Origin of the sequence: Virgibacillus oceani, assembly GCF_014638995.1 — a bacterium.
Taxonomy (GTDB): domain Bacteria; phylum Bacillota; class Bacilli; order Bacillales; family Amphibacillaceae; genus Virgibacillus_E; species Virgibacillus_E oceani.
Window position 1 is genome coordinate 56,930 of the sequence record NZ_BMFR01000010.1, and the last position, 57,671, is coordinate 114,600.

Genomic DNA, 57,671 nt, shown 5'->3' on the forward strand with positions numbered 1-57,671 from the left:
AATAGCAGTTATCAAAAAAAAGTGCTTGCTTCATCCATGTTAGGCTTGGGATTAGAAGGCATGGATATAATGTTTCTGTCTTTTGTGCTAACTTCAATAATATCTGAGTTTGGAATTTCATCCGCAGCAGCCGGTTCAATATCATCTATTACTAACATTGGAATGCTTATTGGTGGAGTTGGCTTTGGGATTTTAGCAGATAAACACGGGCGTATCCGCATTTTTACGTATACTATAATTTTATTTGCTGTTGCTACGGTATTAATGGCATTTGCTACTAATATTTATGAAATATATGTATTGCGCTTCCTAGCTGGTGTTGGTGGCGGCGGTGAATTTGGAATTGGAATGGCTTTAGTTGCGGAAGCCTTTTCTAAAGAAAAACGTGGAAGGATGACTTCTTGGGTGACAGTTGGTGGACAATTGGGAGCAGTATTAGCAGCTGTCTCTGCCGCAATTGTCATCCCGACATTGGGATGGAGAGCATTATTCATTGTCGGCGTACTTCCAGTGATTTTAGCCTTTTATGTTAGAAGAAATTTAGATGAAACAAAAGCATGGAAAAATGCCCAACTAGAATTAGAGAAGGAAAAGAAGGCAAAAAAAAGTACACTTGGTTTCTTATTTAACTCTCCAAGAACCGCATATGTTACCATTGCACTTACAATAATGTCTACAGTTCAAGTGGCTGGATATTTTGGTTTAATGAATTGGCTGCCATCTATTTTACAAGAGCAGTTAGGGCTGTCAGTTTCGGGTTCATCATTGTGGATGATTAGTACGATCTTAGGTATGATTGCAGGTATGCTACTCTTTGGGCAAATATTAGACCGTTTAGGTGCAAAAGTGTCCTATGGAATCTTTCTTATCGCATCTGCAGCTTCTGTTTTTTTGTATGTATTCGCCCAAAGTGCTGTAACCATACTTATAGGTGGAGCTATTGTTGGCTTTTTTGCTAACGGAATGAATGCCGGGTATGGTGCACTCATTTCTAGTTTCTATCCAACCGTTGCAAGAAGTACAGCTAATAATCTAATTTTTAATACTGGACGAGCTCTTGGGGGTCTTTCGCCAATTGTTATTGGGTTTTTACTGGATAACTATAGTATCACAGCTGCAATGGCATTTTTATCGATATTGTACTTAATTTCTTTCATCATTATTATGACATTGCGTGATAATCCAATGAAAGGAATGAAACACGCCGAAAGAAAAAATATATAGGTAGTGTGTGTTCTGCAAGGAAGCGGAAATGATCTCTGTAGTTATTTACCGACAAGATATTTTAAATTGTGCAATAAAAGGAACAATTTTACGATTGACATCCCCTTAAAATACAAGCCGCCCGTGAATGGGCGGTTTGTATTTTAGAGTTGTTCTCTGAGACATTAGTTACTGCTCTAGAACAGTCCGATACGTTGCGATGATGACACCTGTATCCGTGGTTACTGAATCAACTAGTTTAAGGTGTGCAAGCGAGCCATCACCAAGAAACAAGCGGCGTCCTTTACCAAGAACCAGCGGATGAATCATCAGCACGTACTCGTCGATTAAATCATGCTGCATTAATGACTGTACGAGCTCTCCGCTTCCGAAAATAACTATCGTCTTATTATGTTCCTTTTTGAGCTGGGCGACTGTTTCAGGAATGTTCCCTTTTAGGAGTATGGAATTTTCCCAGGGCAACGGTTCAACCATAGTAGTAGAGGCAACGAATTTCTCTACATTGCTGAGTGCTTTGGCAATAGATTGATCCCTGGACTGGTCTTTCCAGGCGTTTGCTAAACCTTCATAGGTGGTACGCCCAACCAGCAAAGACCATGAACTGCTCATATATTTGCTCTGTACCTTCATCATGACAGGATCATTCCCAGCCTCTGCCCAACCACCGTACTCGAAACCATCTCGTGTGTCCTCATCCGGCAGTCCGGGGCTTTGCATCACGCCATCGAGTGTCAAATGTTCGATTACTACGATTTTGCTCATTTCTTTCACTCTCCCTTTCTTAGTTCCCTTTCATAAGTCCCTTTATTATAGCACTTTTAAAAACCTTGGCTTCTTCTGGATTGCTATCTTGGATATATTATTCCAGAATAAGGCGCAACTTTAGAACAAGGGAATTGCATTATAACCATCTAAATGAAGTAATAATTTAGATTCGATTTTTGACAAAGATCTTTTCATGCAATGTATTACTTAACGTACGACTTTTTCGTTTTGCGAGGTGACCCTATGGTCGTCAAGTTTGTATAGAGAAATACTTAATGATTCGAGTGCGTTTATAGAGAGCCAAGCAGCTCACTTTTTGTTCTTTATTCAATGAAGGATTTTCGACTGCTGACATTGAATGTATATAGAGAGCAATAAACCCCAAATGAAATCAAAGTTTTTATTGCCAGCTATGAATTCCTCCGGTTTAATTGTCGGTAACGCATAGCTGCGCCAATGATAATCATAATGGCTAAAAAAATGTGAACCGAAACAGGGCATTCCATCCTAAATATTGACCAACCACTCCACCAAAAATATTATGGGTAATTTGGAAAGTGCCCTTGTTCTTCCTAAAATATATGAAGTATTGCACTTGAATTAGGTATTAAAGTTGGTTGTTATGTAATTGATCAATCAATAAATAACTGTGAGTAGGTGTTTACGTATGGTTAGACCAAAAAAGGAAAATCGTAAGGAAGATATACTTGAGGCTGGAATAGAAGTTTTTGCAAAAAGAGGTTATTATAATACAACAACTGCACTCATTGCAGAAAAAGCGGGTATATCTCAACCTTATGTCTTTAAATTTTTTAAAACAAAGGAAGACTTGTTTATCGCGGCATTAGATAGGGCATTTGAACGAATCATTCAAACCTTTGAAAGTGTAGAGGCAAGCCAAGACCATCTGGTCACCAAAATGATTGGCGCATATAAAGGGTTGTCTGAATCAAATCCCAATGAAATTTCGTTGCAGGTGATATGTTTTTCAGTGACGGAAGAGGCAATACAACAATCTATAAGGAAAGGCTTGTCACGTATTAGAAATTATACGCTGGAAAGGTTTCAGTCGGCAGGAATTCCAAATGCGGATAGAGAAGTCACGACATTTTTGGCAAGGGGGATACTCTGTAATATTTCCTTTTTCATAGATTTACCTGAACTTATTGACGGTGAACAAAGCTGATGAGGTATTGTCATCGGTTTTTTTACTCAAATTTAGTTATTGATTGATCACTAAATAAAAGGGGATGGGATTATGAAAACTGCAATTGTATTAGGAGCAACTGGTGGAACTGGTCAGGTTATCGTCTCAGAATTACTAGAGAGACAGATAGAAGTCATTGCTTTCGGGCGTTCCGAAAGTAAATTGAAAACATTAATGGAGGAGCACGATTTTGACCAACGACTGTCATACAAACTGGGAAATATATTTGATCATCAAACTATTGTTGACGCGGCAAAAGACGCAGATGTTATATTCCAATGCGCCAACGTTAAATATCAAGAGATGGAGTGAAAACTTCATTTGCTTGGGGAAAGTGTAATGAAATCAGCAGATATTTTGAAGATGAGGATTGTTATTGTAGATGGTATCTATGTACGGACATCAAGTTGCAAAAGGAGATGAAAATCATCCACAACAGCCACACACGAAAAAAGGTAAGTTACGAGTAGAATTTGAGAAATTAATATTTAGTAACAAATGGGAGAATGCAAAGGCATTAATTGTAAGGCTGCCAGATTATTATGGTGCTACCTCAAATAATTCCTATTTACAGCCCACATTGGAAGGGTTGGCAGCTCATAAGATTTCTATATTTATTGGGAATATGAATACACCACGGGAATATGTATATTTACCAGATGCAGCAAAGATGATTGTAAATATAGCAGAAAAAGACGATGCTTATGGAGAAAACTGGAATATACCTGGATCAGGATTGATATCAGGTAAGGAAATTGTCCAAATAGCTCGTAAGGTAACTGAAAATCGAAAGTTGGTCATCCCTTTAAATAAAACTGCTATTCGTTTAATTGGCGTGTTTGATCCATTTATGAGGGAGATGGTTGAGATCATGTACCTCACCAAAGAGGGGTTTGTTCTGAGTGGGGAAAAATATGAAAAACGGATCGGCCCCATACCAGCAACAACCTTCAAAAAAGGTCTTGAAGAAACATTAGGACTGTTAATGCATAATAAAAAACATTAAACGGTTAAGCGGTAGGGGTTGATGGAGAGCTGAAGAGAGTGAGGTCCCAATTTAGGGAGTGGCAACGGTTCGCGAAAAAACAGGAATCGTTGCCGTTTCCCACCGGCTTAATGGTTTTTCTTTACAAGGCGGAAGATATTAAAAAATTAATATTTTGGCGGGTTTGGTATTGGATGTTGTCAATGTGTTGAATGGGTGATTCTTGTAACCCAAACAAAAAAACACATTGATAATATGGGATTAGAAATAAAATGGTGTAGCGGGTAAATATGTTCCACTATTACGAAGCAAATATTATTTTATCAAGAATGACTTCACTATTTGAATAGTGTATCCTACTGCAAGGATTCAATTAATGCAATAACACATTAGAATTAACAAAGATTTAAGATCATTGTTAAGATGCTAAAGGGTCAGTTTTTAAAAGTTTATACATTTTTTAGAAATGTTTCAGATGAAGTTTAGAATTACTTGTTAAAGTAGTAGTGCGGAAAGGTAGATAGCATGCTGTATCAAGTAATTGTAGTTTTTCTAAACTGCGTTTGTTTCAGATAAGTATGTTTTTAAGAAAATGAAGTAGGGTGATTTTATGATACAAATGATTGTAGGCAGGTATTAGTATATTTTGAGTTAAAAAGGATGAGATAAGTGAAAAATAGACATGAAAGCGCGAACGTTCCTGTTTGGGCAATAGAGGCGGTAGAAATACAAAAGAACAATCCTAAGTGGTTAGATAAAGGTGCTAAGGAGAGAGAAACCCTTTACAAATTACTGTCCCCTTTTGGTATCAAAGAAGTTGAGCATATAGGTAGTACATCTATTCCCCATTTACCAGCTAAACCGATCATTGATTTAATGGCATCTATTTCGTCCATGAATCAACTGAAGAAAATTAGGGACGTATTGACAACTGACGGTTGGCATTATGTATCACCTGAGTTAGATATGCAACCATGGAGAAGATTTTTTGTAAAAGTAAAGAATGATAAAAGGTTCGCGCATTTACATCTTGTGAAAATAGGAGAAAAGCGCTGGGAAGAGCGACTGAGATTTCGTAATATATTAAGAGCAAACCCATATTTAGTTGATGAATATACAGTAGTAAAAAATGAACTAGCAAAAAAATTTAGAAATGATAGAGAAGCATATACAGAAGCTAAAACGGATTTTATCAACCGTGTATTAAGTATTTATCATGAATAGATATACAATGGATAAATATACAAAAAAAGGAGCAACTATAAAGAATATAGAAAAGAAAACCCATATGAACTAGAGAGGATTTGTTTAAGCATAAGTGAATTAAATCTATTTACGTTATCGTATTTTAACTCTTTTGCGATAGGGAGCGAGAATTGAAAACGGTTTGTGCCGAATTTTTCTTTAAAAGGTCCGGTTTTTTAAAAGGGGATAAGTTTGGAAAGGTTGTTATATATGGATGGAAAATATGCTTTGGTAACATTAGAAGCACGACCAGATTTGAAAGATGAAATAAATAAATTGCATAATATCGGATGGATAAACTTTATGAGGGAGGATCCAATAGCGGTAAAATATTGGAGTGAATTACTTTCTTATTTTCCTGAGTTCCAATATATTTTATTGAATGAAGAATTTAAGCCTATGGCTTGTGGTAATTCAATTCCTTTTTATTGGGATGGTAATGAAGATAGTTTACCTGCAGGATGGGATAATGTTTTTGAAAAAGGAATATTAGATTTTCGAAATAATATACAATCTAATTCCCTGTCGGCGTTATCCATTGTCATTCATCCGGAATTTAGAGGTAAAGGTTTAAGTGAGATTATGGTAAAGGAAATGAAAGGCTTGGCTATTAAAAATAATTTAAAGAATATGGTAGCTCCAGTTCGACCTTCGCTAAAAGAAATGTATCCACTTATACCTATGGAAGAATATATAAATTGGGAGCGAGAAGATAATATGCCTTTTGATTCTTGGATTCGAACACATGTAAAGACGGGTGCTTCAATCATAAAAGTGGCAGAAGAATCTATGGTTATTCCGGCTTCAGTTAAAGAATGGGAAGGGTGGACAGGTATGAAGTTTCCTTCTTCCGGAAGCTATATTATAAATGGGGGATTAGTACCATTGGAAATCGATAAACCGGCTAATGTAGGGAGTTACATCGAACCTAATGTATGGTTGAGGCATCATTTAGATTAAAGAATCATAATGACATCAAAGTGACCCTGGAAGTTGACGACGCTAACACCACTAATGCAGCTCGGGTTTTTGAAAAATTAGGTATGAAAATGGAATTTAGCTCAGTGCAGTGGAAGTTGCCTGTGTAACTTTGCTTAACTAGGGTGTCTTTGTATCTCCCTTTTTCTGCTAATGGGCCCCGTGTCCATAAGTAAAAGTTATAGAGGCATGGGAATTGGGAAAGCACTTTTAAAGGCATTATTAGTCTGGGCAGAAAAGAACCCTTTAATAGAAAAAGTATGTTTAGGAGTTTTTTCAACAAATCAGAGAGCAATTTCCCTATACAAGAAGATGGGTTTTTAGAAGAAGGTCGTAAAATTAAAGAATTCAAGTTAAATGATGGTGAATATATTGATGATATTATTATGTACAAATTTGTGTAATGACTTAATATGCTAATAGGTGGGTTAGTTAAGCAAACCAAAGAAGGGGGCGGATGTGTGGAAAGGTGGTTTGTTTTGCCTTTCTTTATTTTTGTCTATTTACCTTACCTTTTGTTTATACTTCAAAGGTGTGCTTATACGTTGAAGGATTCAACAAAGAGAAAAAAAACGAACGATCGACTCAATCCGAAAATTCATTAGGTTTAGGGAATATCAAAATATTGAATGGCAAATCGCTACTTCGTATATAAGCGTACCTTACAAATAGAAGTCGACAACTCGTACAGATGGGGTTTTTTTTGAAAAAAGGATAAATACTACTATCCCCACTTTTGAAAACTTCGCGAAGCCGTACGCACAAAAAAGCCTGATTACTATATCATCGGAAAACGTGAAGGCGATTACAAATTATATGAAAAACAAACCCCCACATGTTATCGCGTCTGATAGTGAAACCATCATTACAAGTGCATACAAAAGAGAAAAGCTCGAGGTAAATGTTATTTTAGGTCTTTCAATCTTTCCCTGAGTTATAGGGGAATGCGTCCGGGTCACCTTTAAACATGGGATATGTCGATCTGAATGGTGGTATATTCGTAACCTCTATACCGATCTAAGTTAGACACCATTGTTTTTATCATCACCAGCAATATGGTTTTGACTTTTAATGGCATGTCGTTTATAATTCAAGTTGAATATAAAAAACGTTATGAGGAGAATTATTAAAAAATGACACATGCAATGAGACTACGATTCCCAACTTTGAACCAGTAATTGAATACTGTCAAAGGCTCTGTTTGTGGAAACAGAGTAAACGGGATTGGTCTGTTCTTTTTTAATAACCTTCATTTATTTGTCCTATAATTATCCGTTTGCCCGCTATATGAATTTTTAGTTAATGCTTACTGATATGGGGGATTATAAAATAATGTATTGAAAGGCAGCTGTTTCTGCCTTTCTTTATTTTTGTCTAATTTACCTAACCTTTCGGGTTTATTCATTGATGGCTACAAATGCTCCCTAATGAAATAAAGATTGGTCCTTTCCTTTTACTCTCAGATCACAGGCAGATGCTTGTGATTTTTTATTATTATTGAAAGGAAGTGGGAAACAATGACCAATCAAGAAAAAAGTGCTGAAATAGTAAGAAAAAATATTCATGTATTTAGGTGTCCACTTTGTCATAGTCCAATGAAAGTTAATGCTTTAAAAAGCATTATTTGTCTTAACAATCATACCTTTGATTTTGCCAAATGGGGCTATATAAATATGATGATTCGTCATTCAAATGGTCATTACGAAAAAAAGTTATTTGAAGCAAGACAAAAAATAATTACGGGGGGTGAATTATACCCATTGCTGCATCACAAGATTTCAGGGATTATCAAGATGCATTCGGATGTATCCAATAATCAACCTGTCATGCTTGATCTCGGTTGTGGTGAGGGTTCTCATTTACAAAAGATTTTGGATAAATGCAATGATGCGATAACAGGCATTGGGTTAGATATTTCAAAGGAAGGCATTATATTGGCAGCCAAAAAATATAAAAATTCCATCTGGATTGTCGGAGATTTAGTAAATACACCATTTGCTGATCAATCTGGCCACATTATTTTGAATATCCTGTCTCCGGCAAATTATATGGAGTTTAAAAGAATCTTGGCCCCTGCAGGTATCGTGGTTAAAGTTGTTCCTAATGCTAATTATCTAAAGGAACTACAGGATGTACTTTTCATGAATAATAATAAGAAGAATTATGACAACGATGATACAGTATCTCTTTTCAAACAACACTTTGAACTAGTGGAATATTCCAAACTAAGCTATTCCAAGGAATTAAACCAAACAGAGTTATTAAATCTGGTTCAAATGTCTCCACTTGCCTGGAACGCTAGTAAAGAAAAAATAGATACATTTATGAATCAAAGTTCTTCTAACATAACAGTTGATATCGATATTTTAGTTGGAGTCAATAGGCATCCGAAAGGAGGTTTAAAGTAATGGAAAACGTATGCATTGAGTTAGAGAATATTGAACTTTCTTTTTTAGATAAATTAGTATTAAATATCCCTCGACTTGCGATACACCAATTTGATCGCATCGGTATTGTTGGGAAAAATGGAGCAGGAAAAAGTACGCTCCTAAAACTGATTTCGGGTCAAATAACTCCTGATAAAGGGAACATGAAACGATTTATTGAATTTGCCTATTTTGATCAATTAGCAGAAGCGGATGATAAAGATGTTAATTATGGGGTAATGGGTAAACTATCCATTCCAAAAACAGCCATCCAAAACTTTAGTGGTGGTGAGTTGACAAGGCTGAAGCTTGCGGATCTTTTTTCAAATTATCATGAAGGTATGCTGATTGATGAACCAACTACTCATCTTGATGAAAAAGGGATAAAATTCTTATTGGATGAACTAACTTATTACTATGGGGCACTTGTTCTTGTTAGTCACGACCGGTATGTATTGGATCACCTGGTAACGAAAATTTGGGAAATAGAAGGCGGAAGTGTGACGGAATATACAGGTAACTATTCCGATTATGTAGCGCAAAAGGAACTTTCTAAAAAGCAGCAGCATGAACAGTATGAAAAGTATGTAAAAGAGAAGTCACGACTAATGCAGGCAGCGGAGGCAAAAATGAAAAAGGCTGAAAAGGTTACACAAGTAAGTAAACGTGTTTCGAAAAAAGAGGTTAAAGCAAAGGCAAATAAAATGTTTATGACAAAGTCAAAAGATACGAGCCAAAAAGGAATCCAAAGAGCTGCGAAAGCACTTGAGCAGAGGGTGGAACAAATGGATGTGGTGGAAGCCCCAATAACAGAAAGCATGATTCGTTTTCACCAGCCACAGTCACTTCAGATGCATAATAAATTTCCAATTATGGCGGATCGATTGACGCTCACTTGTGGTGATAAGTTGCTTCTCAAAGAAGTCAGCTTTCAGTTTCCGTTGGGGCGTACCATTGCCATAACAGGAGATAATGGTTCGGGAAAAACAACGTTACTTCATCATATAATACAGGACGGCAAGGGACTTACGATTTCCCCGAAAGTAGTATTTGGAGTGTATGAACAGATGGATTATCAATTCTACAAAGATGAGACGGTTCTCGCCTATATGAAAGCTAGAAGTGACTATGATGAAGGCAGGATTCGATCTTCCCTGCATGCTATGGGTATTACAGGCAATGAGTTAAAAAAGAATGTCCGCCATTTAAGTGGAGGGGAAGCAATTCGGGTGGTCCTCTGTCACCTTTTCTTGGGAAGATTCAATGTATTAATTTTGGACGAACCAACCAATTTTTTGGATGTTTTCTGCATTGAAGCATTGGAACAATTTCTGGAAGGATATGATGGAACTGTTCTAATTATCTCACACGACCAAACGTTTATTGGGCGGGTTGCGGATGTTGTATACGAGATTGATGGTCAGAAATTAAGGCTTAGAAACTGAAGAAGTGGGAACTTTCCCATTTCTTCAGTTTTCTTTACCTGGCGGGGAGTTTTCATTGTTTGATTTGGTAATACTTTACACATTACATTCTAGTTTATGCATTTTTGTAAATGCTTTAGATTGAGTTTAAGGGTGTAGATTAAACATTTTAATATTTTTATAAGTATAAAGCATTTTTGTATAATACAAGAATATAATCTGTCCGACCTACCTTTAAATTTTCTTTTTAGAAATATTTACAATTTTTCTATTTCAATTTCATCCAGTATGAATTAATGTATACAGTTTCGAAACCAAGCTTTTGCATATTATTGTGGCTGATAGAACCAAACTCTACATCTGTATATAATTTTTCTAATCCTAGTTCTTTAGCTTTATTAATTCTGTACATTAATAAAGCCTTTTGACTTCCCATTCCCCTAAAATCCTCGAAAGTATAATCATTAGCAATGTATCCTTCATTGCCCTCGATAAAAAGTGATCCCATACTTGCAACTTTTTCTTTAATATAGGAAATAACATTACAAAAATTAGGTTTATAAAAATAGGGTGCTTTTCTTTCTATTACAGATGCATCAATATCCATGCCGTCATTGGATTCTATTACTATGTTAATAAATTGTTCGGCATTTTCTTCTGTTACTTCGACGATATCCATTTCCGTTATAAAATCTTCATATGATCTGGGAATTAACTGCATAAATGCCACTTGCTTTGCGACTTTATAACCATGATTTACTAAGGCCATTGCCACTTCCTCATTTATATTATTTGGTGTCGTGTCAAAGCATGGATTAATGTTTTGTTCTGTATAGATATCCAATATTTGTTCTAGTTTATCTATATCCTTCAACCCAAATCCCTTTACTCTATTGTAATAAATAGAGGATGGGCTATTTGGCTCGTAAATTAACCGGCAGTCCCCGATTTTCTTTACTTCTAATTGTTTGTCAATGCTTGATAAAGCTCTTTTGGAATTGAAAGCAGTTAATTGAATTTCCATATCCTCTATTTTACTGACTTGTTCCAGTATTTTATTACTTCGCATGATGAAACCCCCATTGGATTTATTTAGTGTGGTGAAATTTTCGGTTTAATTTCTTTTTCTCTTTCATCGCTTTTCGTCCACTCTTCATGCCGCCAAATTCTTTGAAGATTTCATTAAGCTTTTCATTCTCGATTTGCCTAGAAGTTAATCCATCATATTTAGCTTCTTTTTTAAGTTTTAAATAGCTTTCAAACCTATCCCGTGGAAGCAAGCCGGTACTTATGGCCTCATTCACAGCGCATTTTGGCTCACTTGTATGAGTACAGTCGTTAAATTTACACTTAGCTGCCAGCCCATCGATGTCAGTAAAGGTTCTAGATAAATCAGCACTTTCTATTCCAAGTTCTCTCATTCCAGGTGTATCAATAACAACACCGCCATTGGGAATAACAAACATCTCTCTTCTGGTTGTCGTATGCCTACCTTTATCGTCATTTCGTATTCCATTCGTTTCAAGAATATTTTCACCAATCATTTTATTAATCAAGGTAGACTTCCCAACACCTGAGGATCCTATAAATGCAATCGTTTTTCCACTTCCAAGGTAATTTTTAACGGGTAAGGAACCGTCCTCGCTTATACTTGAGGTAACTATTACATCCACTCCCATAGAAACAGTTTCAATTTCTATTAGCTTTTGAGATAGATCATGGCATAAGTCCGATTTAGTAAGTACGATAACGGGTGTCGCTCCACTTCCCCAGGTAATTCCAAGGTAGCGTTCTATTCTGCGAATGTTAAAATCATTATTTAAAGACATACAGATAAACACAGTATCAATATTTGCAGCCACAATTTGTTCTTCATTTGATTTACCCGCTGCCTTTCTGATAAATGCGCTTTTCCTTGTGAGTACGTTATGGATGATTGCATTTCCACGACTGTCTTCAGTTCGATCAACCATAACGAAATCACCTACTGCGGGGTAGTCGCAAACAGTTTTTACCACAAAACGGAATTTACCAGATATTTCCGCAGTTAGGTCTCCATTATCCGTTACAACCTTGTATATATTTTTGTATTGGGAAATAACTCTTCCAATATAAAGCCCTTTATATAATGTAGACTCAGTTACAAATCGTTGGCTAAGTCCTAAATTTTCCATACTAATATAATTCAATTTTTTATCCTCCTGAAGTTTTTTTGAATTTCATATAAACTTCTTTTGGGAGGCTATACACTGGTTACTTCGCGTACCCCTCCCGGGCTGCTGCAATGCTATTTTTAAACATAAAATACCAACACCTTTCATTATTGATAGTAATAAAATCCCCTAATTAAAAAAGGGGGTATCTTATTACTATTTGACTATAACTGATACTATAACAAAAAGGCAAATAGATGGGTTTAAATGGCAGTATATCAAACAGGAGATTGTGTGAAACAACATTCTCTAAGGAGTATGTTTCAAAATACCATCATGCCATTTCAATATTTAAAAATGAGTAACTGCGCACAGTGACTAGATCAAGGAATAGCTATTTTTGCAATTTATTTGACTTTGGCAACAAAATATACGATAATAGCAATTAAATAAGGAGGCATTTATATGTCAATAAATACTTTTGAAGATCAAGTTAAGGCTATTCGTCATTTCAATCGCTTTCTCACCAGACAAATTGGCGTGCTAAGAGAAGGATTGCTCCACAGTCCCTATTCACTTGCTGAATCCCGTATCATTTTTGAACTCGCAAACCATGAAAGTTTGACATCTTCAGACCTTATGAATGAATTAGGGCTTGATGCAGGATACCTGAGCAGGATTGTAACGGGTCTTGAAGATAAAGGACTAGTGGAGAAAACTCGTGCAGAGAAAGATGGTCGTCAGCGTCTTCTCTGTCTTACTTCCAAGGGCAAAGATGCTTTTGAATTGCTCGATAACCGTTCCCGTGATGAAGTAACCGAAATGCTTAATGATCTATCTGTAAGGGATCAACAACGGCTTTTTACGTCCATGAAAAACATTGAGGAAGTTTTTAGTAAAGGCTTTAAATATTCAGAACCCTACGTTTTACGCCCTCATGAACCGGGCGACATGGGGTGGGTCACACATCGTCACGGTGTTCTATACTCCAAGGAATATAATTGGGATGAGCGTTTTGAAGCGCTTGTTGCACAAATCGTATCGGATTTTGTAAATAACTACAATCCGAAAAAAGAACGGTGTTGGATCGCGGAGATGGATGGTGAAATTGTCGGATCAGTCTTTGTTGTACAGGAGAGTGAAAAGATTGCGAAACTACGACTGCTTCTTGTCGAACCGAAAGCGCGGGGGCTTGGTCTTGGGACCCGTCTTGTTGAAGAATGTATTCGTTTTTCAAGACGAAATGGTTATGAAAAGCTTGTACTTTGGACTAATAGTGTGCTTGGGGCGGCTCGTCATACCTATAAGAAGTTGGGATTTGAACTAGTTGGTGAGGAAAAACATCACAGCTTTGGTCATGACCTCAATGGCGAGACTTGGGAGCTATTATTATGAATCAATTTCTCACAAGTGATTCTAAAGAGAAATTATGACAGCCCTTACGCCCCATGACGAATTCACAATTAAATCCTTATACATCCAATTCAAGGTATAATTGGAATATGTAACGTGGATACTGCATTTCATATCCTGGAATGGGGCAGCAGGAAGGATTGGTACTCTGTTATTTTCAGTATGCTTTAGAACAAACAAGGCTGGTTGTCACAGAGAATCAGAAAAAGGAGACCAATATAGATACACTACGGAATTTTTTGACATACTGGTCGACTAAAAATGGTGATGCTGCTTCCTTAATGAGTATGATAGGCATTTATTTAGAAGGTGTACAGGACAAGGAGTTGCATGCAATCTCGAAGGAAAGAAGTTCACTTATCGACAATGAGGTACAAAGGATTCTTCAAGCTAGTATGGACAAGGGTGAGATTGCGAGAATGAATGTGAAAGAAACATCCTTTTTGCTGCAATCTTCCGTATTGGGAGCTGTGATGCTTTGGCTGCACAACCAAGATAAAACGCTAAAGGTACTCATTGAACTTTGCATTGGTCGGGTTATCGGGATTGGCCATGGAAAGGAAGTGATCATAGAAGATGCTAGGTAACTCATGCGAAATAAATTCGTTTGAACTGAATATAAACAAGATAAACATTCGATGTTACACAGCTGGGGAAACTGGACTACCTGTTATTCTTCTCCATGGGGCAGGTGTTGACTCGGCCGATATCTCCTGGAGTGAGGTAATAGGACCTTTATCGGAAACGCACCGTGTATTTGCGCCTGATTTACCCGGGTATGGAGCAAGCGATAAACCAGAAATAGAATATTCACTTCCGTTTTATATGGATTTTTTGAAACAATTCATGGTTACACTAAATTTAGATCAAGCTAGTTTGATTGGTTTGTCACTAGGTGGTGGGATATCTTTTGGATTCGCGCTTGAATATCCATTACAAGTGGACAATTTGATATTGGTAGATGCGTGGGGCCTATTCAGGATACTCCCATATCACCGTCTATCCTATTGGTATACAAAGTCGTTCTTCAATGAATTATCGTATAAATGGTCTGGGAAAAGCAGGAGGTTTGTGAAATGGACGCTTCTAAATAGATTGTTTGGTAATCCGGACAACCTTTCAGAAGAACTCGTAGATGAAGTGTACGAGATTTTAAAGGCTCCTGATGCAGGGAAAGCATTCATTTCATTTCAGAGAAGTGAAATTACAAAAACAGGTCTTCGTACGAATTTGGCGGGAAGATTTGCTGAATTAAAAATCCCAACATTAATCGTTCATGGTACTGATGATACGAGTGTTCCTGTCAGATATGCGAAAGATGCGCATAAAAATATACAAGGATCAGAGATTTATCTGATGGAAGGGTGCAAACATTGGCCACAAAAAGAGAGACCAGAGGAATTTACTGAAGCTATAACAAAATTTTTGCTGAAATAGAATGAGCTAATTCTTTCGGTTTTCCAATTTCGTTTTGTCGAATAAAGCAGTATCCTTGGAGATTATCCCGATATATATGCTATAAACACTTTCATCATAACATTTTTCATTACCCTGGTGTCAAAATTAAATAGAATAATGCCTTACATAAAGTTGGAGTCTTTATATTTGGTTGAAAAATGAACTTATCAGCTAAACGTGGATGCGATTAATTTCAGCAGCACTTCATTCACATATCGGATTCAACTAATCCAAAAAGGGGAAAAGGGGAGAATGGTGCAGAAATTTAACGATATAAATACTATTGAAATTGGTAAAGAGCTTGTCCACCCTGACGGAAGAACGGTAACTTTTTTAAAAAAGGGGCAGGATGAAGATGGAGATTATATTACATTAAGGCATCGAATGACACAGCAGGGAGCGATTAATGGACCGCATTCGCATCCAATTTTGAAAGAAACGTTTAGGATTATGGAGGGAAGAATGCGTTTTATAGTGGATGGACAGGAAATTACGCTTTCGGAAGGTGAAGAAATAACCGTACACCCTGAACAAGTTCATCAATTTTGGAATATAAGCAAAGGAAATTTGGTGGCTATCCACGAAATTCGCCCACCAGGACGACATTGGAAAATGTTTGTCCTGATGCACAAATTAGAGTGTGAAGGCAAACTAGCCAAAAACGGAATGCCACGAAATCCTCTTTGGCTTGGAGTAGCATGGGATTGTATTGATGGTTATCTTGATGGCCCGCCACGATTTATCCAGAAGCTTGTACTCGGGGGATTGGCGAAATTAGCTGGAAAGCTTGGCTATAAAATATAAGGAGCAATAGCCAAATAAAAACTAGCATTCATAACATCAAGTTCGACACCATGCCCAATAACATCACGTTTATGAGGCAGACATCGTAAGTTGGGGGAATGGATCAAAGTTGTAACATTTGAAAATGGGGACTTACGTGATCCAAATGTGATAAAGCAAATAATTGATAACCTTTCACAAGAGAATTTTCACTCAATTAGAGTGTGTTTAATAAATAACTTAAAAATATTTCTAATTGAGTTAACGGTCAGTAAAACAAAACGGAAGAAACTCAAAAATGGGGTTTCCTATCATTTTTATGCATTATCAACATTAAGATTTAACACCGCATAAAATTTAAACAAAACTTTGATCAAAGGGGTTATTAAATATGTCTAAAGATGTTATTGCCATAGTTGCTATAGTTTCTGCTGTGATATGGATTGCGGTATCTCGTGAGGCTGTAAAACCTTCAAAAGAGATACATTGGCGTAAAATGGTAATATTATTGTCTGCAGGATCCTTATCTGCATTCGTTATAACCATTTCGCTTTTTCAAGGTCTGCCGTTTTAGTTCCGTCTGAAACGGGGCATATGTTGAACATATGAATTGGAGGATTTTCTATGGGGGGAAAAATAGAGTTAAAAAAAGCTGTTGATTTTTTTGTACGTGGTGAGTTTTTCTGCAGCCGCCGACCAGCGAGCCAAATATATGATTACGATTCAATAAAACATCTTGCATTTGGTACAACTGTTGCTGGCCGAACGGATGAGTTTTTCGTTTATAATGCAAATCCTGCTCCCGTTATGGAAACGATAAATAAACAAGGCGCCAAAAAAGACTATTGGCTTACTGTGTTTTCTGATGAAAAGCCGTATCGTTATGATGCGTGGGGATATACCGTAAAAAGTACCGATTTCCTTATGAGTTTAAATCTGGATAGCTGGACGTTTGAAATAGAAAATAAGATTATAAAGCATGTCAAAACCGAGGAAGAAGCTCGGCGCATCAATCAATTTTTCGATAAGACTGTGATCGATCTTACAAAATTAGATGATCCAAATCTGCATTATTACGTTGGTGAGGAAAATGGGCATCCGGTATCTCATGGAAGCTATTTCCTATTGGATAATACGGTATGTTTTCTAGATAATGTATTTACCTCAAAAATTCATAGGCGCAAAGGAATGGCTGAAGCACTTTGCCGAAAAATGCTTATGGATGCCAAACAGGAAGGCGCTGTCAGGAGTGTACTCGCTTCCAGTCAGATGGGGCATTCCTTATACCTGAACTTGGGTTATCAGGATATATCAAAAATGTGGGTGTTTGAGAAGCAATCCTAAACAAAAGGGTATGACTATTTAATTAGAATCTTGCCAATATCGTTCAAAGGTTCGTTTAATTGAATAAGATGAACACAAAAAGTCGATTTTCCTTGCATTAATGGAAATCGACTTTTTTGGATTAAAATTTTGCCTGATTATTAAGGTTTTACATCAAGTTCCTTCGAGATAGTAAAAAAGCTATTGACTATTCAGTTGAACTGTATTACATTAATATTAAGTCAAACTATATAGTCAAACTGAATAAAGGGTGAGAATATGAAACATAAATTATTGCCGTTGTCTGAAACCATGCATTATATTTTATTAGCCTTACGTGAGCCACTCCACGGCTATGCGGTAATGCAGAAGATAGAACAAATAAGTAATGGTACTGTTATTTTAGCGGCAGGTACATTATACGGTGCGATTGAAAACTTGAATAAACATGGTTGGATTGAACCTGTTGGTAATTCTGGCAGGAGAAAAATTTATAGGATAACTGCGAAAGGAAGCGCCATTTTAAAAATGGAACAAGAAAGGCTATTGCATATTTTATCTTTGTACGGAGGGGATGATTTAAATGAAGATGTTTAACCTGTCTTTTGATATTGAAAAAGAAGAACAATGGCTGAACGAGCAGCTGCAAAAGGGCTATCGCTGTACAACTATTAGTGGATTGGGGATATATACGTTTGAAAAAACGGACAATAGATATGTGATGCGGCTAGATTATCAGGATTATTTACCAAGGAATAAATTCAAGGAATACAAAGCGATCTATGAGGATTTTGGTTGGAGCCACATAAATGGGCACCGGCTGGGTGGTAGACAGTATTGGCAAAAAGAAGCTGATGGTCAAAACGAAATCTTTTCGGACCGCCAATCAACGGGTAATTATTATAAGAGATTAATGGGTTATTCATTTTGGCTGGGTATGCTGTGTTTGTTTTTTTCTTTTTCGATTTATAAGGATTCGGGTTTATATTTAACTGAGGGTCTTTGGAATATGAAAGGTTCCTTGTTTTGGAAGGCACTTTTATTTGAAACACCATTTGCCCTTTTGAGATTTCTTCCTGTACTTATGGCTGTTTTCTTTGGTACCAGTTACTATAGAGCCTATCGAAAGTATTCCATTTTAAAAGCAAAATAATATGCCAGGCCATAGAAGTAATGGAGAATAATGTATATACAGCAATCTGACCATTTAATGGAATAGCTGATAATGGTAAGAATGGGGGAAGAACGATGACAGTAATATTAAAAACAATGAGTTCAGATGAATTTCAACGATATCTGGATTATGCAATTGAGAACTTTGCAAACGGACAAATTACTTCTGGAAATTGGAAGCAAGAAGGAGCAATTAATAGGGCGGCGGAGGAACACAAACGTTTACTTCCTGACGGGCAGAATACCGATAACAATTATTTATTTACAATTCTTGATGGAGACCTAAAAGTTGGAATGGTATGGCTAGCAAAAAAAGATGATAATAAGGGGGTTATTTATGATATTAACATTTGGAAAGACAATCAAGGCAAAGGTTATGGAAAACAAGCAATGAAGCAGGTTGAAATTATAGCCAAAGAGATTGGAGTGAAAATGATACGACTTCATGTCTTTGGTCATAACAAAGTGGCAAGGGGTTTATATGAACAACTAGGATACGTTGAAACAAATATAAAAATGGAAAAGTTATTATAGGTTATTACAGAATAGGGCGCGAATCTTTAATAAGGATTGACGCCATTATTGCACAAATGGGACATTTTGCGGAATAGGCAGGAGTCTTTAATTGAAATTATATGCGAATTCCTATTAACACAAAATATATACATCTATTAATTTGCTAAAGAATCCATTTTCTCAAAATGGATTCTTTTATTTTACGTAAAACAGTAGACTTTACTGAAATTTTGTTTCAAAGCCCGCCTCAACAAAAAATCATTGATGCATTGTCAAAAAACTGAATACATGATGAGAAAAATTGTAACCATTTATTTATTTTTGAAAAGAGGTTGGGTCTATCATTTATATATCCTCCCTTCGATATAGCAAAGCATATACCTATACTTATGTATGTTCAAAAAGATACCCTTACAAAACTGTAAGACAAATGTCATCTAGTTAGATGGATAGGAATGAATGTGTCTCCTATAATGAAATCAACAGCAAGTTATTAATTACTTAGGAGGGGAAGTTAGAATGAAAAAAGCCATTGAAATCATTGCAGCTGTTGTCAGAGTTTTGGTTGATGGCAAGCAGGTGACAAATCAATTAAACAATCAAGAGGTACCTCATTCGGCGATTTAGCTGGATGATTTCTATATAAATAATAAGAAAAAGGAGTATATACGAATGAAAAAATTATTAAGTGTTTGTTTCATAGCAGTTATTGCAGGATCATTGATAACGGGATGCAGCGCAATTAACACAATTAAGGATACGTTTGCCAAGGCTAATGGGGTTATTTTATTTGGGAGTCAGAACCAAATCAAGGAAGCTTTTAAGCAAGAAGATGAAGATATTGAAGAAAAAGATAAATATACAATTAAGGTTGCAGAAGACGGAGATCAAAAAATCATGATTTTAGATGAAAAAACCGCAAAAGAACTTGTGGAAAAAGAATTGCTTAAGGAAGTTAAAAATGATTCCGACACAGAACCGATAGCATCATTACCTGAAGTGAAAGAGGGGAATGGCGTGCTTTTTGCAAAACAGCAGGACAAGGAGGTCAATCTTGATGGAAAGCAAGTAGAGGTAACTTATGAAGGAAATAAAATTATCGGAGATGGAAGGAGCTACGTTGATGCGTTTATAATTGTAGATGGTACTGATTTTTCTACAATGAAGGGGACAGAAAAAACAATGGGTATTATTAAATACGATAAAGACCCAAGTAAAAAATTAGACGAATTCGATGTTGAACAAGTTCAGCTCGTAAAAATAAAATGATAATTATAACAGGGTCAGTTCTTTTTAAATGGACTGGCCATTTCGTTGAATTATAGAAAGATGGCCCATTATGGTATACTAATGAAAAATTATGTTCAGGATAGCAGCGATCGTTCGTTGGAGGTTAATTTGATTAGGAAATGTTGCTGTTTGGAAAGAAACCAGAGCGATTACGGTGGGAAATTATACTTCATGAAAGGGGGATATTGCTCCATGGAGATAAATATGAGAATTAGAGAATTTCAGGGTCCAGATGTTGATCAGGTTGTTTGTTTATTTTATGATACAGTACATTCGGTAAACGCAGTAGATTATTCAACGGAACAACTTAATGCTTGGGCACCAAAAAAAGGGATAGAGGAAAAATTAGAAAGCTGGAATAAGTCTTTAAGCAATAATGTCACTTATGTTGCTGAAATAAACGGTGAAATTGTCGGTTTTAGTGATATGACACATAAAGGGTACCTGGATAGACTTTACACTCATAAGGATTTTCAGAGACAAGGAGTTGCAACGGCTTTAGTAAATAAGCTTGAGTCCGTAGCAAGGAAAATTAAACTTACGGAAATTAATACAGAAGCAAGTGTGACAGCTAAACCATTTTTTGAGCATCGTGGGTACCAGATAATTAGGTCCCAAAACGTAGAACGAAAGGGGATTATATTAAACAACTATCAAATGTCGAAAAAGTTGGTTGCCGAGTAATTATAGTTAGTTGTGGTATATCGGAATAGGGCGCTATTGTTTAGAATCAAACAGTGGGGAGATACCTGCTGTTGTTTGTCAAATTTTGTTATTTATGTTGAGTGAAAATAAAGTCGTTTAAAAATCACTGTTGAGCTTTGAGATTAGGTTGGATTATTATTACTAAAGTTCGGTAACCTATTAAAAGTTTTGATACAATTACGTTAATAGCCAAATTATAACAATCGGGACATTTTGCGGAATAACTTATTGTAATGGAGTTTTGAAGCAATTGGGTTTTTTTATTTATTTTAAGTAAAAACAAAGGGCCATCAATATTAAGAAACATTTAATATTGACGGCTCTTTTTTATAATTTATCAATCACTTTTGGTAGTACAATCCAACGACTCCGTTATCATATGTTTTACTACTGCTTAGGTTCATGGAAAATTGCTTTTGAGCATGAGCAAATAGTTTCTCGCCTTGTGAAACGATCACGGGATTAACTAGCAACCATAGATCATCAAAAAGATTATTTTGGATAAATCGTTGCCTATGGGGTGAGCAAGTTTTTGCACTGAATTATCAAATTTAGGAACCATTGTGTATCAGCTCATAAATTAGAAGTAAAGTTTTTTTCAGCTTTCTGTCACATTCGTGGTATTTCATTCGTCATACTTATGAAAACAAATTGAGAAGGGAATGTTACCGATGGATCAACACTATTGGTTAACCGAGCAGTTTGAAGAGAACCGTGCTCACATGCAGGCTGTGGCTTATAATATGCTCGGGTCCGTGAGCTACGCGGAAGACGCTGTCCAGGAATCCTGGATCCGCCTCAAACGCTCTGATATGAGCGAGGTTGAAAATATTCGCGGATGGCTGACGACCGTGGTTTCACGGATTTGCCTTGACATGCTGCGTTCACGAAAGGCACGTCATGAAAAATCAATGGAGGATTATGAAACTGAGAAGGTGATAGACCTGAATTCTGCAAGTAACCCTGAATATGAAGCAATGTTGGCTGACTCGGTTGGTCTTGCGATGTTAGTGGTTCTTGATAAGTTAAATCCTGTTGAGCGCATTACGTTCGTACTACATGATATCTTCGCTGTGCCTTTTGCGGAGATCGCATCCATTGTCGGACGTACTGAGACTGCGACCAGGCAGATGGCGCACCGTGCGCGCCGCCGGGTACAAGGAGCGAAAATTGCCCAAGAAGCCGATTTAAGCTATCAGCGTCAACTTGTCGACTCTTTCTTAGCTGCGGCACGAACGGGCAAATTTGAAGCGCTGCTTGAAGTACTCGATCCCGATGTCGTACTACAGGATGACCGCATGGCTATAGATAAGAATGGATCAAGCGAGATTCATGGGGCACGCGCCGTCGCCAAAATGCTCATGGCTGGTCGCGCCAAAGCCGCACACCCAGCTCTCGTAAACGGGTCAATTGGTGTCGCCGTGGCTCCAAGCGGAAATCTATTGCTCGCACTTGTGCTGACGTACATGGGAGGAAAAATCGTTGGAGTCGATGTAGTCCGGGATCCAGAATGTATCCAAGAGCTTGATATAACTGTTTTAAGTAGGTAAGTGTTGAAACAACGGTTAAAAAGACGTTAGCAAAACAATTGCTTGGAATTTACAGCTAAAATAATAAGGAGGAATTGAAAATGATGGTTTTTTCAATCATACTGCAATCTTTACTTGTCATATACTTTGGTTTTTCTGGTGTCAGCAAGGTTGCAGGAGTTAAATATTGGGTGGATATTTTCGAACATCTCAAATTGCCTCAATGGTTTCGTGCCGTAACGGGTGTTGTCCAATTAATCGGAGCCGCCGTTCTAGTGATCGGATATTGGTCCGCAGAATTCGTTATATTGGCTGGGATTTGGCTCGGCATTACTATGCTGATCGCTTGCTTTGCCCATTTCAAGGTCAAAGATCCAATCGGCAAAACAGCACCGGCTTTCGTTTTTTTTGTACTGATCAGCACACTCCTAATCCTTAACTTAGAGGACTTATTACATGTCTTCTCATAAGACTATGGGAGTAGCTTCAGTAAAGTGTATTTATCCATTTTAGAAGGTAAAAAGTCTTTATTTCATAAGGATTTACATCATCAATTGCAAAGGGCCAGTGCCTTAACATTTCTAAAGATAATGTGGATGTTTCTGGCTCAAAGAATGGTTATTTCGGTGTAACAGGAAACTCGTTTGTATTAGGCGAAGGAGAAGAAGTGTTATCGAAAATATGCGACGTCGCTAAAAAAGCATTTGAAGCAGGTCTTAAAAAGCAAAACCTGGTTCCAAAAAAAGTGGAATTGGAAAAGTAGTGTTCCAAACAGCAAAACAGCATGAATTAACTGTTATCAAATACCTTACAGGACATGGTATTGGACGGACAGTAGACAAAAGCACCTGACCATATTTATAATTATAGGGATGCATCAAATGATGAATGAACCATTTAACCAAAGAATTATACGGAGAAATAGGAAAAATAGACTGTACCGCCAAAATATGCTTCAGGGACATCGCCATCAGTAGAAAAAGTGCTGTTTTATAAGAAAAGAAAAATATCAGGGAGATTACTCTAATGAAAAATATTTATAATTATTTGCATACAGAGGAAATTTTAAACCGTATCGATAAATTAACCCTAAATTCCCAACCGATATGGGGGAAAATGGATGTTGCCCAAATGTTAGCTCATTGCTCATCGTTCCAAGACATTGCAATGGGAAATTCCTTTCCACAAAGAGGTTGGTTGGGAATATTAATAGGACAGTTTGTGAAACCAATGTTTTATAATGACAAGCCGTTAGCTCATAATATGTCCACTATTCCGACCATTTTGATTACAGATGAAAAAGAATTTGAAACAGAAAGAGAAAAACTGAAACAAAAAATCAAAACGTTCCAAAATAATGGGCCAGAGAATTGTACAACTCATCCCCATTCTTTTTTTGGTAAACTTACTTCTGAGCAATGGGGGAAGGGAATTTACAAGCACCTTGACCATCATTTAAAACAGTTTGGTGTGTAGACATTGAAAGTATGGCGAAATACGCATGTTTGGTTAAGTTACTTTTTTCCAAGTGGGAACCCGCTCTGCTAGCTCTTTACATACATATACGTTACGTTACCACAAAGTTAAGAAAATGGGTGGTTTACGTGGCGAGATTATTGAATTAAAGCCTAATTTCCAGAATACATCAAGAAATTAGGCTTTATTTAGAAGAGCGCCTTTTATGTATTATAAAGGGTTTCTTTATACTCCGCCACACTATTCGCTCTTTAGTCCTCTTATCGATGCTACCATGTATTCCTTCACTTCGCCCATTATCTCGGTGAAGATAGAGATAGTGTGAAGCCTATATTTGAGCGCGTTCACGAGTATTTGTTTCGAGAAAAAACTAATTTAGTTTAGTAAATTATTGTGCGAAGGTATAAAAATGGGGACCACAATATTAGATGACTATAGTGGTGGAGGTGAGGTTATTTTTTGAGTTGCTGCTTTGTTCAGACTGTTTATTTAAATAAGAGGCAGGTTTTGGATGTAAATTACATGGTGGAGACTTAATGTTATATTTACTAACAAAAATACGTTTTGCCTAACCATGTACAATCCCTTTTTACGTATCTTTTGCAATCTTACTCATTTGATAAGAAAGGACAAATATTACAAACATGGAAACAAACGAGTATACATATTGCCAATTGTATATTTCAAAAATCCCTATAAATTTTAATAATGGAAGTCCGATAAATGAAACTAGTAAAGACAGTACAATCCCCTTTAAATAAGCATTGATAGTTGGAAATAACTGAATGGAGAACATAATTAGTACTGGAATTATAAAAAAGTTCCATGGTATGTAATTAGAGGCCATCGGTAAAACTTCATAGAGATAATCAAACATTCCAAAGAAAAGATATGTCGTATCTAAAAATGCTGATAAAATTGCAGCAGTCAGCCCTGCCAGTAATAATTTTACTTTTAAATTTTTATTATGATATTTTATCCATAAGGTAATCGAAACAAGGCAAACGAAGACACCTAACCACCAATGCCAGCCAAATAAAACATATTCTTTCCAAATGTCCAGCTTATATTGGTTAACCTGTAATAGCTGATCGCTCAGCTTTTTTGTTGCATCATGATATTGGTCCATAGTTGCCACCCTTTCTAGTACTTATTATTTGAATTAAGAAAGGTTTTATACGCAACATCAATAGTGGAACGTTATATTTGTTTCTTCTGTCCGTGATTTTCTGTTTCACCGATTAAGATCTTAAAGTGATTTATTAACTTAATCCGTATTAAGTTGTTTCAGTCTGTATAAAATAATTTATTTATACTTCCGGTCAAAGAGTGAAAAAGATGTTTTTCAGTAATGTTATTTGCACCCCATATTTCCACTGATGCAAGAGTTCAACAAGGCGATCATCGAAACGGTTGTCTTTTTTTCTGAATCTATCAGTTTAGTATTATGCTATTATTGGAAAGTACAACGTGAAATTTTTAGCTAGGGGAAGAGACGTAAAACATGACACTATTACTATTAGTAATTATTTATTTGGCTTTTATAAGTTTAGGATTACCTGATTCATTATTGGGTGCCGCATGGCCTGTGATGCAAAAGGACTTCGGGGCTCCACTTGAGACAGCTGGTTTCCTATTTATGACAATTGCGGGAAGCACCATTGTTTCCAGTTTAGTTAGTGGAAAATTACTTAAACGGTTTGGAACGGGAAAGGTAGCATTCTTTAGTGGCTTCATAACAGCAAGTGCTTTACTAGGTTTTTATTTTGCGCCGTCAATCATTTGGTTGTTTGTATGTTGTATACCTCTTGGACTAGGTGCTGGGGCTGTAGATGCAGCTTTAAACAATTATGTTGCAATCCATTATAAGGCACATCATATGAGCTGGTTACACAGTTTTTGGGGTGTAGGAGCTTCCCTTGGTCCAATCATAATGGCCCAGTTTATTTCAGAACAAAATGGTTTTAGAAATGGTTATCTTTCAATTTCCGGAATTCAATTCGCGTTAGCAGTTATTCTTATATTCTCTTTACCATTATGGAATAGGGTTTCCAAAAACAGTAATATGGCAGTAAATAATAGTTTGGAAGATACCCCTTATGAATCTGCCCATGAAAATTTGAAACATATAAAACCTTTGCAGATTAAAGGAGTCAAACTAGCATTGTTATCCTTCTTATTTTATTGTGGGGTTGAAGCTACGGTGGGACTATGGGGAAGCAGCTATCTTGTAAATATGAAGGAATTGCCGGCATCGGTTGCTGCCCAATGGGTTTCATTTTACTGGGGAGGATTAACAATTGGTAGATTTATAACTGGGTTTGTCACATTCAAAATGAGTAACAAAATGCTTATTCGAATGGGACAGATTATAGCAGTAATTGGTGCTGCACTATTAATACTGCCCTTGCCATCTTTTATATCGCTTGTTGGCTTCATTATGGTTGGATTGGGATTAGCACCGATATTTCCATGTATGTTACACGAAACACCAAGGCGTTTTGGTAAGACACATTCCCAAACAATTATGGGTTATCAAATGGCAGTTGCTTCAACAGGCAGCACATTTATTCCACCCCTTCTAGGTTTAATAGCATCCTATACAACGATAGGGATTTTTCCGTATTTATTGGTTATTTATATTGCATTGATGCTTTTATGCTCGGAACAATTAAATTCCTTAATTAGAAAAAGGGTTCGTTTATCCAAGGTTAAGGTAATTTAACTATACTTAGTATGTGAAATTTCTAGGGTGATAAGGAAATAAGAGCAGAAGGGTTAGTTCACCTTCTGCCCGACTCTAATAAATCCCCGTCAGCTTTATATGCAGCTCTAGTAATAAATGAGGAATCAGTCGATGCTGCACATTATTGAGCAAACAATCCTCCATCAATTACAAACTCTGATCCAGTAGAATAGCTAGATTCTTCAGAGGCAAGGTAAATTACTAGATTAGTTACTTCTTCCGGTTTTGAGGTTCTCCCCAATGGAATTGTTTTACTGATTTCAGCGAGCATTGCCTTCGTCTCATCATTCATCGTCATAGGCGTTTCAATTATGCCTGGATGTATCGAATTAACCCGGATACCGTATTCACCAAATTCAAGTGCGGCGGCTTTTGTCATGCCTCTAACGGCAAACTTTGAAGCAACATATGATATCTGATTTCTTCCAGCAATAAGTCCAGATAAAGAAGAAATATTAACAATAGAACCATTTTTAGTTTGTCTCATAGAGGAGTAAACGGCTTTCATTCCTAAAAAAACAGATACTTGGTTAACATCAATCACTTTCTGATACTCTTCTTCAGTGGTTTCTTCAATAGGGTTATTGGGTGCGATACCTGCATTGTTGACTAATATATCAACAGGTCCAAATTTTGCTTCGGCTTCAGCGACAACCTGATCCCAATCTGCGGCACTTGTTACATCATGTTTCATGAACTTTGCATTTTCTCCAAGTTCGTTGGCTAATGCTTGTCCCTCTTCAAATAGAATATCCGTCAAAATCACTTTTGCCCCTTCATTTATAAATCTGCGTACGTGGGATGCACCCATTCCTCTTGCTCCGCCTGTGATGATTGCCACTTTACCATCTAATCTTCCCATAAATATGTCCTCCTCCTAATTAATTATGATTTATATAAACTAGACAACACTGTGTTTATAAAGTATTTTATTATAAGAAAGCGTTTACTTCAATCATCAATATGATGAAAAATGTTGTATAGTAGACACGTATCATAATAATGATGAAAAGGTTAATGGTTTAGGAGGATTATATGATGAGTAAAGGACTTGACCCACGTGTGATTCGAACAAGACGATTATTAATGGATGCATTGATTAATATAGTTGCGGAAGACGGTTATGAAGCTGTAACCATTCGTGAAATAGTTCGGAAAGCAAAAGTCAATCGATCAACGTTTTACCTTCATTTTCGTGATAAGGAGGATATAGTGACACAAATGCAGGATGATCTATTGAACATGCTGACGGAATCATTAAAATACCCAACATATACGTATGAGTCAGCAAAAGAAGATTACAAAAAGTCAAATAAACCAATTAAATCACTTGTTGCTATGTTTGAGCATATTCAGATGTATTCATCACTTTATAGAAGTTTGTTAGGTAAAATGGAGTTTCGTAATCGTGTTACAAAAGTATTTATAGATGAGGTACTGCGATTTAAAGATAGTTTTTGGGAGGCAAACTTTATGGCGAACGGGACAGTTGGGTTTATTCACTACTGGTTAGAAAATGGTATGAAGGAATCAATTATGGAAATGAGTTCCTGGCTTACACAAGCTATTTTGTTTCCGCTGGCAAAGTTCAAGTGATGAAGTAACAGGTGCAATAATATAACAATGCGGTCTGAAAATGATCGTCCTTTTTCTTTTGAAAAACATTTGATAGTCGGGTCTGATAGTTGTATTTTTTTCTTTATTGGGAAATCTAAACCTAAAATATTTTAGGTGGTTGCATATGAATAGAAAACTTTGCCTTGTACTTTCAATTTGGTTGTTCTTTATTCTTATCCAGCCAAATAACATCAATGCTGAACAAAATAAAATTGATAATACATTATTGCTTGACACATTGATTACGTTATTGAACCCGTACCTATCAGAAGGGATAGAACATTATTATGGATACCATAAGTCGTATGGTTTATATGACATAAAAATCATCAATATATCAAGGGAAGAAGGGAGGGAATACAGCTTTAAAGTCAAGGCTCAGGTAAATACCTTTGACGAAGCCCATAACCCTCCTTATGGTATAGAAACAATAATATTGGAAGTTAATGTGGACAAGGTTAAAATCATTAAATTCATCCATAAGGGGGATGAATGGGAGAGAAAAATAACAGATTTTTATGATGAAACCATTTCAGATATTCTACAGACATATGAATTAAACTTAAATTCCTTTAAAAAACTATACTACAAGCAATTGTTGTTTAAATCAGAAAAACAAAAGGAATACAAATCCCTTTCAAATATTGTAACTGGCATCATAGACAATCAACTAACTTCCGAAATAAATAGCCCATATACTCCAAATAAAAATGTAATAACACCTGTTACTTTTATTAAGGGAAATCAGGGATACATTCTTTTTAAAAAGGCAGATGGGACAAACATTGTTGTAGAGGTGTCAAAGTTAAACGGTAAATGGGTGGCTGTAAAAGAGGAAAGTAAACAAGGCAAGAAAATGAAATACGATTTGCTTTGGTATATGTAATAGTAGGAGTTCAGTTAGGGAGATACTCCAAGTACACCATTTATGGGCGCCTCTCTTTAATTATGGTAAGCGCCCATATAACCCCTGGGTCGAGGCAAAAGGTTATTCAGTAAATGTAAATGTTTCCTTTAAAGTTCTGCCGTTTTCGGTCCATAAGATTACTACTTCTAATTCTGTAGCTTTTTCGGCAAAAATAAAATTATCAAATTTGAAGGACATACCTTTATCTATACTTTCGCTGACTTCATTGCAATCTTTACCATCGGGACAACTGAAAAGGGAATACATTGTTGTGGAATCAGGCTCATTTCTAAACATGTAAAAGTCCACAGATTCTACATCCTTACCGATGTTCTTAACAGTTAAAGAGTAAGTCTCAAATTTTCCTTTTTGGGGCTTCGCTAAATCCTTCCCTTGTTTAGCTTCACCTACTTGAACAGCCCACTGTTTCGATGTTTGTTTGGTGGGTAATTCGTTGAAGTCTGAAGAAGCGTGTGCCCCTATGGCCGTCCCCATGAGCAAAAGGAATAGTATCCATGTAACCATAAACTTTAATTTAGACATACCTATAACCTCCTGATTTTAAGTTATAGGTAGTATGTTCTAAATGGTTTGAATTATGTTTTATCGATTTTAGTTAACACCTTGTTAGCGAACAAGGGTTTATCAAAATACCATTTAATGATATGCCTTCCTACAAGTAACATTACCTGATATAAAATGCCGGTGGTTCAATACCAAGCATCCGCAAATATATATAACCCTGTCCACGATGGTGGATTTCATTTTCCAGTGCGTATTGAAGCCGTTCAATGTGGCTTTGCTGCCCGGCGCCAAAAAACGGATCTTCCATCATCTCGGCAAGTCTTTCTTCCGTAATAGCGGACCACATATCACGTGTCTCCCCGCTCATTTTCTCACAGGCCGTAAGCAATTCAGCTTTCGTTGATACCTCCGAAAACGAGTCTTTAAACTCCCAATCATCTCGTGCAATTCCACTCATAAAAGCTCGCTCGACATTCAGAATTTCTTTCATCATCGCAGCATATGGCCGAAGAGGTTCTACAGGTGAATAATCGAACAACTTATCTTCTGGAAAAGCCTCAATCGTTCGGATCGTTAGCCTACGATTTCCTTCCAAAATCTCCATAAATTTTTCTTTTGACATCACCAATTCAATCTCTCCCTTGTTATATAGTTGGAAAAATTAAAAACTTCCACCGAAGCATACATTTACCGAGGTATACTTAGACTAATAAGGATCCCTTGACGACCCTATCAGTAAGGTTTATTTTCTTAATTTTCCCCTTAACATCCAGTGATTCAATTCTAATGGTGTGCAGTAGCCGAAATGCCTTTTCCTCCTATGGGTATATTCTTTCCACTCCTGCAGTTATCGGTTCGGCCCATCGACGTTGAAGCTTCTTACAGCATATCTGCCAAAGCATCGCGTTTTCTTCAACAGCGGCAAACTTGCTGAATAACCCGTATTTACTTAATGTCATTCCTCCATTAAAAAAAAGTACGATATAATAATATTCCACCTAACTTTTGTAAATCCTTCTGCATGTCATAAAAATATTACAAAATAGTATTTCAAAATCTTTAATAGACCATGAAAGCAGTAATGGTTATTAATTTAGAGTTATCATGACATTTTATGTTAACATCTATATATAAACCGAAGAGTTATATTTTATTTTATGCAGCAGCAACAAGACCATTTTTTAAAAGAATAGGAAATAATAGAAAATCAACGGGACTTGAAAAATAGCTGTATGTTAGTTTTATTTAGGAGTGGGAAGATGAAAGATATTTCGATATTAATTGCCGATGATGAGGAGGAAATTGCTGATCTGATTGCCTTTCATTTGGAAAAAGAAGGGTACCATACTGTTAAGGTGCCGGATGGACAAGAGGCTGTTCGCATTGTCGAGAAGCAGGCATTTGAATTGCTGATTCTGGATATAATGATGCCGAAATTGGATGGATATGAAGTAACCCGCCGTATTCGTGAACAGCATAATATGCCTATCATATTTTTGAGCGCTAAAACATCTGATTTCGATAAAGTACAGGGACTCGTAATCGGAGCAGATGATTATATGACCAAACCATTCACACCCATTGAATTGGTAGCCCGCGTAAATGCCCAGCTGAGGCGATTTACGACATTGAATCAAGCTACGAATGGAAATAAATCAACTCTTGCGTTTGGTGGACTGATTATTTCTCCTGAACAACGTGCGGTTACGCTTTACGGAGAATATATTGAGCTGACCCCTAAAGAATTTGATATTTTGTATCTGCTAGCTAGTCATCCAAAGAAGGTGTACACTGTGGAAAACATATTTCTCAAGGTGTGGGGCGAAGCATATTTTGAAAGCCGGAATACCGTTATGGTACATATACGTACGTTACGAAAAAAACTGAAAGAGGATAAACAGAGAAACAAATTAATTAAAACAGTGTGGGGAGTTGGGTATACATTCAATGGTTAAAATCGTACGAAGCTTTCGCGCAAAAATGATCATGTTAGTTGGATTAAGTATGGTTCTGTCTGGTACGATAACGTATATAATCTTTAAAATACTTCAATTTTATTATCATACCTGGGTTGATTACGGTGATCCATTGGCCAAATTACGTTCATTTGTGTACAGAATTGGTGACATTAATTTCTTTTTGCTTCTATTTATTCCACTTTCCATATTGTTTTTCTTTATCCTTACGAAACGCTATTCTACTTATTTTAATAAGATTTCTAGCGGAATTCACTACCTTGCTCGCGGTGACTTTCAACATCAAGTTAATATCCAATCAAATGATGAGTTTAACGATATCGCGAAAGACATCAATCTCGCTAGTGAAACGTTAAAAGAAGCCATCGAAAGAGGTGACTTTTCGGAAAGCAGTAAGAACCAGCTAGTCGTAAACCTGGCGCATGATCTGCGTACACCACTGACCTCTGTTTTGGGTTACTTGGAATTAATTCTTAAAGATGAAAGCATAACAGAAGAACAAGCAAGACATTTTTTAACGATTGCTTTTACTAAATCACAGAAGCTAGAAAGATTAATTGATGAATTATTTGAGATAACGAAAATGAATTACGGTATGCTGCCTTTGGATAAAAAAAGATTTGATTTAACAGACCTGCTTAACCAATTAAAGGAAGAATTGTATCCTGTATTCGAAAATAATCAGTTGGTTGCTAGAATAAATGCTCCTGTCCATTTACACATTTTGGGCGATGGAGACTTGCTGGCACGACTATTTGAAAATCTTATCACCAATGCAATTCGTTATGGATATGACGGTCAGTATGTCGATATTAATGGTTTCATTGAAGCAAATGAAGTGGTAGTACAGGTTGTGAATTATGGGGATAGCATTCCACCAGATGAACTCCCGCATCTATTCGATATGTTCTATACCGGAGACAAAGCACGCACCCATAAGGAAGACAGCACAGGGTTGGGCTTGTTCATTGCGAAGAATATTGCAGAGCAGCACAATGGATCAATTACCGCTGAAAGCAGTATCATACAGACAACATTTGAAGTCCGATTGCCATTGGATAAGTAAGATAGATTGTTTGTAAATACATGATTTAAGAAAAATTTAAGATTTACCTCACCCTTTTTTTAAACAGTTTTAGCTATCCTTTAAAATAAAGAGGAATAAGGAGGAAACTGAAAAATGAAGAAGTGGGGATTTTTACTAGTATTACTTTTGTGCTTGGTTTTAACCTTCCTATATAATGGATCGTTTTTCGAATCAAAAGCAGATTTACCAAATGTAGAAGTGCAAAAATATGATCAATCAAAGGATAAAAGGGCTTCCGGCAATAGCCAGCAAAAAGATATTACAGAAGAACAAATTTATCAAGGGAATCTGCTATTGGTCAACAGTAAGTATCCAGTTCATCCGGAAAGTATTACATCAGATGTCGTTGATCTTTTTAAGCACAGTGAATTGGTAAATGGCTTCGGATTGTTGGACAGAACTTATTTATCAGAAAATCTTGTACGTAAATTTTCAGCTATGATGGCTGCTGCAGAAAAAGAGGGAGTCTCAGATTTTTTCATTACTAGTGGTTTTCGGGATTTTGATGCTCAGCGTAAACTGTATCAGGAAAAGGGCTCTGCCTATGCCCTGCCAGCCGGATATAGTGAACATAATTTAGGTTTATCGCTTGATGTAGGTACCACTCAAATGGCTATGGCTGAAGCACCTGAAGGAAAATGGATAGAACAAAATGCTTGGAAGTTCGGATTCATTCTAAGGTATCCAGAGAATAAAACGGACATAACGGGAATTCAATATGAACCATGGCATATCCGCTATGTTGGGCTTCCGCATAGTGCGATTATGAAGGAAAAGGGTTTTGTATTAGAAGAATACCTAGCATACCTAAAGGAAAAAAAGAAGATTTCGGCAAAGGTCAAAGGTGAAAAGTATATTATTTCCTATTACCGTTTTTCTGAAAACATGACCATTCGTATACCGGAAAATCACGAATATGAGATTTCAGGTGATAATATGGTTGGAGTAATTGTGACTGTTTATGAATGATAAAATAATTGAATCCACTGGAAGAGTAAATTTATAGATATGAGATTTTTCCGCGGTCAGATAATATCAGAAATAGCTTAGAGTCGAAGTGTATTTACGAAATAAAAGCCTATACTGCTATTTCCGGGTGTAGGGGATTCGTAATATACCAATGTGAAATAGTAAATAATATGTTTTCCCTAGATAAAACTTTTTGTTAAAGGATGTGTGATCATGAAAGCAATTATTTTTGATTTTGATGGTACACTTGCTGATACGTTGCCAGTTTGTTATTACGCATTTCAATCTGTATTTAAGGAATTTGATAATGTTGATGTTACTGCAGATGAAGTTAAGGCAATGTTCGGTCCATCAGAGACTGGAATTATTAGAGAAAATCTTACGGATCCTAACCATGATAAGGCAATAGAATTATATTATGAGAGATATAATGAACGACACAGTGAGCTTGTTTTTAATAATAAGGAAATAAACGATCTGCTGTTGTTTTTAAAAGAGGAAGGTTATAAATTAGGGATTGTTACAGGAAAAGCAAAAAGAAGCTTACTTATTTCTTTAGAATACCTTGATATGAGCGACTTATTTGATGTCATTATTACCGGTGATGACGTCAACAATCCAAAGCCCCATCCGGAAGGAGTCAATAAGGCATTGGAAATACTTGACGTAAAAAACACTGAAACTGTTTTCCTGGGAGATAGTAACGCTGACATTTTGGCTGGCAAACAAGCTAATGTTCACACGGTTGGAGTGCTGTGGTTGCCAAATTACCAGGCACCAGAGTTTAGTGTTAAACCAGATCAATTGTTTAGTAGTGTAGATGAATTCATAGTATCTCTTAAGAAGAGAGTAAGTGATAAAATATCGGAGGTAAGACATGGGAAACGAAAAATGTGACTTGAAACACCCGAATGGTATCAAGGAAAAGAAATTAGAAGTAATTGATGGATACACGATAAAGTACCATGCAAATGGAAAAACAATATGGTCAAAGGGGAAAATGATTGGTGATAAGCCAGATGGTTATTGGGAATGGTATCGTGTGGATGGAACCATCAAGCGCTCAGGGTACTTTGAAAATGGTGATCCTGTTGGTGAATGGATTACTTATGACAGTAAAGGTAAGAAATATAAAGTGACTAATCGTGATAAAAAATAAATGTGCAAATTAAATGAGAAATAAGTATTGAAGGAAAACCTTATGTGAGTAATATTATAATTTTGATTTTATATCTAACAGACAATAGTGAAACAGGATGATCAGTAAAATGGTCATCTTTTTTAGTGGCGGACAAGAAAAGTAACTCATCAACAAACAAAACTGGCCATATTGTGGAATAATTAGGTCTGTTAAAACCAGTGTAAATGAAACCATTATACTGTTAATTACGTATGACTAATTACAAAGATAAAAAAGGGAAAATTCAAAATTACCAGATTACACAAAAATGGGGGCGTAAAAGTTGAAGAATGCTAGAATATCTATCGTAGTATTTTTATTAGTTGCTTTTTCAGTAGGGATGTCTGCTTGCGAAGATTCCACCAGTGATAGTGCTGTGCTAAATGATCAGTCACAAAAAGCTCAAACATCTGAAGACAAGGACGAATCTGAACGAGCATTCGAGAATTCAGCAATTGAGCTTGGCGAAGAGTTTATTAAAACGTTATATAATGTTGACGACCCAAGTTTTGATGTAAAGAAATTAAGTATTAAAAAGTTGATTGATTACCAAAACAATTTTTCGTTTTATTTCACGAAAAAGGAATTTGAAGATTTAAGAAACAACAGGTTTTTTACAATACCACAAGAAGCGGCAAACAAACTGAACAATAAAATTTCTGTACAAAATATTAAATTTGAAAAATATGAACAAGACCAATCAGAAAGTAATTCACTCGATTTTAATCATTCTTTTAATTTAATATTTACTGATCTAGAAGGAAAACAGGTCGATAAAGTAAAAATCAATGGTCAAATGACTATTGTAAATACTGGGAATGGGTTAAAGATTGACCGTTATTATGATGGTAAAACCCTAATGAATATACTGTATCGGTGAAATGCTGTTATTAATTATTAATTAATTACCTATTGAAATTACCGTTTTAGCACCGGTCTTCCTCGCCATTTGATTATCGGTCAAGGTTCATCATTGTTTTCAGTATCGGTACGTTTACCATTATCGCCGTGGTCAATGGTGAGTCCGTCATCATCCATATCCATGTATAGTTCATCTTTGGTGGCTACTTCCATATTGAACTTTCCTTTTTCTTCATTCCACCACAGACCATCATCATTTTCCTCTAGAACATCAGGAATTTCGCTTTTATCCGCCACAGCGGGTGGTGAACCTCTCAGCGGTTTTCCGGAAGTTTCTTTCACAAAGACTGTCATAACTACAACTCCCACGAGAGAAGCAAACATAATGTAATAAGCTGGAATAAATTGTGAGCCTGTCCAACTGATCAACCATGAAACCAAGAGCGGAGCTGTTCCACCAAATAGCGAGACTGAAATGTTATACGTAATGGAAAGTCCACTGTATCTCACCTCCGTAAAGAAAAGGGATGGTAACAATGATGGTAACGTGCCTTGGAAAGTGGTAAAAAGAAGTGCCAGGATCATAATCCCAGTGAAAATCCATACTGTAGTCCCACTACCGATCAACATATACGAAGGGATAGCCAATAAGAGCATACCAATTAATCCGCCTAGAATAATCCTATTTTTACCGAAACGGTCACCTAAAAATCCCATCAACAAGACAATTGGAAGCTGTATGCACATTACGACCAAAATGATAAGCAACCCTGTTGTTTGCGAATAACCGAGAACCGAATTCAAATGTGAAGGCATATACGTAAGAACCGTATAGTAAATCACATTATAAAAGAACACGATAATGAGTCCTTTTAATAATGGAGCCTTGTGGTTGACGATAATATCTTTCATCGATATGTGATTACTGGATTCAGCGTCCATTTTCTTTTTGAAGGCAGGGGTTTCCTCCAACTTCGTCCGAAAATATAGCCCAATCAAGCCAATGGGTGCAGCAATAAAAAATGGGATCCGCCACCCCCAGGCAAGCATCGTATCTTGGCCAAGAATATATGTCAATAAGGTGACGGTACCTGAACCGAATATATACCCGCATAACGTCCCAACCTCGAGTCCACTTGTCAGGAAGCTACGTCTTTTGTCGGGTGATGATTCCGCTAAAAAGGTCATTGCCCCCGAATATTCACCACCGGTTGAAAACCCTTGTACCAATCGTGCCACAAGCAACAGAATTGGGGCCATGATGCCAATTGACCCATAACCCGGAATAAAACCGATACTCAACGTTGCCAGCGCCATCATGATCAGTGTGATCGCAAGAATTCTTTTACGGCCCAGTTTATCCCCCAGCATTCCAAAGAAGATCCCGCCTAGTGGTCTTACCAGAAACGCAACGGCAAATGTAGCAAAGCTAAAAACAAGTTGCGTTGGTCCGCTAAAATCGGGGAAAAACACCGCACCAATCGTTGTTGCCAGGTATGCGTAAATACCGAAGTCAAACCATTCCATAGCATTCCCTATCCCGGTCGCAACAACGGACCGTTTTACCACATCTGTATCAACAACTGTGATGTCTTCTTCATTCAGTACTTGACCTGCTATTTTCTTCCGTTTCCTCTTATCATTGCGGTTCCTCATCAAGCACACCTCCTCACTATCTGTATCTTTGATTTAGTATTTGTATTTCGTTTCAAATTATTTTGTTTTTGGAGATTTTTTTTAGAGCGCAACTTTGCAGAGTTGAACAAAAGTTAGCGACGCATTCCCCTACAGAATCTTGATTTAGTGGGAGTTAGTCGCTAAGGTCTATTGTGAGTACCATTTAAATTCTGCTCCAAAAAAAGGTTGCCAAAAATAGTGGTGTAAATGATTCGAAAATTTTTTACCAATGTACTAGGAAGTGACAGTTTTAAAGCTGTTAATCGTAATAGAGATATTTAGTTGAGAAGGGGCATCAAATTAGATTTGAATATGATCTTCTTCCCCGTTAATTGCGATTGGTGATAACCCGATTATCGAGGGGCATAATCAAACCGTGAATTTAAAAGAAGCGGAATAACTGTTTATTCTAATAGGGCTATCTCAAGTTGGGGTAGTCGTTTTTAATTTTTGGAATGCTTTTTATAAAAAATAGGCTAATTTTTTTAGATTTGCCTAAATTAAGTTTGATGAAAACACTTTTGATCATGTGGCATTGAATAGTCAGCGGTGATATGGTAACCATAAGATTATCTAGTACCGAATGGAGGTTTTATTTGTTATGGATAAACATGGGAAACTGCCTGATTCCACCGAGTCCTATTGGATAGACTCGACCGACGTGCCAACGTTCCCGCAATTGGATGAGAACATTTCTGTTGATGCTGTTATTGTAGGAGGTGGTATTACTGGAATAACATCTGCCTATCTTTTGGCAAATCAGGGACGAAAGGTTGCCCTCCTTGAAGCCGATCGGGTATTAAATGGAACAACAGGACATACAACAGCGAAGATTACGGCCCAGCATGATTTAATATACGATGAACTTATAACCAACATGGGAAAGAGTAAGGCGAGGCTGTATTATGAAGCTAATATGGAGGCATTAACGTTTATCAAAAAAACCATTGATAAGCTGCAAATCAAATGCGATTTTAGCGAACAGGATGCCTATATGTATGCAACGACAGAGGAATACAAACTAAAAATCGAAAAAGAAGCCGAGGCGTACAAGACGCTGAACATCGATGGTGAACTGACGGATACAATACCCTTGGATATACTAGAGATCAGAAATGCACTAATTATGCGGAAACAAGGACAATTTCATCCACTCAAGTACTTAAGCACCCTCGTTCAACAGATTAAAGAAAAGGGAGGTCTTATATTTGAAAATACAACGGCTGTTAATGTTGAGACCGGGGAACATACGACGGTACTAACTCGTGACGGATTCCGCGTTACTGCTAAACATGTACTTGCATGTTCACATTTTCCATTTTATGAAGGGGTAGGACTTTACTCTACAAGAATGTATGCTGATCGATCGTATGTACTTGCGGCAAAGACCAAAAAGAAACTTCCAGATGGGGTTTTTATTAGTGCGGGAAAACCAAAACGTTCCCTAAGATCCGTAACTATAAACGGGGAAGAAATGGTACTTATTGTTGGGGAAAGTCATAAAACGGGGCAGGGCATCGATACAATGAAACATTACGAAGCTCTGGAGGACTTTGGCCAGCAGGTACTGGGTCTTGAATCCATCGAATATCGCTGGTCAGCACAGGATTTGACCACATTGGACAAGGTTCCCTATATTGGGGCGATAACATCTGGAGATTCTAACGTGTTAATTGCCACGGGATACAGAAAATGGGGAATGTCCAATGGAACTGCCGCAGCGCTTCTGCTTAGTGATATTGTATTGGGAAAGAAAAATAACTTTGAACAATTATTTACCCCTACAAGACCCCAGGCAACGCAAAGTCTAAAAAACTTTTTTGTTCAGAATGCAAATGTTGCCTCCCATTTAATTAAGGGAAAACTGGAATTGTCCAATATTGATCCAAAAACTTTATCCAATGACCAAGCGGCTATTACCACGGTCAAAGGAGAAAGAAAAGGAGCATACAGGGATACGAACGGTGAACTTCATATTGTGGATACAACTTGTACGCATGTAGGGTGTGAGGTCGAATGGAACAGTGGTGATCGAACCTGGGACTGTCCATGTCACGGTTCTAGATTTTCATTTACCGGTGACGTAATTGAGGGACCAGCGGAGAAGCCATTACAAAAATACGACTATAAGATGATTGACAATCTTACATCGGAGGATTCCGGTTATTAGGGCGGATGGTTTTTTAGGAGTATCCGAGTGCAAAGGAAAATCCACGGGGAGGCATCTGCGGTTATGTCTTGGGATCTCGTCGGAATTGGAGAAGCTGCGATAGCAAATGATTAGTTGATATAAGATGTATTTAAGGATTTATAAAGCAAGAATCAAATAGTAAACAATTGGGCGCACTTCCGGAATAAAGGATTGCGCTTTTTTATGTATCAGTAACGATTGGTGGGTATTATTTTTTATTATTGCTCCTTTTGATTGTCTTTGTCAGTTTCTATTGTGGATAGCGATCTTTACAGATGGGTTACTATGCTTTTTTAGTTATTTGCTTATTTAGATAATGAAAAGGTCATAGGCGGTTCTGCTAATACACCAAAGAGTTCTTGATTTATATATTCCCATTATGGTATATTCCTATATAGGAATATATAATTTGATTATAAGGTGGTGTTCGAATGGAAAATGGAATCTAAAATCTTACGCGCTCTTGCCGAACCAGGGAGATTACAAATTGTAGAGATACTTCGCGAGGATCCGTTAACGGTTGGTGATATCGTGGATCGCCTTCACATTCGCCAACCTCAGGTATCTAAAAATCTTCGTGTACCGCATGAAGCTGGCGTAGTTGAGTATAAAGCGGATGCGAATCGTCGTATCTACAAGCTGCGACCAGAGGCTTTCAAGGAATTAAATCTTTGGTTGGGGCAATATAGTGAATTGTGGGAAGAAAGCTTTGAAAACTTAGATGGTTATTTGCAGGATTTACAAAAAGGCAGAAATCAAAAGAATGATAACTAAATTTCTGGAGGAATCTAAATGTTAACTCAAGTTGAAATAACTCATACCGTCAATGCTTCACGTGAACTGGTTTTTAAGGTATTTTCCGAATCAGAACATTTAAAGAACTGGTGGGGGCCAAAAGGTTGGAGGTTTACTGTTTCCCATTCTGATTTCCGCCCGGGCGGCAGATTTCATTATAGTCAGAAACCTGCTGATGGTGATGTAATGTGGGTTAAATTTGTATACCATGAAATTATTGTACCGGAGAAAATTGTCTACACCAGTTATTTTTCTGATAAGGATGGTAACATTGTGCGTGCTCCCTTTAACGAGAACTGGCCTTTGGAAACACTGAATACATTGACATTCAAAGAAGATGGGGGTAAAACAACGATTACAGCGATAGTAGCTCCCGGTGCATCGGCAACCGAAAATGAACGGAAAACCTTTGAAGAGTCCCAAGATATGGTTCATGAAGGGTTTTCGGTCACCTTCAATCAATTAGAAGATTATTTGTCAAACGGACTAAAATAATCCGTATCAAGAAAAAAATCACCGAATCCTGTCGGTGATTTTTTTCATACAGCTTCTTTAAACCCTTCATTTCCGTCGGGTGCACTCCTGGAATAAAGGATTGTGTTTTTGGTATAGGTCACGATTGTTAAGGAATTTTTCTACGCAGATTTACCGATTAGGTAGTTTAGTGTAAGCTTAATTTGCGAAGTTATTATGAAAAAATAATGCGTAATGATTTTGTAAGGAAATCTTCTGTGCGATATGTTTCACTATAGTGTCAAACACTATTATAAATACGATAAAAATGCATGAGCTGCAATTATAACAAATGGCTCAACCCAGAGACAAAAAGCTAAAATAATGAACACTAATTTAAATGATTGTTTCGATGTAATAATTATTTCTGAAGAAGCGGGAGTTAGTAAACCTGACAAACGCATATTTGAATTAGCATTAAATAAGCTTCATGTGCAAGCGGAAGATACATTATTCGTTGGAGATGACATAGAAAAAGACATTGGTGGCTGTCAACATGCAAATATAAAGGGGATATGGTTCAACCCTTATATGATCAAGAATGATACCGAAATAAAACCATATGCCGAGATCCATTTTTTTGATAGATTATTAGGTTATATTACATAATAGTGGTGGTCATCTGTAATTACATGGATCGACCGCTTTAAAGGTGTTGCTACGAAATATCTTGATAATTACCTTGCTTGGTTCTTATTTGTTGATAGTCGAAGTAACGAAAGCACGGAACAGCATATAAAAGAATTTCTATTAACATTATTTGTATATGTAATGACAGACACATAGGAACGTTGACGGCTTTCAAAATCCAATGTGAAAGTGTTAATGAAAGAAGCGAATTAATGCGATGGAGATAAATATACGAAAAGAATTGGGGAGAAATGGATGTCACAGAATGGAATTGTTTTAGTAGCAAGTGTCTCAATCTTTAGTGATGATAAAGTCTTGATTATCAGAGAGAATAAACCTACTGCTTTTAATAAGTGGAATTTTCCGGGTGGTCATATCGCATCTGGTGAAGACATTCTTAATTCGGCTCTAAGGGAGGTTAAAGAGGAAACGGGATTTGATGTCAACCTGATTGGTACTACGGGTGTATATAATTTTATAAGTAGTTCGAACGATCAAGTTATCTTATTTCATTTTATTGGTGAAGTTACTGGGGGTTCTTTAAATCTTGAAGAGGACGAAATTACAGACAGTAAATGGATAAACATAAATGATCTTGCAACAATTGAAAATGAGGATTTACGGGATTCAAATGTTATAAAGCAAATAACTGATAACCTGTTAAAAAAGAATTTTTACTCAATTAGTGTGTTTAATAAACAACTTACTAATTAAGTTAACAGCGAAGTCAGGCAAGTTGCTGTCGCTTGAGGGCACTTAATATTATTTATGTTACAGGGGGCTTTTCATTGAGTACGGTTATTATGAGGAAAATTATTTCAGCATCCGTTTCTGGGTCACTATTTGCTATTTTGCTCGGTTTAATTGTACCAAATCCGTTTGGAGAAGGTACAAGTTCAATAACAGATTACTTATCCGCTTTTATAATAGCAACACCTGTTTATTTGATATATAGCTTCCCAGTCATTTTCATCTATGGTATTTTAACATCCTTAATTAGTGATAAATTAAGCAATTTAATAGTAAGAAAAACTAATAATAAAAGGATTGAACCAATTATCTCAGGTATTTTACACGTCCTTTTTGGTCTTGTCTTGCTCCTTTATAGTTTGGGTGCAGCAATTTTGTTCTTTATTACAGACAGATTACTGCAAAAAGGCAACTATAAAATAAATTGGGTGCATTCAGTAAAAAGTTTAGCAATACCCTGTGCTGTTTGGTTATCATTTATGGGGATGGTTTATTTGGAACATATATTTTTTAACTAAGGGGTCATTTTTTTAATAGGATTTTCTAACCTTTTTTCCGCAATCAGGCACACTTCTGGACTTGTGCTAGGAGGACCTTGTTGTCGACTATCTTTTTTTGATATTCGAACAGTTCATGGTCAGTAGAGTCGAATAACCTGATTTGTTATCCTTAGAGCAGGATGTAATTCATATAGGAGTGAATGAAATGTTAATCGGTTATATGAAGAAAATAGTTCGTCATCCAGTAAAGTCTTTTTACGGGGAAAGTGTGCAAAAGTCCAAAATAATGGAATATGGTTTGTATGGTGATCGAAGTCATGCTTATTTAGATGAAAAAAGAAAAGGAGAATTCTTAACCATAACGCAATTCCCGGAAATGGTTCGATATAAAGCAAGGTTTGCAGGAGAAGAGTTTATGGATGAATATCCCAAAGTCGAAATAATGACACCTGAGGGGAAGGTTGCAGATTGGAAAGATGAAGAGATAATAAAAGAAATTGAAAACAAATCGAAAAGAAAAATATCTACTATTGAATATTCCCCTTCACATGTGCCTCTAGGATCAATTGCAGAGGAACATATTTAACTTGTAACAGATGCGTCATTAGATAAATTGAAAGAAATATGGGGAGGAAACGAGGTGGATTTTAGACGTTTTCGCCCTAATTTACTAATTTCATTAAAAGAAAAAATACCGTTTGTGGAAGAAAAATGGTTTGGCAGAATAATAAAGATAGGGAATGAAGTCGAAATAGAATTAAAAAGACATTGCAAAAGGTGTATGATTATTACGGTTAATCCTGATAACGCAGAACGGGATTCGAGCTTGCATAAAACGATTATAAAAGAAAGAAAAAATAATTTTGGGGTTTATGCTAGTGTGATAAAAACTGGTGACATTCATGTGGATGATGAAGTTCATCTTGAATGATTTTTGTTAACCTTAATAATGGTATATTCATTTATTTAATTGGATAAAGGCTAATAATACGGGATAAATTGGAACGAATTGTGTTGTCAATTGCAATCGGGTTGGCATCGGGAATAAAGGAAGGTGCCCAATTTGCTATTGTAAGACCATTGAATTGAGAATAATCCTCTATTTTCTTCTCCCCTAATTTTTAAAATAATGAAGAAAATATGTTAGTATTATGGACAGATATTGAGCTAACGAAGCCAAAATAAGTAATAAAGCGCATAAAAAGATCGGCTGTCATGATCGACTTTTTAAATACCATTCTAAAATTTCCTTTTCATTTTTGGAGGGAGTGTTCGTAACTGATCAATTTTAGCCCATCATGGACTTCTCTTGCAAACGTAATTGTATGAGTGCCAAACGTGTTATGTGCGCCTACAAAACCATCAAATTGAATTGTGAAATTAAAAGAAAGTCCATTTGTCATTTTTAAATCTGAACTTTTTCATTCCAAGTTTGAATGCCCTTAATGTCGTAGTGTTCATCAACGGCTTTATAAATATCATCCCACATTAAAGACAGCAATGCTTTTTCGTAAGTTGATTGGTTTGAAGCAAGTGCTGGAGTTGAAAACATAAAAAAAGAGTATCGGAAAAATAACGAACACTTTTTTCATAACAACACCTCTCTAACAATTCCTTAATGACATACTTGCCAAATGAATCAAAAATATAACTTATGAATCGCTTTTCTTTAAGAAGTAGAAGCCCCTTTTCTTGTTGAAAACATAATTAATTTTGTAAATGAGGTGTTTTTATTTTACCAGGTGAAGACATTCTTAGAACATGGCGGAAGTTTGATGGATTTCCAATGGAAACATTAAGTAAGTTATGGGTTTATAATAAGGATAAGGTCGGCAAACAAAGAGATGTTTCTACCATGAAGGAACATAGACAAAAATACGGTCTTTCCGGTAATTGCTTTGACTTGGCTATCTGGTTGCTTGATGAATTTAATAAGGATGGGATTGAAGCATATCCAATAGGTCATGATCTAAATACAGTGGATGCCCATGTAGCAGTTATAGCATTAAATGACTTGGGAAATCGTTATTTATGTGATTTGGGGGATCAATGGATTATGCCAATTCTAATGGATGAATATAGTGAAGACTTTAGTAATGGAAGGCACAGTGGATTTTTTCCAGCAGCAAATATACAGGTGACTCCTTTAGGTGAAAATGTAGAAATACTATATTATTGGCCGAATGGAAAAGTATCTAAGCAAGTATATGATACAACTCCAATAGAAAGAGGGGATTTCTTTAAGGCAGCTGAAAACTCTCAGAATATGATTAGACCAACACCATTAATAGAGTATCGGCTTCCTTATAAAAATGAAATTGCTCATTGGGAATTCGACAATTGGGAAATTAACTTAAGTACGACAGAAGGCTTGTATAAAGTACCAACAAAAGAAATGATCGGTGATTATGTGGAAAATATTAGCAGCGTAGTCGGTTTTGATAGGGAATTATTATATAGTCTTATAGAGCAATACAGGGAATGGAAATAGTATTTGAACGAGGAATAGTTATGAATTATGAAAGGAGAAATTTGATGGAGGTTACTAATCCAGCGGGCTTTCAAAACAGATTTTTGGCCAGAATTTTAGATTTGCTTATTATATTTCTGGTGACGGGAGTATTTTCGCAATTATTGTATGGGGAATTCTATGATGATGACAATTTTTATCCCATTGATTATTTAGGGTTGATTTATGGTCTTGCATTACCTGTTGTCTGGTATGGATACACACTGGGCAGAAGAATGGTGGGGAATCGTATTGTAAGAGTCGATGGGAGAAAAATCGGAATAGGAACTATGATACTAAGGGATATAGTAGCAGTAATTGTTTATATTTTCACATTTGGAATAGGATTAATCGTTAGTGCTTTTATGATAGGAACGAGAGAAGATAAGCGTGCGATTCACGACTTTATAGCCCAGACCTATGTGACAACGGACCCGCCAACAAAAGCCCATTAATGAACATTAGCTTCTATAAAGTATATTGGGGCATTAAGTTTGAGAAAGCATTCACATATTCATATTTCAACAAATGTACTTAAATAAAAAGAAATGATAAGGAGAATTGAGGATGGACAGCCAATATTTTGTAGGTTGGGGTACACTGGCGTTGATTAATGCAGCACTTGCACAGGGAAAGAACAGGACGGGGTTAAATTGGTTTTTACTTTCTCTTGTATTAGGTCCAGTGGCAACACTAATTTTGTTATTTGTTGAAAAAAGGGAACGGTAGTCTAAAATCCGTAATTAAAGCCTTGTTGGTTTCATTGAAATAAGGTATCATCAATATAGAACATATATTCGAATAATTTGAGAGGTCCAAGGAGATGATTTTATGCCGGTTTTAACCCCAAAAGAGAATATGAGAATGCAACGAATTCACATCAATTCAAAAATGTATCCAAATTAATTGATGAAGACGCTATTTATTATTTTTCTGATGAAAAAGTTTGTGGACTTGAACAACTTAAACCTTATTTTGAAGAAACTTGGGAAAATATTCAGGATGAGATTTACACCATTTCAGATGTGAATTGGATTGCACTTGGTGAGACTGTTGCCGTTTGTATTTATCAATTCCATTGGACGGGAAATGTTGAAGGGAAACGTAAAGAAGGTAGTGGCAGAGGAACAAATGTCTTTAGACAGAGTGACGATAGTTGGAAAGTGGTTCATGAACATCTGAGTATACCAACTTATGTTAAATAACAATTTGTGATTTTGGGCAACTCCTTAATACAAATGGTTTTGAAGCATCCAATTATGTGGAAAAACCCCCACAGGCAAATATTCGAATACTCAATGGAGCTGAACATGCTTTCAGACCGAATAAACACCTTTGTAAGTCCGAACCAGACAGCCCTTGATCAATCGATTTAACATAATAAGGAATTGCTTTATTATTTAATCCGGAATTATCGTAGGCAATACCAATTTGATAATTAATTTCTGCGTTATCTGGGTGGTCCTTAGACATGTTTAGAAGAAGATCACGAGCTTCTTTTAAAATTGCCATATCTTGTTTTGCACGCCCATCTTCCCGTAATGCAATAGCTTTGTTTAGACGTTCGCGAAAATTGCTTTTTGTGTTCATTTTTCTTTTCCTCCACTCATCTTATTTTATGATAATAAATGATGAAGCAGCAATTAGGAGAGAAGAAATATTATAAAAATAAAATCATGAACTTAGCCCTCCTTAGAATCTAAGCAATAAACCAGGCTCTTTTGTATTCTAACTTAGTGAAAGTAGGCGGTCAATGCTAATCAGATCCTTAGTAAAGGTGACACGCAATTTTTAATGGGTTATGCTATTTTTATAATCAAATGAAGGTAGTGATCGATGTGGCCATGTTTTGTATATTCCGCCCTCAGTCGACCTTGTCGGATTTTATTAATATTTTTTGGTTGTATAAGGGTTACCATCCGCCTCATGAAATGGAACATGTTTTGCCGGATGGCTCTATGGAATTGGTTATCAATCTTCAAGAGGATTTGATAAAGGTGTACGATCAGAAGAAACATGATCGTTTCAGAGGCTTTAATGGAAGTTTACTATCCGGACCGCATTCGCATCCTGCTGTTATTGACACAGCATGCCAAGCGTATACAATAGGCGTTCATTTTAAACCCGGTGGTGCTTTTCCATTTCTTAAGCTTCCGATCATTGAATTGCATAATAACCACGTTACGTTGGACACGGTGTGGGGGGTAAAAGCAGCTGAAATGAGAGAGCGGCTCCTTGAAGCTGAAATGCCGACTGCCAAATTTCAAATTCTTGAACATTACTTAATCGAAGTAATGACGAAAGATTCATCACTTCATCCTGCTGTTTCCTTTGCCATCAAAAAATTTCAGGCTTTCCCTCAGCAATTGAAAATCGCTGATGTAACGGAGCAAATCAGTTTAAGTCCACGACAATTTATTCAGGTTTTCAAGGATAACGCCGGATTGACACCCAAACAGTTTTGCCGCATCCAGCGATTTCAGATTGTGCTTCGGTCAATGAAAGATGTGAAGCATGTTGATTGGGCAGGAATTGCTTTATCATGCGGTTATTATGATCAGGCACATTTTATCCACGATTTTCGCGCTTTTTCCGGCTTCAGTCCAACAACCTATCATTCTCAGCCAGGCAAACAACAAAATCATATTCCACTTGATTTATAAGGTCATTTTTTTACAATACAGCTTCTTTGGACATTATTAAAATAAAGTCGATGCAATCGCACAAATCTAAATTTAAAGTGATTTTACGGAGGCATCAAAAATTTAATGTAATGGAGGTGAGCTTGCATGGCAACTAATACAAACCCTATCCCAAGAGGTCATCACACTGTGACACCATATGTGATTATTAAGAATGCGACAGAGGCAATTACGTTCTACAAAAAGGCGTTTGGAGCAACTGAAATGGTGCGTTTAACTGACAGCAGCGGCAGGATCCAGCATGCTGAGATTATGATTGGTAATTCACAGATTATGATTGTGGACGAGTTTCCAGAGTTTCCGATTATGCGCAGTCCGCAGTCTCTTGAGGGAACCGCGATGCATATTTTTCTTTATGTGGAGGATGCAGATGCACTTTTTTCAAAAGCAATTGATGCAGGTGCAAAGGAATTGATGCCAGTGGAGGATCATCCTGAAGGTGACAGAAGAGGTGGTTTGACGGATCCTTTTGGTCATATTTGGTGGATTGCAACCCATATAAAGGATGTACCGCTTGGGGAAACGTAAGAAACAGATATAATGGCTGATTTGTTTTGGAAGGTTTGGTAATCTTCAAGATGTCAGCAATTGCATTAGTGGGCGTTTTTTTGTGAAAAGAAAAGCGCCTACTATTTGTTTTCTGGTTCAAAGAAGGAATTGTTCGTCAGGGCATTTATTACGCTGGCGATGGCAATATAGCGGGGTTTGCTATGCGTATACAAAATGGAATAAAATAGTATTGCTAATAGCGGATTTAGTTTATCATAATAGAAAATAAAGTTTGGGTTAACAAAAGATTTAGCAGAAGCCTGCACTAACACCAAACGAAATGACATTAATATCACGATCAAACGCTGTAAACATATATGGGAGGGACGTTTTCATGTACAGACCATTTCGTTGGTTGGTGCTTATATTAGTCATACTTATTATTTTGTATGCTGTTTTGCCGACCATGATGATTATCAATCCAGAATTTCTCCGAGGTGAAATTATCCATAGTCAGCCCGAACTTTCAAACAATGCGGTAGAGTTTGCCATTGTTGCGGTTAGTATTTTCGCGGCAGGTATTCACGCCATATTCATCGGTCTATACATTTGGCTATTTATAATGATGTGGAAACGCCGTAATTGGGCACGAATCACATTAACGATTCTAGTGATACTGGCTGCAGCTGGGAGCTTAGCCTCATGGACAGCGGGACCAGCATTCTACAGTATTATCATTATAACGAATGTGGTTCATGCTATACTGATCGGATTCTTGTGGATCCCCCGAATTGTAAACAACTACTTTTGGCAAAATTAAATGTGGATAATCTAAGTATTGAAGCGAAATCCCTGCCTAAATTGTGAACCAGCTATCATTGTTTCGTAAAATTCTATATAGGGTACTGTTTTATCAGGAGGGATACAACATGGCTTTTAACAAAACAGCATCGAAACTAATTGCCGTCTCATTAATTACAGGCTTAGTATTCGGAATGGGAAGTCTTTCCCATACAGGACAGGTTCATGCCGAATCTGGTGCTGCCGTTACTTCATCCGCGGCAAACCAAAATGCGGTGGATACGTTAACTAACCTTTATGATCATGCCTTCTCAGGAGAAATGCCGGGAAATATTCAAGGGCTAAAAATTAATGATAGTACGAAAAAGGCTGTTCACCAGAAGCTAGGCAGTCCCCATGAGGTTAACAATCAATTTGATTTGTACGGCTGGAATATGGGGAACCCCGGATATGGATTTGCGTATAACAACGATAATACCATTTCGGAAATACGGAATTTTGGTACAGGTGTTGAAAGACAAACAAACCTTGGAGGAATTACACCGGATCTGCTAGCAAATGAATTGGGTCATGCTGATAAAGTTCTTGATGTGCCAATGACTGATGAAACAGATTACGTTTATCGAACAGGTGACTATGAGCTTCATTTTATTGTTGGCGACAACCCGATTATCGAGGGGTATGACAAAACCGTGAATCACGTAAATTTAAAAGAAGCTAAATAACCGATTTTTAACAGGGCTGTCTCAAGTTGAGATAGCTCTTTTTAAATTTATAAAGAAATTTAAAATAAATTCTTGACAGACATGACTATTATGTAATACTATATAGTGGTAATAAGTAATACTGAATATCCGTATAACAAATTACTGTAATACGCAGAACTAAAAAATACTAAAATACAAATGGGGAGGATAACCTTGGAAAATATTACAGAAATGCTGAAAGGGGTGCTTGAGGGTTGTGTGCTTGAAATCATCAGCCGTGGCGAGACTTACGGCTATGAAATTACACAGCAACTAAGAGAACTTGGCTTCACGGATGTGGTTGAGGGCACGGTTTATACGATCACAATTCGGCTTGAGAAAAACAATCTGGTGGACATCGAGAAAAAGCCATCCACTATGGGACCCCCAAGGAAATTTTACACACTCAACGAAGCAGGTCAAAAGCACCTTGAAGTTTTTTGGGAAAAATGGGAATTCGTTTCAAGCAAAATTAACGAACTCAAACGAAAATAAAATAAGGAGTGGTAATATGAGTATTTTTGAAAAAATTATCGGTAATCTGGATGACAAGCGGGAATGGAAGGCGATGGAGGCGCGTGCGAAGGCACTTCCGCGTGAGTACCGTAATGCGTACAATGCCATCAAAAAATATATGTGGACTTCTGGTGGTCTGACTGACTGGGATGACATGAGCCGTATCTTTGGCGGCATACTTGATCTTTTTGAGGAAGGCGCAGCGAAAGGGAAGAATGTCACTGACATAACAGGTAAGGACGTGGCCGATTTCTGCGATGAACTAGTGAAGGACGCGAAAACCTGGAAGGATAAATATCGCGCAAAGCTGAACGATACGATTAAATAATAAAGCTGTACCGAACAGCTTAGCATCTTAAAGGAGGAAACTACAATGAACTTTTTAGAAAAAATAACCGGCAGCGATATGACTAAAGAAATGAAAGATTTTGAAGCGCGGGCAAAAGTCTTGCCTGGTGATTATCAAACTGCTTGGAAAGAAATTGTAAGTAACCTGTGGATTCACGGGGATTTCACCGGTCGTAATCTGATGCCGATTCTTGACAGTGCTCTTGAACTGCTCGAAGTTACATCAGCAGACGGACAGAGTGTTGAAGAAGTGCTAGGGGATGATATCAAAGGCTTCTGCACAGCGCTTGTTGGTGACGAAAGCGCAAAAAATTATAGAGATAAATGGCGTGACCAACTCAACAAGAACGTAGCAAGAAAATTAGGAGGACTGAAATGAGTATCAAAAAAATCATTGAAGGCAAAAAAGAGTGGAGAGCACATGTTTCGCGTGTCAAAGCGCTTCCACAGGATTACCAAATTGTCTATAAAGAGATCCAAAAATATCTTTTCAAAGTCGGTCCTGTTGAGCTAAACGAAGGTATTGGAATGCTCTCGGAAATTCTCAGCCTCTTTGAAGAAGGTGCAGCTTCTGGGAAAGATGTGCTTGATGTTACAGGGACAGACGTTGCTGCTTTTTGCGATGAGATGATAGGGGATTCAAAAACTTATGCTGATCTCTATCAAGAATCGGTTAATCAAAAAGTCAATAAGGCTAGGAAAAAAGAAGAAAAGTAAGGAAAAAATCAAAATTGAAGAATTAAAAACTCTTTCAAGAAAAAAGTTCTCAGGAAGCTGAAAAATGATAGGGTGAAAATACCCTCCGAATAGATAGTACCGACTGAATAGCTGGTTACAAAAGTGAATTTCCAGTTTTACTATTCAGTTTTATTTTCAACCCAGTAATAAGTAATACAGATTACTTGTAAGACTTAGTAGTGAACAATCAAGCTTCGCAAGGCATTCGACCGGATAATTACTCCACTTTGTCTGAAGGCGAGAAACCCAACTCGCTAATCAGGCAAAGCAATTTCCGAAACACTCAAGCGGTCTTGCTTTGCTTATTATAAGGAGGAAAACAAAACATATGACCAATACAGCGATTTCTATAAAAAGCTTAAAAAAATCCTTTAACGATAAGGAGGTCTTAAAGGGGGTGGATTTTGAAGTGCAGCGTGGCGAAATTTTCGCACTGCTGGGCTCAAATGGAGCGGGAAAGACAACGACGGTCAACATCCTTTCAACGCTGATGAAGCCCGATGACGGAGAAGCAGAAATTTGTGGATTTGATGTCCAAAGTCAACCGGATCACGTTCGCCAAAGCATCAGCCTGACAGGACAGTTCGCTGCTTTGGACGGTATGCTCACTGGCCGGGAAAACCTGATGATGATCGCCAAGCTGCGAGGAATTTCCAACCCCGCACAGGTCGCCGACAATCTGCTTCAACGATTCAGTTTGACCGATGCAGCCAATCGAAGGGCGGATCAGTACTCCGGTGGGATGAAGCGCAGGCTTGATATTGCCATGAGCCTGATCGGTACACCTGCAGTCATTTTTCTAGACGAACCGACGACAGGACTTGATCCAGAGGCACGGATGGAAGTCTGGGATACCGTGAAGGAGCTTGCCGGCGGTGGAACAACCATCTTGCTGACGACACAGTACCTGGATGAGGCCGAACAACTGGCGGACCGTATCGCCATCCTGCATGGTGGAAAAATCATTACAACCGGTACCCTTACCGAACTTAAGAGGATGTTCCCGAAAGCCCAAGTGGAGTACATCGAAAAGCAGCCGACGTTGGAGGAAATTTTCCTCGCAATCATTGGCAAAGAGGAGGAGAAGTAATTGAAAAACAAAACAGGAGTATTACTAGGGCGTTTAATGTGCAATATCATGCGCAGCCCGGATACGATTATCACGGTGGCGATTACGCCAATTATGCTGCTGCTGCTGTTTGTCTATGTATTTGGCGGCGCTATAGAGTCAGGAACAGACAACTACGTCAATTATTTATTGCCGGGAATCTTGCTGATGACTATCGCATCCGGTGTCGCTTACACTTCATTAAGGCTGTTTACGGATGTAAAGAGTGGGCTGATGGCACGTTTCATTACCATGCCCATCAAGCGATCATCGGTATTATGGGCTCATGTGTTGACTTCACTGGTTTCCAATGCGCTTACTGTTATGGTAGTTGTTCTGGTGGCTTTATTGATGGGCTTCCGTTCTGGTGCTGGTATTCTCAATTGGCTTGCGGTAGCTGGGATACTTGGGCTGTTTACACTGGCACTGACATGGCTGGCGGTCATTCCCGGATTGAAAGCGGGGTCTATGGAAGGGGCGACTGCCTATTCGTATCCGCTGATTTTCCTGCCATTTATCAGTTCGGCATTTGTCCCTACTGAAACAATGCCTGCTGTTGTCCGTGCATTTGCTGAGAATCAGCCTGTGACTTCAATCGTGAATGCGATTCGTGCACTCCTGTATGAGGGATCTGTTGGCAACGATATCTGGATTGCGCTTGCCTGGTGCATTGGTATCATGGCCATCGCTTACATTTTTGCTAGTAAGGTGTTTAAACATCGATTGGGATAAGTGCCGCGATTATGGGAATAGCAGATTAATAGACAGCTTCGATAAATGTATTTTCAATCACATGGATGAAAATATAATTTAATATGGCGAACAATTTGCGAAGGGACAGTTACGATAATAAATCGATAACTGTCCCTTTCATTCATTTAATTATATAATGAAAATCAAACATTTGTAACGAGCGGACAGGGAAGGGGGAGTGGTAATGAAGGTTACTAAAATTTTGCTGCCGATATGTGGGTTGTTGATAATTTTATTTGGATGCAGTCAGGGTAATCGTTACAATACAACAGGTAATCCAACACCTGAGGATTTTCTGGAAAATAAAGATGCAGATATATTTCTTCTAGACGGGATTGTTTTTTCGAATGCACAGGATGTTGAATGGGTCGCGGAACTGGAATACAAGTTAGGTAAACGGATTGGAGAAATAACTAAACAAACAGACAACGCTAGCCGTTTTAAGGATGGTACGGCTAACAAATTACAGGTAGGAACCAAGATATATGAAACAGATACCCCGGCATTCATTGCAATTGTTAATGATAAAGAAATACCTTACTTGAAAATGATTGAAGGATAATGAACAATACAAAATGTACGTGTATTAATGCAATGAGCAGGATACTTTAATCAGCTCTTTCTAGGTAATCGTAATCATGACAAAAATAATTTTTTAAGGGGAGGAAATGGAGAATTGAAATTAGAACGTCTGCTATCTATCATAATCAAGCTCTTAAATAATGAAGTTTTGTCAGCCTCTCGATTAGCTGAGGAATTTCAAGTATCATCACGGACAATCTATCGAGATATCGAAGCGATTTGTGCGGCGGGAATTCCGGTCGTTTCCTACCAAGGTACGAACGGAGGTTTCGGTATCATAGAAGGATATAAATTTGATAAAAGCTTAATGGATTCTTATGACATATCGAATTTACTCACAGTATTAGGCAGTTTATCAAGTATTTTTGAAGATCATGAAATAGAACATACGACAGATAAATTAAAACTTCTGGATACAAGCGGAGGCAATAAGTCATTGTTGATTGACTTAAAAAGCCATGGAAAAGAACCAAATTCATTAACGGGTTTGCGAAAGGCAATACGTGAAAAAGAAGTAGTCCGCTTCGATTATGTAAGTAATAAGAATGAATTTACATCACGTGAAATAGAGCCAGTTCAGCTTCTTTATAAATTCCGTAACTGGTATTTGTATGGTTATTGCAGAGAACGCAGGAATTATAGGGAATTTCGTGTATCCCGTATGATGCATATAACCCCGACACAGGAAACGTTTTTACAGAATCACGAAATTAAACATGATTCTACTTATTCCTACCCTGATCTGGAAATGTTTGAGGATGTAGTAATCTGGGTGGGTCCTGACTCCCTGGTAAAAGGATTAGACTATTTCCAGAATGCCTCTAAAATCATGAACAATGATGGCAGTATGACTTTTACGCTTTCTGTTTATCAGCCCTTGCACGCCAACTGGCTTATATCTATTCTGCTAGGCTTTGGCAGTGGAGTCAAAATTATTGAACCTGTGGAAATGCAATTAATTTTAAAAAATGAAGCAAGAAAAATAATAGAAATTTATGGCGATGTATGACAGTTTGTAATTACTGGCAGCGGTTAAAATCAGGATCAACCATAATTGACGAGGTGAGTGAGTATGGAAAATAACGTTTTTGAACAGTTGGCAAAAAAATATGATACAGAAGAAAGAATGGAATTAGCTAAAGTCATTGTTGAGGAAGTAAGACTAGAGTTACAACAAAGTAAATCAAAGTCTTTAATCGACTATGGAAGTGGTACTGGTCTAATTAGTTTGGAATTGTCAGATCTAGTCGATTCAATTTTGCTGATAGATTCTTCAAAACAAATGTTAGAGGTTGCGCAAGGTAAAATCTCTCAAAAAGGAATTATAAACGCAGAGGTACTTTACTCAGATTTTACCAAAGAAACTCCCGAACTTAAGGCAGACATTGTCATACTGTCACTCGTTCTTCTTCATATTCCAGATACTAAAAAAATTTTACAGGAATTGTTCGGTGTTTTAAATAACGGTGGCAAGCTAATTATTATTGATTTTGACAAAAACGATAAAATTCATCATCCAAAAGTTCATAACGGTTTTTCACAAGAAGAATTGACAAAAAGATTATCCGAAGCTGGATTCAAATCAATTGAAATGAAGACATTCTATCATGGGAATCGTATTTTTATGAATCAAGATGCTTCTATGTTTATGTCTAGTAGTATGAAGTAATTTTTGTTCCATTATATACCATTTGATTTGTACATTCATACAGGAGTAGGAGCATGGAGACTTGGGATATTTACGACAAGGATAGAAATCTGACGAACAAGCAAATGAAACGTGGGGAAAGATTTGAACAAGGTGCCTATCATTTAGTGATTAGGAGATAGTTTCATAGAAATCGAGGTTGGTATCCAAACTGCATAGGTCAGGTTGGAAGTTGCATGTTAAGTAGATTCTGCAATCGGGCAAGTTTGTGAAACAAGCAAAAACTCAAGTAAAGGTGCAGGGTGGTTTCAGAAGAGAATTATAATGTAAGCACTAAAATTGATTGGTGGATAGAATACATGGATATATTAATTGATAAGTTAAATAACACAGATGAGAAGGATTTGTATAAGTTTGAACTTGAAAACAGAACCTTTTTCGAGGAAATGGTACCTACCCGAGGAGAGGACTATTATAAGCCCGAAGTTTTTAGAATAAGGCATGAAACCTTACTTGAAGAACAGGCTAAAGGAATTTCCTATTTCTATTTAATTAAAGATGAAAATGGTTCTATTCTTGGGAGGATCAATTTAGTTGATATTGATAAATCTCATAAAATCGGTAATCTAGGGTATAGAGTTGGTAAACTGCATACTGGAAAAGGTGTTGCTAAAAAAGCATTGAAATTATTATTAGAAACAGTAATAGAGTTAAATATAAAACAAGTTAGGGCGAAAACAACAACCAATAATATAGCATCCCAAAGGGTTTTAGAGAAAAACGGATTTAAGCATACAGAAACCAGTGATGAAGAATTTGAAATGAATGGCCAGAAGTTGAAATTTGTTAATTATATATGGACTAATAAATTATTGTCCTAATCAACAAAAGCGTTGTTGCAGCATTAAAGCTGTGCGTCCTTTATGTCATAATTGGGCCGTTTTTTTAAATAACTATTTTATTACATAGTAGATCTATACTGCGCAACAACGCTTTTTATAAAAATGGAAAGTGTTAACAACAATTCGTTTTCTTCTAATGAATTTAGTATGAAGTCTTGTGATAGGGTGAATTTTTCACTTAAAATAACTGGCAGAATATTTGAAGAAGAGGATTAAAAAAGAAGGGTCATAAAAAACCGCTTTTGTAATATTGTGTTAGTTGTGTCTTTATCTACATAGAAAAGTATTATTAAATGAGATGGAATTAAATGAAAATACAAATGGGGAAACATAGCTAAAAGGAACGAAGAAGAGTCCATGTCCGTCATGATATAATACAACTAATCAATATATAAGAAAAAAGGAATTATACAATCAATTACAAGTTAGAGGTGAAATTTTTATGTATGCAGATCTACATATTCATTCACACTATTCAGATAGTACCCGTTCCCCTGAGGAAATTGTCAAGAAGGCAAGAGAGCTGGGCATTGACTTATTATGTGTAAGCGATCACAACACGACAGCATCTTATAACGAGCTTATACCTTTGTGTAAAGCGAACCAAATTAAATTAATTAGAGGAGCAGAAATCTCTACCTCTTTTGAAAATAAAGAATTTCATGTTCTCGCTTATGACTTCAACTTTGAAGATACAGATATAATTGATATTTGCAAGCAAGGTGAGACGGTTTTTGCTGATATTGATTTAGAATTAATAAAAATGATGAGTGTTGACTATAAGGAAATAAGTATAGAAGATTTTAATTCTTACAATCGAAATCTAAAAAAT

63 protein-coding genes and 8 pseudogenes (2 of these 71 running past the window's edge) are annotated in these 57,671 nt (G+C 36.9%); 60 read left to right on the forward strand and 11 right to left on the reverse strand.

Annotation, left to right across the window (positions count from 1 at the left end):
- Positions 1-1,224, forward strand: the 3' portion of a protein-coding gene (locus tag IEV74_RS12455; protein ID WP_188455699.1) for an MFS transporter. The gene continues 33 nt to the left of window position 1, outside the view; 1,224 of the gene's 1,257 nt are visible here — the last part of the coding sequence; its start codon lies beyond the left edge, outside the window; its stop codon occupies positions 1,222-1,224.
- A 168-nt stretch (positions 1,225-1,392) separates the two neighbouring features.
- On the opposite strand, the gene IEV74_RS12460 is transcribed toward IEV74_RS12455, so the two are convergent.
- Both IEV74_RS12460 and IEV74_RS12465 read right to left on the reverse strand, forming a co-directional pair.
- Complete coding sequence (locus IEV74_RS12460) at positions 1,393-1,986, reverse strand: dihydrofolate reductase family protein (protein ID WP_188455700.1); 594 nt, start codon at positions 1,984-1,986, stop codon at positions 1,393-1,395.
- 360 nt (positions 1,987-2,346) lie between these two features.
- Positions 2,347-2,527, reverse strand: a pseudogene (locus IEV74_RS12465) (hypothetical protein); the annotation flags it as partial.
- 129 nt (positions 2,528-2,656) lie between these two features.
- Between IEV74_RS12465 and IEV74_RS12470 the strand changes: the two are divergent.
- From IEV74_RS12470 to IEV74_RS12505, 8 genes and pseudogenes are all read left to right on the forward strand, one after another.
- Entirely contained in the window at positions 2,657-3,175 is a 519-nt protein-coding gene (locus IEV74_RS12470) for a TetR/AcrR family transcriptional regulator (protein WP_188455701.1), read from the forward strand.
- Between the two features lie 72 nt (positions 3,176-3,247).
- A pseudogene (locus IEV74_RS12475) lies at positions 3,248-4,202 on the forward strand (NAD-dependent epimerase/dehydratase family protein).
- 648 nt (positions 4,203-4,850) lie between these two features.
- On the forward strand, positions 4,851-5,405 hold the full coding sequence (locus tag IEV74_RS12480; protein WP_188455702.1) for a GrpB family protein: 555 nt from the start codon (positions 4,851-4,853) through the stop codon (positions 5,403-5,405).
- 213 nt (positions 5,406-5,618) lie between these two features.
- A complete protein-coding gene (locus IEV74_RS12485; protein ID WP_229683170.1) occupies positions 5,619-6,386 on the forward strand; it encodes a GNAT family protein in 768 nt (255 codons plus the stop codon).
- 180 nt (positions 6,387-6,566) lie between these two features.
- A pseudogene (locus IEV74_RS12490) lies at positions 6,567-6,808 on the forward strand (GNAT family N-acetyltransferase); the annotation flags it as partial.
- A gap of 729 nt (positions 6,809-7,537) precedes the next feature.
- Positions 7,538-7,582, forward strand: a complete 45-nt coding sequence (locus IEV74_RS20025) for an erythromycin resistance leader peptide (RefSeq protein WP_142301762.1) — start codon at positions 7,538-7,540, stop codon at positions 7,580-7,582.
- Between the two features lie 339 nt (positions 7,583-7,921).
- Positions 7,922-8,812 carry a putative RNA methyltransferase gene (locus IEV74_RS12500; RefSeq protein ID WP_188455703.1) on the forward strand — a complete coding sequence of 297 codons (891 nt, stop codon included), beginning with the start codon at positions 7,922-7,924 and terminating at the stop codon, positions 8,810-8,812.
- On the forward strand, positions 8,812-10,275 hold the full coding sequence (locus tag IEV74_RS12505; protein ID WP_188455704.1) for an Msr family ABC-F type ribosomal protection protein: 1,464 nt from the start codon (positions 8,812-8,814) through the stop codon (positions 10,273-10,275). Before IEV74_RS12500 ends, IEV74_RS12505 begins: the two co-directional genes overlap by 1 nt.
- A gap of 247 nt (positions 10,276-10,522) precedes the next feature.
- On the opposite strand, the gene IEV74_RS12510 is transcribed toward IEV74_RS12505, so the two are convergent.
- Complete coding sequence (locus IEV74_RS12510) at positions 10,523-11,323, reverse strand: GNAT family N-acetyltransferase (RefSeq protein WP_188455705.1); 801 nt, start codon at positions 11,321-11,323, stop codon at positions 10,523-10,525.
- Between the two features lie 19 nt (positions 11,324-11,342).
- Positions 11,343-12,443 (reverse strand): ribosome small subunit-dependent GTPase A, encoded by a 1,101-nt coding sequence (gene rsgA / locus IEV74_RS12515; RefSeq protein ID WP_188455706.1) that lies wholly within the window; start codon positions 12,441-12,443, stop codon positions 11,343-11,345.
- Between the two features lie 429 nt (positions 12,444-12,872).
- Here rsgA and IEV74_RS12520 point away from each other — a divergent pair, with 429 nt between their 5' ends.
- The 15 genes and pseudogenes from IEV74_RS12520 (at position 12,873) to IEV74_RS12590 (ending at position 24,073) form a co-directional block, all read left to right on the forward strand.
- Positions 12,873-13,802, forward strand: a complete 930-nt coding sequence (locus tag IEV74_RS12520) for a bifunctional helix-turn-helix transcriptional regulator/GNAT family N-acetyltransferase (protein WP_188455707.1) — start codon at positions 12,873-12,875, stop codon at positions 13,800-13,802.
- A 140-nt stretch (positions 13,803-13,942) separates the two neighbouring features.
- Positions 13,943-14,407, forward strand: coding sequence for a hypothetical protein (locus IEV74_RS12525; RefSeq protein ID WP_188455708.1), 465 nt, complete (start codon positions 13,943-13,945; stop codon positions 14,405-14,407).
- A complete protein-coding gene (locus tag IEV74_RS12530; RefSeq protein ID WP_188455709.1) occupies positions 14,397-15,257 on the forward strand; it encodes an alpha/beta fold hydrolase in 861 nt (286 codons plus the stop codon). The genes IEV74_RS12525 and IEV74_RS12530 overlap by 11 nt, the downstream gene beginning before the upstream one ends.
- Before the next feature lie 273 nt (positions 15,258-15,530).
- On the forward strand, positions 15,531-16,082 hold the full coding sequence (locus IEV74_RS12535; RefSeq protein ID WP_188455710.1) for a cupin domain-containing protein: 552 nt from the start codon (positions 15,531-15,533) through the stop codon (positions 16,080-16,082).
- 370 nt (positions 16,083-16,452) lie between these two features.
- Complete coding sequence (locus IEV74_RS12540; RefSeq protein ID WP_188455711.1) at positions 16,453-16,635, forward strand: hypothetical protein; 183 nt, start codon at positions 16,453-16,455, stop codon at positions 16,633-16,635.
- Positions 16,636-16,685: 50 nt separating this feature from the next.
- Positions 16,686-17,405 carry a GNAT family N-acetyltransferase gene (locus IEV74_RS12545; protein WP_188455712.1) on the forward strand — a complete coding sequence of 240 codons (720 nt, stop codon included), beginning with the start codon at positions 16,686-16,688 and terminating at the stop codon, positions 17,403-17,405.
- 258 nt (positions 17,406-17,663) lie between these two features.
- Entirely contained in the window at positions 17,664-17,981 is a 318-nt protein-coding gene (locus tag IEV74_RS12550) for a PadR family transcriptional regulator (protein WP_188455713.1), read from the forward strand.
- A complete protein-coding gene (locus IEV74_RS12555; protein WP_188455714.1) occupies positions 17,968-18,537 on the forward strand; it encodes a DUF2812 domain-containing protein in 570 nt (189 codons plus the stop codon). Before IEV74_RS12550 ends, IEV74_RS12555 begins: the two co-directional genes overlap by 14 nt.
- A gap of 95 nt (positions 18,538-18,632) precedes the next feature.
- Complete coding sequence (locus IEV74_RS12560) at positions 18,633-19,091, forward strand: GNAT family N-acetyltransferase (RefSeq protein ID WP_188455715.1); 459 nt, start codon at positions 18,633-18,635, stop codon at positions 19,089-19,091.
- A 654-nt stretch (positions 19,092-19,745) separates the two neighbouring features.
- Positions 19,746-20,342: a lipoprotein BA_5634 family protein gene (locus IEV74_RS12565; RefSeq protein WP_188455716.1), complete on the forward strand. Its 597-nt coding sequence runs from the start codon at positions 19,746-19,748 to the stop codon at positions 20,340-20,342.
- A gap of 225 nt (positions 20,343-20,567) precedes the next feature.
- Complete coding sequence (locus IEV74_RS12570) at positions 20,568-21,047, forward strand: GNAT family N-acetyltransferase (RefSeq protein ID WP_188455786.1); 480 nt, start codon at positions 20,568-20,570, stop codon at positions 21,045-21,047.
- Between the two features lie 692 nt (positions 21,048-21,739).
- The gene (locus tag IEV74_RS12575; protein WP_188455717.1) at positions 21,740-22,618 is read left to right on the forward strand and encodes a sigma-70 family RNA polymerase sigma factor; all 879 of its coding nucleotides are present in this window, start codon (positions 21,740-21,742) and stop codon (positions 22,616-22,618) included.
- 80 nt (positions 22,619-22,698) lie between these two features.
- A complete protein-coding gene (locus tag IEV74_RS12580) occupies positions 22,699-23,067 on the forward strand; it encodes a DoxX family protein (RefSeq protein WP_188455718.1) in 369 nt (122 codons plus the stop codon).
- Between the two features lie 119 nt (positions 23,068-23,186).
- Positions 23,187-23,486 (forward strand): annotated as a pseudogene (locus tag IEV74_RS12585) (M24 family metallopeptidase); the annotation flags it as partial.
- A 137-nt stretch (positions 23,487-23,623) separates the two neighbouring features.
- Complete coding sequence (locus IEV74_RS12590) at positions 23,624-24,073, forward strand: DUF1569 domain-containing protein (protein WP_188455719.1); 450 nt, start codon at positions 23,624-23,626, stop codon at positions 24,071-24,073.
- Between the two features lie 589 nt (positions 24,074-24,662).
- Here IEV74_RS12590 and IEV74_RS12595 read toward each other — a convergent pair.
- Positions 24,663-25,202, reverse strand: a complete 540-nt coding sequence (locus IEV74_RS12595) for a CBO0543 family protein (RefSeq protein WP_188455720.1) — start codon at positions 25,200-25,202, stop codon at positions 24,663-24,665.
- Between the two features lie 375 nt (positions 25,203-25,577).
- Here IEV74_RS12595 and IEV74_RS12600 point away from each other — a divergent pair, with 375 nt between their 5' ends.
- Positions 25,578-26,798 carry an MFS transporter gene (locus tag IEV74_RS12600; protein ID WP_188455721.1) on the forward strand — a complete coding sequence of 407 codons (1,221 nt, stop codon included), beginning with the start codon at positions 25,578-25,580 and terminating at the stop codon, positions 26,796-26,798.
- Between the two features lie 142 nt (positions 26,799-26,940).
- On the opposite strand, the gene IEV74_RS12605 is transcribed toward IEV74_RS12600, so the two are convergent.
- Positions 26,941-27,681, reverse strand: coding sequence for an SDR family NAD(P)-dependent oxidoreductase (locus tag IEV74_RS12605; RefSeq protein ID WP_188455722.1), 741 nt, complete (start codon positions 27,679-27,681; stop codon positions 26,941-26,943).
- Between the two features lie 176 nt (positions 27,682-27,857).
- On the opposite strand from IEV74_RS12605, the gene IEV74_RS12610 reads away from it, so the two are divergent.
- Positions 27,858-28,415, forward strand: coding sequence for a TetR/AcrR family transcriptional regulator (locus IEV74_RS12610; RefSeq protein WP_188455723.1), 558 nt, complete (start codon positions 27,858-27,860; stop codon positions 28,413-28,415).
- 145 nt (positions 28,416-28,560) lie between these two features.
- Positions 28,561-29,322: a DUF3888 domain-containing protein gene (locus tag IEV74_RS12615; RefSeq protein ID WP_188455724.1), complete on the forward strand. Its 762-nt coding sequence runs from the start codon at positions 28,561-28,563 to the stop codon at positions 29,320-29,322.
- A gap of 102 nt (positions 29,323-29,424) precedes the next feature.
- Here the strand turns inward: IEV74_RS12615 and IEV74_RS12620 are convergent, their stop codons facing one another.
- Complete coding sequence (locus IEV74_RS12620; RefSeq protein ID WP_188455725.1) at positions 29,425-29,886, reverse strand: YozF family protein; 462 nt, start codon at positions 29,884-29,886, stop codon at positions 29,425-29,427.
- A 142-nt stretch (positions 29,887-30,028) separates the two neighbouring features.
- Complete coding sequence (locus IEV74_RS12625) at positions 30,029-30,490, reverse strand: DinB family protein (RefSeq protein WP_229683179.1); 462 nt, start codon at positions 30,488-30,490, stop codon at positions 30,029-30,031.
- Between the two features lie 637 nt (positions 30,491-31,127).
- Between IEV74_RS12625 and IEV74_RS12630 the strand changes: the two genes are divergently transcribed.
- The 6 genes from IEV74_RS12630 to IEV74_RS12655 all read left to right on the forward strand — a co-directional run bounded on the left by IEV74_RS12630 (position 31,128) and on the right by IEV74_RS12655 (position 35,960).
- A complete protein-coding gene (locus tag IEV74_RS12630; RefSeq protein WP_188455727.1) occupies positions 31,128-31,823 on the forward strand; it encodes a response regulator transcription factor in 696 nt (231 codons plus the stop codon).
- Positions 31,816-32,910 carry a sensor histidine kinase gene (locus tag IEV74_RS12635; RefSeq protein ID WP_188455728.1) on the forward strand — a complete coding sequence of 365 codons (1,095 nt, stop codon included), beginning with the start codon at positions 31,816-31,818 and terminating at the stop codon, positions 32,908-32,910. The genes IEV74_RS12630 and IEV74_RS12635 overlap by 8 nt, the downstream gene beginning before the upstream one ends.
- A gap of 114 nt (positions 32,911-33,024) precedes the next feature.
- A complete protein-coding gene (vanY, locus tag IEV74_RS12640) occupies positions 33,025-33,900 on the forward strand; it encodes a VanY-A/VanY-F/VanY-M family D-Ala-D-Ala carboxypeptidase (RefSeq protein ID WP_188455729.1) in 876 nt (291 codons plus the stop codon).
- Between the two features lie 213 nt (positions 33,901-34,113).
- A complete protein-coding gene (locus IEV74_RS12645; RefSeq protein ID WP_188455730.1) occupies positions 34,114-34,797 on the forward strand; it encodes an HAD family hydrolase in 684 nt (227 codons plus the stop codon).
- Entirely contained in the window at positions 34,778-35,059 is a 282-nt protein-coding gene (locus tag IEV74_RS12650; protein WP_188455731.1) for a toxin-antitoxin system YwqK family antitoxin, read from the forward strand. The genes IEV74_RS12645 and IEV74_RS12650 overlap by 20 nt, the downstream gene beginning before the upstream one ends.
- A gap of 304 nt (positions 35,060-35,363) precedes the next feature.
- A complete protein-coding gene (locus tag IEV74_RS12655) occupies positions 35,364-35,960 on the forward strand; it encodes a hypothetical protein (protein ID WP_188455732.1) in 597 nt (198 codons plus the stop codon).
- A gap of 80 nt (positions 35,961-36,040) precedes the next feature.
- Here the strand turns inward: IEV74_RS12655 and IEV74_RS12660 are convergent, their stop codons facing one another.
- Entirely contained in the window at positions 36,041-37,597 is a 1,557-nt protein-coding gene (locus IEV74_RS12660; protein WP_188455733.1) for an MFS transporter, read from the reverse strand.
- 622 nt (positions 37,598-38,219) lie between these two features.
- Here IEV74_RS12660 and IEV74_RS12665 point away from each other — a divergent pair.
- The 8 genes and pseudogenes from IEV74_RS12665 to IEV74_RS12700 all read left to right on the forward strand — a co-directional run bounded on the left by IEV74_RS12665 (position 38,220) and on the right by IEV74_RS12700 (position 43,928).
- Complete coding sequence (locus IEV74_RS12665; RefSeq protein ID WP_229683171.1) at positions 38,220-39,788, forward strand: FAD-dependent oxidoreductase; 1,569 nt, start codon at positions 38,220-38,222, stop codon at positions 39,786-39,788.
- 441 nt (positions 39,789-40,229) lie between these two features.
- Complete coding sequence (locus tag IEV74_RS12670) at positions 40,230-40,583, forward strand: ArsR/SmtB family transcription factor (RefSeq protein ID WP_373284343.1); 354 nt, start codon at positions 40,230-40,232, stop codon at positions 40,581-40,583.
- 18 nt (positions 40,584-40,601) lie between these two features.
- Positions 40,602-41,099, forward strand: a complete 498-nt coding sequence (locus tag IEV74_RS12675; RefSeq protein ID WP_188455735.1) for an SRPBCC domain-containing protein — start codon at positions 40,602-40,604, stop codon at positions 41,097-41,099.
- 265 nt (positions 41,100-41,364) lie between these two features.
- A pseudogene (locus tag IEV74_RS12680) lies at positions 41,365-41,726 on the forward strand (HAD family hydrolase); the annotation flags it as partial.
- A 24-nt stretch (positions 41,727-41,750) separates the two neighbouring features.
- Positions 41,751-41,903, forward strand: a pseudogene (locus IEV74_RS12685) (IS1595 family transposase); the annotation flags it as partial.
- Between the two features lie 99 nt (positions 41,904-42,002).
- Positions 42,003-42,461, forward strand: coding sequence for an NUDIX hydrolase (locus tag IEV74_RS12690; RefSeq protein WP_188455736.1), 459 nt, complete (start codon positions 42,003-42,005; stop codon positions 42,459-42,461).
- A gap of 74 nt (positions 42,462-42,535) precedes the next feature.
- Complete coding sequence (locus IEV74_RS12695) at positions 42,536-43,015, forward strand: hypothetical protein (RefSeq protein ID WP_229683172.1); 480 nt, start codon at positions 42,536-42,538, stop codon at positions 43,013-43,015.
- A 187-nt stretch (positions 43,016-43,202) separates the two neighbouring features.
- Positions 43,203-43,928, forward strand: a pseudogene (locus tag IEV74_RS12700) (MOSC domain-containing protein).
- Between the two features lie 474 nt (positions 43,929-44,402).
- Here the strand turns inward: IEV74_RS12700 and IEV74_RS12710 are convergent.
- Positions 44,403-44,549 carry a hypothetical protein gene (locus IEV74_RS12710; RefSeq protein WP_188455738.1) on the reverse strand — a complete coding sequence of 49 codons (147 nt, stop codon included), beginning with the start codon at positions 44,547-44,549 and terminating at the stop codon, positions 44,403-44,405.
- Between the two features lie 234 nt (positions 44,550-44,783).
- Between IEV74_RS12710 and IEV74_RS12715 the strand changes: the two genes are divergently transcribed.
- The 4 genes and pseudogenes from IEV74_RS12715 to IEV74_RS12730 all read left to right on the forward strand — a co-directional run.
- The gene (locus tag IEV74_RS12715; RefSeq protein ID WP_229683173.1) at positions 44,784-45,488 is read left to right on the forward strand and encodes a hypothetical protein; all 705 of its coding nucleotides are present in this window, start codon (positions 44,784-44,786) and stop codon (positions 45,486-45,488) included.
- A gap of 44 nt (positions 45,489-45,532) precedes the next feature.
- A complete protein-coding gene (locus IEV74_RS12720) occupies positions 45,533-45,961 on the forward strand; it encodes an RDD family protein (RefSeq protein ID WP_188455739.1) in 429 nt (142 codons plus the stop codon).
- Positions 45,962-46,073: 112 nt separating this feature from the next.
- Positions 46,074-46,235: a hypothetical protein gene (locus IEV74_RS12725; protein WP_188455740.1), complete on the forward strand. Its 162-nt coding sequence runs from the start codon at positions 46,074-46,076 to the stop codon at positions 46,233-46,235.
- A 134-nt stretch (positions 46,236-46,369) separates the two neighbouring features.
- Positions 46,370-46,711: pseudogene (locus IEV74_RS12730) on the forward strand (nuclear transport factor 2 family protein); the annotation flags it as partial.
- A 52-nt stretch (positions 46,712-46,763) separates the two neighbouring features.
- Here IEV74_RS12730 and IEV74_RS12735 read toward each other — a convergent pair.
- A complete protein-coding gene (locus IEV74_RS12735) occupies positions 46,764-47,096 on the reverse strand; it encodes a hypothetical protein (protein ID WP_188455741.1) in 333 nt (110 codons plus the stop codon).
- Between the two features lie 254 nt (positions 47,097-47,350).
- Between IEV74_RS12735 and IEV74_RS12740 the strand changes: the two genes are divergently transcribed.
- The 15 genes from IEV74_RS12740 to IEV74_RS12810 all read left to right on the forward strand — a co-directional run.
- Positions 47,351-48,169 (forward strand): helix-turn-helix domain-containing protein, encoded by an 819-nt coding sequence (locus IEV74_RS12740; RefSeq protein WP_188455790.1) that lies wholly within the window; start codon positions 47,351-47,353, stop codon positions 48,167-48,169.
- 126 nt (positions 48,170-48,295) lie between these two features.
- A complete protein-coding gene (locus IEV74_RS12745; protein WP_188455742.1) occupies positions 48,296-48,736 on the forward strand; it encodes a VOC family protein in 441 nt (146 codons plus the stop codon).
- A gap of 355 nt (positions 48,737-49,091) precedes the next feature.
- Positions 49,092-49,517, forward strand: coding sequence for a hypothetical protein (locus tag IEV74_RS12750; protein ID WP_188455743.1), 426 nt, complete (start codon positions 49,092-49,094; stop codon positions 49,515-49,517).
- 109 nt (positions 49,518-49,626) lie between these two features.
- On the forward strand, positions 49,627-50,223 hold the full coding sequence (locus IEV74_RS12755) for a YjgB family protein (RefSeq protein WP_188455744.1): 597 nt from the start codon (positions 49,627-49,629) through the stop codon (positions 50,221-50,223).
- A 195-nt stretch (positions 50,224-50,418) separates the two neighbouring features.
- Entirely contained in the window at positions 50,419-50,739 is a 321-nt protein-coding gene (locus IEV74_RS12760) for a PadR family transcriptional regulator (protein ID WP_188455745.1), read from the forward strand.
- A gap of 16 nt (positions 50,740-50,755) precedes the next feature.
- Positions 50,756-51,088: a DUF1048 domain-containing protein gene (locus tag IEV74_RS12765; RefSeq protein WP_188455746.1), complete on the forward strand. Its 333-nt coding sequence runs from the start codon at positions 50,756-50,758 to the stop codon at positions 51,086-51,088.
- A 45-nt stretch (positions 51,089-51,133) separates the two neighbouring features.
- Entirely contained in the window at positions 51,134-51,487 is a 354-nt protein-coding gene (locus tag IEV74_RS12770) for a DUF1048 domain-containing protein (RefSeq protein ID WP_188455747.1), read from the forward strand.
- Positions 51,484-51,825 carry a DUF1048 domain-containing protein gene (locus IEV74_RS12775; protein ID WP_188455748.1) on the forward strand — a complete coding sequence of 114 codons (342 nt, stop codon included), beginning with the start codon at positions 51,484-51,486 and terminating at the stop codon, positions 51,823-51,825. The genes IEV74_RS12770 and IEV74_RS12775 overlap by 4 nt, the downstream gene beginning before the upstream one ends.
- Before the next feature lie 349 nt (positions 51,826-52,174).
- On the forward strand, positions 52,175-52,936 hold the full coding sequence (locus IEV74_RS12780) for an ABC transporter ATP-binding protein (RefSeq protein WP_188455749.1): 762 nt from the start codon (positions 52,175-52,177) through the stop codon (positions 52,934-52,936).
- Positions 52,937-53,686, forward strand: coding sequence for an ABC transporter permease (locus IEV74_RS12785; protein ID WP_188455750.1), 750 nt, complete (start codon positions 52,937-52,939; stop codon positions 53,684-53,686).
- Between the two features lie 205 nt (positions 53,687-53,891).
- Positions 53,892-54,269, forward strand: coding sequence for a hypothetical protein (locus IEV74_RS12790; RefSeq protein ID WP_188455751.1), 378 nt, complete (start codon positions 53,892-53,894; stop codon positions 54,267-54,269).
- A gap of 114 nt (positions 54,270-54,383) precedes the next feature.
- Positions 54,384-55,298, forward strand: a complete 915-nt coding sequence (locus tag IEV74_RS12795) for a helix-turn-helix transcriptional regulator (RefSeq protein WP_188455752.1) — start codon at positions 54,384-54,386, stop codon at positions 55,296-55,298.
- 63 nt (positions 55,299-55,361) lie between these two features.
- On the forward strand, positions 55,362-55,958 hold the full coding sequence (locus IEV74_RS12800) for a class I SAM-dependent methyltransferase (RefSeq protein ID WP_188455753.1): 597 nt from the start codon (positions 55,362-55,364) through the stop codon (positions 55,956-55,958).
- A 338-nt stretch (positions 55,959-56,296) separates the two neighbouring features.
- Positions 56,297-56,818 (forward strand): GNAT family N-acetyltransferase, encoded by a 522-nt coding sequence (locus tag IEV74_RS12805; protein WP_188455754.1) that lies wholly within the window; start codon positions 56,297-56,299, stop codon positions 56,816-56,818.
- 463 nt (positions 56,819-57,281) lie between these two features.
- Positions 57,282-57,671, forward strand: partial view of a PHP domain-containing protein gene (locus IEV74_RS12810; RefSeq protein WP_188455755.1) — the beginning only. Its footprint extends 450 nt past the window's final position; only the first 390 of its 840 coding nucleotides appear in the window; its start codon is at positions 57,282-57,284; its stop codon lies off the right edge, out of view.

Bases quoted from the DNA above. Each gene is read 5' to 3' on its own strand.
- IEV74_RS12775 (WP_188455748.1), top strand. From the start codon at position 51,484: ATGAGTATCAAAAAAATCATTGAAGGCAAAAAAGAGTGGAGAGCACAT.
- IEV74_RS12665 (WP_229683171.1), top strand. From the start codon at position 38,220: ATGGATAAACATGGGAAACTGCCTGATTCCACCGAGTCCTATTGGATA.
- IEV74_RS12630 (WP_188455727.1), top strand. From the start codon at position 31,128: ATGAAAGATATTTCGATATTAATTGCCGATGATGAGGAGGAAATTGCT.
- IEV74_RS12510 (WP_188455705.1), bottom strand. From the start codon at position 11,323: ATGCGAAGTAATAAAATACTGGAACAAGTCAGTAAAATAGAGGATATG.
- IEV74_RS12520 (WP_188455707.1), top strand. From the start codon at position 12,873: ATGTCAATAAATACTTTTGAAGATCAAGTTAAGGCTATTCGTCATTTC.
- IEV74_RS12725 (WP_188455740.1), top strand. From the start codon at position 46,074: ATGGACAGCCAATATTTTGTAGGTTGGGGTACACTGGCGTTGATTAAT.
- IEV74_RS12605 (WP_188455722.1), bottom strand. From the start codon at position 27,681: ATGGGAAGATTAGATGGTAAAGTGGCAATCATCACAGGCGGAGCAAGA.
- IEV74_RS12660 (WP_188455733.1), bottom strand. From the start codon at position 37,597: ATGAGGAACCGCAATGATAAGAGGAAACGGAAGAAAATAGCAGGTCAA.
- IEV74_RS12590 (WP_188455719.1), top strand. From the start codon at position 23,624: ATGAAAAATATTTATAATTATTTGCATACAGAGGAAATTTTAAACCGT.
- IEV74_RS12800 (WP_188455753.1), top strand. From the start codon at position 55,362: ATGGAAAATAACGTTTTTGAACAGTTGGCAAAAAAATATGATACAGAA.
- IEV74_RS12545 (WP_188455712.1), top strand. From the start codon at position 16,686: ATGGGGGGAAAAATAGAGTTAAAAAAAGCTGTTGATTTTTTTGTACGT.
- IEV74_RS12505 (WP_188455704.1), top strand. From the start codon at position 8,812: ATGGAAAACGTATGCATTGAGTTAGAGAATATTGAACTTTCTTTTTTA.
- IEV74_RS12565 (WP_188455716.1), top strand. From the start codon at position 19,746: ATGAAAAAATTATTAAGTGTTTGTTTCATAGCAGTTATTGCAGGATCA.
- IEV74_RS12500 (WP_188455703.1), top strand. From the start codon at position 7,922: ATGACCAATCAAGAAAAAAGTGCTGAAATAGTAAGAAAAAATATTCAT.
- IEV74_RS12580 (WP_188455718.1), top strand. From the start codon at position 22,699: ATGATGGTTTTTTCAATCATACTGCAATCTTTACTTGTCATATACTTT.
- IEV74_RS12690 (WP_188455736.1), top strand. From the start codon at position 42,003: ATGTCACAGAATGGAATTGTTTTAGTAGCAAGTGTCTCAATCTTTAGT.
- IEV74_RS12560 (WP_188455715.1), top strand. From the start codon at position 18,633: ATGACAGTAATATTAAAAACAATGAGTTCAGATGAATTTCAACGATAT.
- IEV74_RS12470 (WP_188455701.1), top strand. From the start codon at position 2,657: ATGGTTAGACCAAAAAAGGAAAATCGTAAGGAAGATATACTTGAGGCT.
- IEV74_RS12600 (WP_188455721.1), top strand. From the start codon at position 25,578: ATGACACTATTACTATTAGTAATTATTTATTTGGCTTTTATAAGTTTA.
- IEV74_RS12765 (WP_188455746.1), top strand. From the start codon at position 50,756: ATGAGTATTTTTGAAAAAATTATCGGTAATCTGGATGACAAGCGGGAA.
- IEV74_RS12745 (WP_188455742.1), top strand. From the start codon at position 48,296: ATGGCAACTAATACAAACCCTATCCCAAGAGGTCATCACACTGTGACA.
- IEV74_RS12575 (WP_188455717.1), top strand. From the start codon at position 21,740: ATGGATCAACACTATTGGTTAACCGAGCAGTTTGAAGAGAACCGTGCT.
- IEV74_RS12635 (WP_188455728.1), top strand. From the start codon at position 31,816: ATGGTTAAAATCGTACGAAGCTTTCGCGCAAAAATGATCATGTTAGTT.
- IEV74_RS12555 (WP_188455714.1), top strand. From the start codon at position 17,968: ATGAAGATGTTTAACCTGTCTTTTGATATTGAAAAAGAAGAACAATGG.
- IEV74_RS12645 (WP_188455730.1), top strand. From the start codon at position 34,114: ATGAAAGCAATTATTTTTGATTTTGATGGTACACTTGCTGATACGTTG.
- IEV74_RS12675 (WP_188455735.1), top strand. From the start codon at position 40,602: ATGTTAACTCAAGTTGAAATAACTCATACCGTCAATGCTTCACGTGAA.
- IEV74_RS12610 (WP_188455723.1), top strand. From the start codon at position 27,858: ATGAGTAAAGGACTTGACCCACGTGTGATTCGAACAAGACGATTATTA.
- IEV74_RS12710 (WP_188455738.1), bottom strand. From the start codon at position 44,549: ATGTTTTCAACTCCAGCACTTGCTTCAAACCAATCAACTTACGAAAAA.
- IEV74_RS12595 (WP_188455720.1), bottom strand. From the start codon at position 25,202: ATGGACCAATATCATGATGCAACAAAAAAGCTGAGCGATCAGCTATTA.
- IEV74_RS12770 (WP_188455747.1), top strand. From the start codon at position 51,134: ATGAACTTTTTAGAAAAAATAACCGGCAGCGATATGACTAAAGAAATG.
- IEV74_RS12540 (WP_188455711.1), top strand. From the start codon at position 16,453: ATGTCTAAAGATGTTATTGCCATAGTTGCTATAGTTTCTGCTGTGATA.
- IEV74_RS12570 (WP_188455786.1), top strand. From the start codon at position 20,568: ATGAGAATTAGAGAATTTCAGGGTCCAGATGTTGATCAGGTTGTTTGT.
- IEV74_RS12615 (WP_188455724.1), top strand. From the start codon at position 28,561: ATGAATAGAAAACTTTGCCTTGTACTTTCAATTTGGTTGTTCTTTATT.
- IEV74_RS12530 (WP_188455709.1), top strand. From the start codon at position 14,397: ATGCTAGGTAACTCATGCGAAATAAATTCGTTTGAACTGAATATAAAC.
- IEV74_RS12780 (WP_188455749.1), top strand. From the start codon at position 52,175: ATGACCAATACAGCGATTTCTATAAAAAGCTTAAAAAAATCCTTTAAC.
- IEV74_RS12750 (WP_188455743.1), top strand. From the start codon at position 49,092: ATGTACAGACCATTTCGTTGGTTGGTGCTTATATTAGTCATACTTATT.
- IEV74_RS12650 (WP_188455731.1), top strand. From the start codon at position 34,778: ATGGGAAACGAAAAATGTGACTTGAAACACCCGAATGGTATCAAGGAA.
- IEV74_RS12740 (WP_188455790.1), top strand. From the start codon at position 47,351: ATGTTTTGTATATTCCGCCCTCAGTCGACCTTGTCGGATTTTATTAAT.
- IEV74_RS12620 (WP_188455725.1), bottom strand. From the start codon at position 29,886: ATGTCTAAATTAAAGTTTATGGTTACATGGATACTATTCCTTTTGCTC.
- IEV74_RS12805 (WP_188455754.1), top strand. From the start codon at position 56,297: ATGGATATATTAATTGATAAGTTAAATAACACAGATGAGAAGGATTTG.
- vanY (WP_188455729.1), top strand. From the start codon at position 33,025: ATGAAGAAGTGGGGATTTTTACTAGTATTACTTTTGTGCTTGGTTTTA.
- IEV74_RS12735 (WP_188455741.1), bottom strand. From the start codon at position 47,096: ATGAACACAAAAAGCAATTTTCGCGAACGTCTAAACAAAGCTATTGCA.
- IEV74_RS12625 (WP_229683179.1), bottom strand. From the start codon at position 30,490: ATGTCAAAAGAAAAATTTATGGAGATTTTGGAAGGAAATCGTAGGCTA.
- IEV74_RS12720 (WP_188455739.1), top strand. From the start codon at position 45,533: ATGGAGGTTACTAATCCAGCGGGCTTTCAAAACAGATTTTTGGCCAGA.
- IEV74_RS12550 (WP_188455713.1), top strand. From the start codon at position 17,664: ATGAAACATAAATTATTGCCGTTGTCTGAAACCATGCATTATATTTTA.
- IEV74_RS12525 (WP_188455708.1), top strand. From the start codon at position 13,943: ATGGGGCAGCAGGAAGGATTGGTACTCTGTTATTTTCAGTATGCTTTA.
- IEV74_RS12790 (WP_188455751.1), top strand. From the start codon at position 53,892: ATGAAGGTTACTAAAATTTTGCTGCCGATATGTGGGTTGTTGATAATT.
- IEV74_RS12460 (WP_188455700.1), bottom strand. From the start codon at position 1,986: ATGAGCAAAATCGTAGTAATCGAACATTTGACACTCGATGGCGTGATG.
- IEV74_RS12715 (WP_229683173.1), top strand. From the start codon at position 44,784: ATGGAAACATTAAGTAAGTTATGGGTTTATAATAAGGATAAGGTCGGC.
- IEV74_RS12535 (WP_188455710.1), top strand. From the start codon at position 15,531: ATGGTGCAGAAATTTAACGATATAAATACTATTGAAATTGGTAAAGAG.
- IEV74_RS12755 (WP_188455744.1), top strand. From the start codon at position 49,627: ATGGCTTTTAACAAAACAGCATCGAAACTAATTGCCGTCTCATTAATT.